Source organism: Marivita sp. (genome assembly GCF_051251565.1).
In the GTDB taxonomy this organism is placed as follows: domain Bacteria; phylum Pseudomonadota; class Alphaproteobacteria; order Rhodobacterales; family Rhodobacteraceae; genus Marivita.
Genome location: NZ_JBPOFB010000006.1, coordinates 113,353 through 169,652, shown reverse-complemented (window position 1 = coordinate 169,652; position 56,300 = coordinate 113,353). Strand labels below are relative to the sequence as shown.

Annotated in this window: 57 protein-coding genes, 1 tRNA gene and 1 riboswitch (2 of these 59 only partly in view); of the genes, 23 read left to right on the top strand and 35 right to left on the bottom strand. The window is 59.7% G+C overall.

Going from position 1 to position 56,300, the window contains the following annotated elements; translation table 11 throughout:
- The 4 genes from ACSHXH_RS10675 to ACSHXH_RS10660 form a co-directional block, all read left to right on the top strand.
- A protein-coding gene (locus ACSHXH_RS10675) for an EamA family transporter (protein ID WP_435671775.1) crosses the window boundary here: on the top strand, positions 1–42 show its 3' portion. 291 nt of this gene lie to the left of the window's left edge; 42 of the gene's 333 nt are visible here — the last part of the coding sequence; its start codon lies beyond the left edge, outside the window; it ends in the stop codon at positions 40–42.
- 232 nt (positions 43–274) lie between these two features.
- Positions 275–703, top strand: a complete 429-nt coding sequence (locus ACSHXH_RS10670) for a hypothetical protein (RefSeq protein ID WP_435671774.1) — start codon at positions 275–277, stop codon at positions 701–703.
- A complete protein-coding gene (locus ACSHXH_RS10665; RefSeq protein WP_435671773.1) occupies positions 700–4,305 on the top strand; it encodes a DUF4214 domain-containing protein in 3,606 nt (1,201 codons plus the stop codon). The genes ACSHXH_RS10670 and ACSHXH_RS10665 overlap by 4 nt, the downstream gene beginning before the upstream one ends.
- A gap of 243 nt (positions 4,306–4,548) precedes the next feature.
- Positions 4,549–4,742: riboswitch (cobalamin riboswitch) on the top strand.
- 100 nt (positions 4,743–4,842) lie between these two features.
- Positions 4,843–5,145, top strand: coding sequence for a hypothetical protein (locus ACSHXH_RS10660; protein ID WP_435671772.1), 303 nt, complete (start codon positions 4,843–4,845; stop codon positions 5,143–5,145).
- Here the strand turns inward: ACSHXH_RS10660 and ACSHXH_RS10655 are convergent.
- The 12 genes from ACSHXH_RS10655 to ACSHXH_RS10600 all read right to left on the bottom strand — a co-directional run bounded on the left by ACSHXH_RS10655 (position 5,140) and on the right by ACSHXH_RS10600 (position 16,656).
- On the bottom strand, positions 5,140–5,799 hold the full coding sequence (locus ACSHXH_RS10655) for a transaldolase family protein (RefSeq protein ID WP_435671771.1): 660 nt from the start codon (positions 5,797–5,799) through the stop codon (positions 5,140–5,142). The two genes, ACSHXH_RS10660 and ACSHXH_RS10655, sit on opposite strands and share 6 nt — an antisense overlap.
- Before the next feature lie 4 nt (positions 5,800–5,803).
- A complete protein-coding gene (locus ACSHXH_RS10650) occupies positions 5,804–6,757 on the bottom strand; it encodes a carbohydrate kinase family protein (RefSeq protein ID WP_435671770.1) in 954 nt (317 codons plus the stop codon).
- 22 nt (positions 6,758–6,779) lie between these two features.
- Entirely contained in the window at positions 6,780–7,520 is a 741-nt protein-coding gene (locus ACSHXH_RS10645; RefSeq protein WP_435671769.1) for a peptidase, read from the bottom strand.
- A 10-nt stretch (positions 7,521–7,530) separates the two neighbouring features.
- Complete coding sequence (locus ACSHXH_RS10640) at positions 7,531–8,328, bottom strand: transglutaminase family protein (RefSeq protein WP_435671768.1); 798 nt, start codon at positions 8,326–8,328, stop codon at positions 7,531–7,533.
- A 21-nt stretch (positions 8,329–8,349) separates the two neighbouring features.
- A complete protein-coding gene (locus ACSHXH_RS10635) occupies positions 8,350–9,291 on the bottom strand; it encodes an alpha-E domain-containing protein (protein WP_435671767.1) in 942 nt (313 codons plus the stop codon).
- Between the two features lie 4 nt (positions 9,292–9,295).
- Positions 9,296–10,720, bottom strand: a complete 1,425-nt coding sequence (locus ACSHXH_RS10630; RefSeq protein ID WP_435671766.1) for a circularly permuted type 2 ATP-grasp protein — start codon at positions 10,718–10,720, stop codon at positions 9,296–9,298.
- Between the two features lie 175 nt (positions 10,721–10,895).
- The gene (locus ACSHXH_RS10625) at positions 10,896–12,206 is read right to left on the bottom strand and encodes a TRAP transporter large permease (RefSeq protein ID WP_435671845.1); all 1,311 of its coding nucleotides are present in this window, start codon (positions 12,204–12,206) and stop codon (positions 10,896–10,898) included.
- Positions 12,206–12,712, bottom strand: a complete 507-nt coding sequence (locus ACSHXH_RS10620; protein WP_435671765.1) for a TRAP transporter small permease — start codon at positions 12,710–12,712, stop codon at positions 12,206–12,208. Before ACSHXH_RS10620 ends, ACSHXH_RS10625 begins: the two co-directional genes overlap by 1 nt.
- Positions 12,713–12,765: 53 nt before the next feature.
- The gene (dctP, locus tag ACSHXH_RS10615) at positions 12,766–13,779 is read right to left on the bottom strand and encodes a TRAP transporter substrate-binding protein DctP (RefSeq protein WP_435671764.1); all 1,014 of its coding nucleotides are present in this window, start codon (positions 13,777–13,779) and stop codon (positions 12,766–12,768) included.
- A 41-nt stretch (positions 13,780–13,820) separates the two neighbouring features.
- Positions 13,821–14,468, bottom strand: a complete 648-nt coding sequence (leuD, locus tag ACSHXH_RS10610) for a 3-isopropylmalate dehydratase small subunit (RefSeq protein ID WP_435671763.1) — start codon at positions 14,466–14,468, stop codon at positions 13,821–13,823.
- The gene (leuC, locus tag ACSHXH_RS10605; protein ID WP_435671762.1) at positions 14,465–15,865 is read right to left on the bottom strand and encodes a 3-isopropylmalate dehydratase large subunit; all 1,401 of its coding nucleotides are present in this window, start codon (positions 15,863–15,865) and stop codon (positions 14,465–14,467) included. Before leuC ends, leuD begins: the two co-directional genes overlap by 4 nt.
- Positions 15,862–16,656 carry a GntR family transcriptional regulator gene (locus ACSHXH_RS10600; RefSeq protein ID WP_435671761.1) on the bottom strand — a complete coding sequence of 265 codons (795 nt, stop codon included), beginning with the start codon at positions 16,654–16,656 and terminating at the stop codon, positions 15,862–15,864. Before ACSHXH_RS10600 ends, leuC begins: the two co-directional genes overlap by 4 nt.
- Positions 16,657–16,786: 130 nt before the next feature.
- Between ACSHXH_RS10600 and ACSHXH_RS10595 the strand changes: the two genes are divergently transcribed.
- The 8 genes from ACSHXH_RS10595 to ACSHXH_RS10560 are packed head-to-tail and all read left to right on the top strand — an operon-like array spanning position 16,787 to position 26,323.
- Positions 16,787–17,347 (top strand): nuclear transport factor 2 family protein, encoded by a 561-nt coding sequence (locus ACSHXH_RS10595; RefSeq protein ID WP_435671760.1) that lies wholly within the window; start codon positions 16,787–16,789, stop codon positions 17,345–17,347.
- Positions 17,344–19,038, top strand: coding sequence for a hydantoinase B/oxoprolinase family protein (locus ACSHXH_RS10590; RefSeq protein ID WP_435671759.1), 1,695 nt, complete (start codon positions 17,344–17,346; stop codon positions 19,036–19,038). Before ACSHXH_RS10595 ends, ACSHXH_RS10590 begins: the two co-directional genes overlap by 4 nt.
- Positions 19,035–21,092 carry a hydantoinase/oxoprolinase family protein gene (locus ACSHXH_RS10585; RefSeq protein WP_435671758.1) on the top strand — a complete coding sequence of 686 codons (2,058 nt, stop codon included), beginning with the start codon at positions 19,035–19,037 and terminating at the stop codon, positions 21,090–21,092. Before ACSHXH_RS10590 ends, ACSHXH_RS10585 begins: the two co-directional genes overlap by 4 nt.
- A 3-nt stretch (positions 21,093–21,095) precedes the next feature.
- Positions 21,096–21,701 (top strand): cysteine hydrolase family protein, encoded by a 606-nt coding sequence (locus ACSHXH_RS10580; RefSeq protein ID WP_435671757.1) that lies wholly within the window; start codon positions 21,096–21,098, stop codon positions 21,699–21,701.
- The gene (locus ACSHXH_RS10575; protein ID WP_435671756.1) at positions 21,698–22,567 is read left to right on the top strand and encodes an isocitrate lyase/PEP mutase family protein; all 870 of its coding nucleotides are present in this window, start codon (positions 21,698–21,700) and stop codon (positions 22,565–22,567) included. Before ACSHXH_RS10580 ends, ACSHXH_RS10575 begins: the two co-directional genes overlap by 4 nt.
- A gap of 3 nt (positions 22,568–22,570) precedes the next feature.
- On the top strand, positions 22,571–23,962 hold the full coding sequence (locus ACSHXH_RS10570; RefSeq protein ID WP_435671755.1) for an FAD-dependent oxidoreductase: 1,392 nt from the start codon (positions 22,571–22,573) through the stop codon (positions 23,960–23,962).
- Positions 23,955–25,169, top strand: a complete 1,215-nt coding sequence (locus ACSHXH_RS10565) for an acyl-CoA dehydrogenase (protein WP_435671754.1) — start codon at positions 23,955–23,957, stop codon at positions 25,167–25,169. Before ACSHXH_RS10570 ends, ACSHXH_RS10565 begins: the two co-directional genes overlap by 8 nt.
- Positions 25,169–26,323, top strand: coding sequence for a CaiB/BaiF CoA transferase family protein (locus tag ACSHXH_RS10560; protein WP_435671753.1), 1,155 nt, complete (start codon positions 25,169–25,171; stop codon positions 26,321–26,323). Before ACSHXH_RS10565 ends, ACSHXH_RS10560 begins: the two co-directional genes overlap by 1 nt.
- Before the next feature lie 14 nt (positions 26,324–26,337).
- On the opposite strand, the gene ACSHXH_RS10555 is transcribed toward ACSHXH_RS10560, so the two are convergent.
- Genes ACSHXH_RS10555 through ACSHXH_RS10540 form a run of 4 tightly spaced genes read right to left on the bottom strand, consistent with a single transcriptional unit; the run spans position 26,338 to position 30,497 of the window.
- A complete protein-coding gene (locus ACSHXH_RS10555) occupies positions 26,338–27,435 on the bottom strand; it encodes an ABC transporter ATP-binding protein (protein WP_435671752.1) in 1,098 nt (365 codons plus the stop codon).
- Between the two features lie 4 nt (positions 27,436–27,439).
- Complete coding sequence (locus ACSHXH_RS10550; protein WP_435671751.1) at positions 27,440–28,333, bottom strand: carbohydrate ABC transporter permease; 894 nt, start codon at positions 28,331–28,333, stop codon at positions 27,440–27,442.
- Positions 28,326–29,198, bottom strand: coding sequence for a carbohydrate ABC transporter permease (locus ACSHXH_RS10545; protein WP_435671750.1), 873 nt, complete (start codon positions 29,196–29,198; stop codon positions 28,326–28,328). The genes ACSHXH_RS10550 and ACSHXH_RS10545 overlap by 8 nt, the downstream gene beginning before the upstream one ends.
- 57 nt (positions 29,199–29,255) lie before the next feature.
- Entirely contained in the window at positions 29,256–30,497 is a 1,242-nt protein-coding gene (locus ACSHXH_RS10540) for an ABC transporter substrate-binding protein (RefSeq protein ID WP_435671749.1), read from the bottom strand.
- 226 nt (positions 30,498–30,723) lie between these two features.
- On the opposite strand from ACSHXH_RS10540, the gene ACSHXH_RS10535 reads away from it, so the two are divergent.
- Both ACSHXH_RS10535 and ACSHXH_RS10530 read left to right on the top strand, forming a co-directional pair.
- Positions 30,724–31,461 (top strand): response regulator transcription factor, encoded by a 738-nt coding sequence (locus tag ACSHXH_RS10535; RefSeq protein ID WP_435671748.1) that lies wholly within the window; start codon positions 30,724–30,726, stop codon positions 31,459–31,461.
- Positions 31,458–32,885, top strand: coding sequence for a sensor histidine kinase (locus ACSHXH_RS10530; protein ID WP_435671747.1), 1,428 nt, complete (start codon positions 31,458–31,460; stop codon positions 32,883–32,885). Before ACSHXH_RS10535 ends, ACSHXH_RS10530 begins: the two co-directional genes overlap by 4 nt.
- Positions 32,886–33,032: 147 nt before the next feature.
- Here ACSHXH_RS10530 and ACSHXH_RS10525 read toward each other — a convergent pair.
- The 7 genes from ACSHXH_RS10525 to ACSHXH_RS10495 all read right to left on the bottom strand — a co-directional run bounded on the left by ACSHXH_RS10525 (position 33,033) and on the right by ACSHXH_RS10495 (position 38,907).
- Positions 33,033–33,107: transfer RNA gene (locus ACSHXH_RS10525), tRNA-Gln, on the bottom strand.
- Positions 33,108–33,171: 64 nt separating this feature from the next.
- The gene (locus ACSHXH_RS10520) at positions 33,172–34,575 is read right to left on the bottom strand and encodes a mechanosensitive ion channel domain-containing protein (protein ID WP_435671746.1); all 1,404 of its coding nucleotides are present in this window, start codon (positions 34,573–34,575) and stop codon (positions 33,172–33,174) included.
- Positions 34,576–34,588: 13 nt separating this feature from the next.
- Positions 34,589–35,602: a diguanylate cyclase domain-containing protein gene (locus ACSHXH_RS10515; protein ID WP_435671745.1), complete on the bottom strand. Its 1,014-nt coding sequence runs from the start codon at positions 35,600–35,602 to the stop codon at positions 34,589–34,591.
- Positions 35,599–36,198, bottom strand: a complete 600-nt coding sequence (locus tag ACSHXH_RS10510) for a heme NO-binding domain-containing protein (protein ID WP_435671744.1) — start codon at positions 36,196–36,198, stop codon at positions 35,599–35,601. The genes ACSHXH_RS10515 and ACSHXH_RS10510 overlap by 4 nt, the downstream gene beginning before the upstream one ends.
- A gap of 68 nt (positions 36,199–36,266) precedes the next feature.
- Positions 36,267–37,826 (bottom strand): trimethylamine methyltransferase family protein, encoded by a 1,560-nt coding sequence (locus ACSHXH_RS10505; protein ID WP_435671743.1) that lies wholly within the window; start codon positions 37,824–37,826, stop codon positions 36,267–36,269.
- A gap of 47 nt (positions 37,827–37,873) precedes the next feature.
- Entirely contained in the window at positions 37,874–38,626 is a 753-nt protein-coding gene (locus ACSHXH_RS10500) for an HAD family hydrolase (RefSeq protein ID WP_435671742.1), read from the bottom strand.
- Positions 38,623–38,907 carry a DUF3572 domain-containing protein gene (locus tag ACSHXH_RS10495; RefSeq protein WP_435671741.1) on the bottom strand — a complete coding sequence of 95 codons (285 nt, stop codon included), beginning with the start codon at positions 38,905–38,907 and terminating at the stop codon, positions 38,623–38,625. Before ACSHXH_RS10495 ends, ACSHXH_RS10500 begins: the two co-directional genes overlap by 4 nt.
- Before the next feature lie 90 nt (positions 38,908–38,997).
- Between ACSHXH_RS10495 and ACSHXH_RS10490 the strand changes: the two genes are divergently transcribed.
- Positions 38,998–40,413 (top strand): diguanylate cyclase, encoded by a 1,416-nt coding sequence (locus ACSHXH_RS10490; RefSeq protein WP_435671740.1) that lies wholly within the window; start codon positions 38,998–39,000, stop codon positions 40,411–40,413.
- 6 nt (positions 40,414–40,419) lie between these two features.
- Here the strand turns inward: ACSHXH_RS10490 and ACSHXH_RS10485 are convergent, their stop codons facing one another.
- From ACSHXH_RS10485 to ACSHXH_RS10470, 4 genes are all read right to left on the bottom strand, one after another.
- The gene (locus ACSHXH_RS10485; RefSeq protein WP_435671739.1) at positions 40,420–40,902 is read right to left on the bottom strand and encodes a periplasmic heavy metal sensor; all 483 of its coding nucleotides are present in this window, start codon (positions 40,900–40,902) and stop codon (positions 40,420–40,422) included.
- 1 nt (position 40,903) lies between these two features.
- The gene (locus ACSHXH_RS10480) at positions 40,904–41,245 is read right to left on the bottom strand and encodes a hypothetical protein (RefSeq protein WP_435671738.1); all 342 of its coding nucleotides are present in this window, start codon (positions 41,243–41,245) and stop codon (positions 40,904–40,906) included.
- The gene (locus ACSHXH_RS10475) at positions 41,220–41,819 is read right to left on the bottom strand and encodes a sigma-70 family RNA polymerase sigma factor (protein ID WP_435671737.1); all 600 of its coding nucleotides are present in this window, start codon (positions 41,817–41,819) and stop codon (positions 41,220–41,222) included. Before ACSHXH_RS10475 ends, ACSHXH_RS10480 begins: the two co-directional genes overlap by 26 nt.
- Before the next feature lie 84 nt (positions 41,820–41,903).
- Complete coding sequence (locus ACSHXH_RS10470) at positions 41,904–42,383, bottom strand: EF-hand domain-containing protein (protein WP_435671736.1); 480 nt, start codon at positions 42,381–42,383, stop codon at positions 41,904–41,906.
- 230 nt (positions 42,384–42,613) lie between these two features.
- Between ACSHXH_RS10470 and ACSHXH_RS10465 the strand changes: the two genes are divergently transcribed.
- Both ACSHXH_RS10465 and ACSHXH_RS10460 read left to right on the top strand, forming a co-directional pair.
- On the top strand, positions 42,614–43,009 hold the full coding sequence (locus ACSHXH_RS10465) for a DUF983 domain-containing protein (protein ID WP_435671735.1): 396 nt from the start codon (positions 42,614–42,616) through the stop codon (positions 43,007–43,009).
- Positions 42,967–43,740: an NUDIX hydrolase gene (locus ACSHXH_RS10460; RefSeq protein ID WP_435671734.1), complete on the top strand. Its 774-nt coding sequence runs from the start codon at positions 42,967–42,969 to the stop codon at positions 43,738–43,740. The genes ACSHXH_RS10465 and ACSHXH_RS10460 overlap by 43 nt, the downstream gene beginning before the upstream one ends.
- 16 nt (positions 43,741–43,756) lie before the next feature.
- On the opposite strand, the gene ACSHXH_RS10455 is transcribed toward ACSHXH_RS10460, so the two are convergent.
- Positions 43,757–44,689 (bottom strand): fatty acid desaturase, encoded by a 933-nt coding sequence (locus tag ACSHXH_RS10455; RefSeq protein WP_435671733.1) that lies wholly within the window; start codon positions 44,687–44,689, stop codon positions 43,757–43,759.
- Between the two features lie 120 nt (positions 44,690–44,809).
- Here ACSHXH_RS10455 and ACSHXH_RS10450 point away from each other — a divergent pair, with 120 nt between their 5' ends.
- Together ACSHXH_RS10450 and ACSHXH_RS10445 are read left to right on the top strand one after the other, a co-directional pair.
- Positions 44,810–45,661 carry a helix-turn-helix domain-containing protein gene (locus tag ACSHXH_RS10450; protein ID WP_435671732.1) on the top strand — a complete coding sequence of 284 codons (852 nt, stop codon included), beginning with the start codon at positions 44,810–44,812 and terminating at the stop codon, positions 45,659–45,661.
- 101 nt (positions 45,662–45,762) lie between these two features.
- Positions 45,763–47,028 (top strand): MFS transporter, encoded by a 1,266-nt coding sequence (locus ACSHXH_RS10445; RefSeq protein WP_435671731.1) that lies wholly within the window; start codon positions 45,763–45,765, stop codon positions 47,026–47,028.
- A 34-nt stretch (positions 47,029–47,062) separates the two neighbouring features.
- On the opposite strand, the gene ACSHXH_RS10440 is transcribed toward ACSHXH_RS10445, so the two are convergent.
- Genes ACSHXH_RS10440 through modA form a run of 4 tightly spaced genes read right to left on the bottom strand, consistent with a single transcriptional unit; the run spans position 47,063 to position 50,717 of the window.
- Positions 47,063–48,106 (bottom strand): aldo/keto reductase, encoded by a 1,044-nt coding sequence (locus ACSHXH_RS10440; protein ID WP_435671730.1) that lies wholly within the window; start codon positions 48,104–48,106, stop codon positions 47,063–47,065.
- A 39-nt stretch (positions 48,107–48,145) separates the two neighbouring features.
- Entirely contained in the window at positions 48,146–49,243 is a 1,098-nt protein-coding gene (gene modC, locus ACSHXH_RS10435; RefSeq protein ID WP_435671729.1) for a molybdenum ABC transporter ATP-binding protein, read from the bottom strand.
- Complete coding sequence (modB, locus tag ACSHXH_RS10430; protein ID WP_435671844.1) at positions 49,240–49,935, bottom strand: molybdate ABC transporter permease subunit; 696 nt, start codon at positions 49,933–49,935, stop codon at positions 49,240–49,242. Before modB ends, modC begins: the two co-directional genes overlap by 4 nt.
- Positions 49,935–50,717: a molybdate ABC transporter substrate-binding protein gene (gene modA / locus ACSHXH_RS10425; RefSeq protein WP_435671728.1), complete on the bottom strand. Its 783-nt coding sequence runs from the start codon at positions 50,715–50,717 to the stop codon at positions 49,935–49,937. Before modA ends, modB begins: the two co-directional genes overlap by 1 nt.
- A gap of 122 nt (positions 50,718–50,839) precedes the next feature.
- On the opposite strand from modA, the gene ACSHXH_RS10420 reads away from it, so the two are divergent.
- The 3 genes from ACSHXH_RS10420 to metG all read left to right on the top strand — a co-directional run bounded on the left by ACSHXH_RS10420 (position 50,840) and on the right by metG (position 54,609).
- Positions 50,840–51,445: an ImuA family protein gene (locus ACSHXH_RS10420; RefSeq protein WP_435671727.1), complete on the top strand. Its 606-nt coding sequence runs from the start codon at positions 50,840–50,842 to the stop codon at positions 51,443–51,445.
- Positions 51,446–51,599: 154 nt separating this feature from the next.
- Positions 51,600–52,820, top strand: coding sequence for an MFS transporter (locus ACSHXH_RS10415; RefSeq protein ID WP_435671726.1), 1,221 nt, complete (start codon positions 51,600–51,602; stop codon positions 52,818–52,820).
- A gap of 70 nt (positions 52,821–52,890) precedes the next feature.
- Positions 52,891–54,609 carry a methionine--tRNA ligase gene (gene metG, locus ACSHXH_RS10410; RefSeq protein WP_435671725.1) on the top strand — a complete coding sequence of 573 codons (1,719 nt, stop codon included), beginning with the start codon at positions 52,891–52,893 and terminating at the stop codon, positions 54,607–54,609.
- A gap of 92 nt (positions 54,610–54,701) precedes the next feature.
- On the opposite strand, the gene ACSHXH_RS10405 is transcribed toward metG, so the two are convergent.
- The 3 genes from ACSHXH_RS10405 to ACSHXH_RS10395 form a co-directional block, all read right to left on the bottom strand.
- Positions 54,702–55,136 carry an FKBP-type peptidyl-prolyl cis-trans isomerase gene (locus ACSHXH_RS10405; protein ID WP_435671724.1) on the bottom strand — a complete coding sequence of 145 codons (435 nt, stop codon included), beginning with the start codon at positions 55,134–55,136 and terminating at the stop codon, positions 54,702–54,704.
- 100 nt (positions 55,137–55,236) lie between these two features.
- The gene (locus tag ACSHXH_RS10400; protein ID WP_435671723.1) at positions 55,237–55,647 is read right to left on the bottom strand and encodes a VOC family protein; all 411 of its coding nucleotides are present in this window, start codon (positions 55,645–55,647) and stop codon (positions 55,237–55,239) included.
- 51 nt (positions 55,648–55,698) lie between these two features.
- Positions 55,699–56,157 (bottom strand): Lrp/AsnC family transcriptional regulator, encoded by a 459-nt coding sequence (locus tag ACSHXH_RS10395; protein ID WP_435671843.1) that lies wholly within the window; start codon positions 56,155–56,157, stop codon positions 55,699–55,701.
- Between the two features lie 136 nt (positions 56,158–56,293).
- Between ACSHXH_RS10395 and ald the strand changes: the two genes are divergently transcribed.
- Positions 56,294–56,300, top strand: partial view of an alanine dehydrogenase gene (gene ald, locus ACSHXH_RS10390; RefSeq protein WP_435671722.1) — the 5' portion only. 1,115 nt of this gene lie beyond the right edge of the window; the window shows 7 of its 1,122 coding nt (coding positions 1–7); its start codon is at positions 56,294–56,296; its stop codon lies off the right edge, out of view.

The following is a 56,300-nucleotide window of genomic DNA, read 5'->3' as shown; positions in this document are numbered from 1 at the left end:
CTGATCATCGTGGGCCTTTTGGTCATGGCGCGCGGCGGTTAAATTAAATCTTCCCCACTTCATGCAGCTATCCAAGAATACCCCTTCACTTCTTGAGAGGTGAGTTTTTTCCGGTTAAACTACTGATATTTATCCGAAAAATTCTGAACCAACTGAGCGCCAGAATTCCAAAGCGCACTGCTAAAATTTCGCACAAAATCCGCCTTTAAGACCGCGTTCACACTCTAACCCCCAACACTTGCCTCGGGGGCGTTTTGAATGAGTGGAGTGGGGCATGGAACCCTTGACCGACATGTTCGGAACGCAGATTTCTGCGGCGGCGATAGCATCTGGGTTGAATTCATTTGGCGGCTTTCAATCGATAGTCGGCTTTTTTTCTTGTCATAGTGGGCAACGCCCCGAACGGGAAAAGCGCCGTTCAAATGCAATAAAATCCATACTTTTGCCAGTCTGCATTTGGGGGACATCTTCTCCCAAGCTAGGCCGCATGAGCCAGAACACACATGTGACAGGTCCAAACGCGTTTGTCTGTGGCGACGCCAAGGATGCGGTCGTTGCGACCTGGAAATGGCTCAAGCAACGTGCAGAGACCACTGTGCCGGATGCCCATTGTCTTTCCCTATCGCAGTCCGACCAAACAGGCATTTCCCAATTTGGAACGAGGTCTTTGCACCACCCATCAGCGTGGAGGCATTTCGCATGACCAACGTTTTCGGAACGCAGACTACTGGAGCGGCGATGGCATTTGGGCTTCGCGGCGTCGTTGATTGGAGCGTGCAACAGCCGTTCCTTGACGTGTTCAAAACCGCGCGTCCTTGGCACGCCCACACCGACAGCCAGTGGGGTGCCTATATGGCAGAAGACCTCGCGGCGATGGGGGTGATGGACGACAATGGCTGGATCACCGACATTCCGCCGGGCGTTGAACAGATCCAGACCTTTATCCTGACGGAAATGCCGGCCGAGGCGACCTATACTGCCGGGTTGTACCGGCTGAGTTTTGACGGCGCGGGCGATATCACCGTGTTCGGAGCAGAGATCGTGTCGCGGTCGGCGGGCGAGATCTGGTTCAATTACACCCCTACGGGGGACGGTATGGTCACCATCTCGATCAGCGCAACAGACCCGCAAAACACGGGAAATTATTTGCGCAACATCGAAGTGGTCAAACAAGAGCACATCCCCGCCCATGAGGCTGGCCAGCTGTTCAACCCGCTATGGCTTGATCTGATCGACGACGCTCATTCCCTACGGTTCATGGACTGGCAGGAAACGAACGACTCCAACATGCAAAGCTGGTCAGAACGCCCGCAGGTGGCTGATTACACCTATCATGGCGGTGTTCCGATCGAAGTAATGATTGACCTTGCCAATGCGACCGGCACGGAACCCTGGCTCAACATTCCTTGGCACGCGGATGCCAATTTCATCCGCGAATTGGCCACTTATGTGCGGGACAATCTGAACCCGGACCTGCGCGCCCATATCGAACTGTCCAACGAGGTGTGGAACTGGTTGTTCGATCAGGCCCAAGATGCCGCACAAGCGGCGCGCGACCGCTTTGGTCAAGACCTTGGGGACGGGTGGGTTCAGGAATACGGGGCCAGATCGGTAGAAATGGCACGCATCCTGGATCAGATCTATGCTGGCGTTGAAGATCAACTGGTCAAGGTCATTGCGACCCATACCTATTGGCCCGGTCTGGAAGACGCGATTATTGATGCACCGGCATGGACCGCGCTCAGCGCAGCCAACACAGCCCCCTATCTGTCCTTCGACACCTACGCGATCACAGGATATTTTGGCAATTCTCTGGGCACAGATGAAAAAGCGGGCGCCGTCCTGAACTGGATCGCGCAGAGCGAGGCGCAGGCCCGGCAGGAGGCCGCATCGCAAGGGCTTACCGGCGCGGCGGCATCGGCCTATTTTGCCGACCATCGGTTTGACCTGGCCGAACGCCTTGCCGTGCAAGAACTTCGGGACGGGTCTGTCACCGGCAATGCCGAGGATTCACTGCAAGGCCTGTTTGAGCTTTTTCGCTATCACAAAGCGGCGGCGGATGCGCATGGGCTTGACCTTGTGATGTACGAAGGCGGCACGCATGTCGTGGGGGTTGGGCCATGGGCCCAGAATGACCTGCTGACAGAATTCTTCACCTACCTGAACTATTCCGAAGGGATGGGGCAACTCTATACAGAGCTTCTTGCCGGGTGGGAGGCCGCAGGCGGGACGCTTTTCAACGCGTTTGTCGATGTGTCCGAGCCGAACCAATGGGGCAGTTGGGGATCATTGCGCCATCTTGAGGATGCGACTGCCCGCCATGACGCAGTTGTCCGTTTCATGGACACACATCCCGCACCAGACCATATGAAGGACGGCACATGGGCGTCGCAACCGACAGACTTTGGCCCACCGCCCGCACCCGACTCTGCGGTTGACCGCGACGAACCCGCAGATGATCCGACACCTGCACCGACACCCGATCCGGCTCCGCCTGCACAGCCCGAACCTACCCCCGCGCCGCAGCCCAACCCGACCCAAGACGTGCGGGAATACGTTTTTGGCAACGACCTTTTCGTCTGGGCCGTGGGCGACCCGGAATTGTCTGTGGCCCATTGGGTCAACATGATGGCAGATGCGGCGGGACAATCATACGCGGTCGCCATGCAGACGGGTATGTTGACACAACATGACGATCTGCCCCCCAACCCACACGTCACTTTGCCAAATGTGGAAGAGGCTTGGGATCCCGACACTGGCCAAAGTTTCGCAGATGCTCAGTTCACCCAGATCACGATCTCAGCCGTGAATTTCGTGCAGGATCAATCCCCAGACAGCCCATATTGGATTGACCCACAAACCTCTCCGGCGGCATCCGCGCTACGGATTATTGACTGGGCCGAAGCACGCGCGCCCGGTGCGGCGATCAACATCTATGAAACCTGGCCAGAAATGGAGGGGTTTGTGTCAACATTCCCACCGTCACAGGCGGAATTTGATGCATGGCAGACCTACATGACCGGGGAATGGCACGATTGGTGGGTGACACTGACCGATATCATCCGAACCGCCCGACCCGATCTTGATGTGCGGTTGATCAGTGTTGGACCGCAGATAGCGCAGATGCTTGACGATCAAGAGCTTGGGCTTGGTGGGTTGCAACCCACTGACCTTTACCTTGACGATGGCCCACACGGCACACCCACGTTGTATTTTCTTGCTGCAATGACGCATTACACAACTGTTTTTGGGAGCAGGCCACCTGCGGACTTCCCCGTTCCAGATTCTGTGCACCCGGCGGTCGCGGCGAACCTGAACACGATTGCAGACTGGCTTGCAGACGGGCTGGACGCAGGTTTGCCAGATCCGATTGTGCAGCCTTTTGTCGATCAGTCAGATCCAAACCCCGGCACGGTGACACCGTCATCCGACCGCGGCGACGATGTGCCGGTACGGGGCACGAACGGAAACGACAGGATCGAGGGCGACAATGCAGATGGTATGATTGATGGCCGGGGGGGAACCGACATCGTGGTCATGGACGGCAATCAGGCCACCTATTCCGTCAGGTTTGCATCCGATTTGGTCTGGATCGAAAATCGCATGGATGGGTCCGGCCCCACGGGTCTGCGCAATGTCGAATGGATCGATTTCGGCCAAGAGACCGCGCCTTTTGGGTCTGACGGGGTGTCGCTTGGCATGTTTGATGGCATGGCTGACTTGGATGGTGCGTCGATGGCCGCGTTGACCGAACTCTACATAGCGTATTTCAATCGGGCTCCTGACGCCATTGGCCTGTTTTATTGGGGGGACCAGATGGCCGGTGGCCTGAGGCTCGATCAAATCGCTGCGTATTTTTTCGACCAGCCGGAAACCCGCGCCTTGTACGGAAACTTTGATGACCTGCCGTCCTTCGTGGATGCCGTTTACCAGAACGTGCTGGGCCGCGACCCGGATGCCGTTGGCAGGGCCTATTGGCTCGATCTTCTGGAACGCGACAGCGCGATCACGCCGCCCACGTTTATCCAGGCGATACTGGCCGGTGCCAAAGCCGAGACCGGCGGCGCGGCGGATGCCGCCTACCTTGCGAACAAGGTCTTGCTGGGGGGGCATTTTGCAATCACTCGCGGGATGTCTGACGGCACCGATGCCAACATGGTCATGCAAGGGTTTGATGGATCGGTTGCCAGCTTGCAGGCCGGAATTGCGCAAAGCGATGCGCTGTATGCCGACATTCTTGACGGAACAAGCGACGGTTTCCTGATGCAACTGGTCGGGGTCACTAATGACCCGTTTGCGACCTGACCAAAACCAAAGGGCCATGCGCCGAAAGCGGGCGGCCCGGCAGACACGAAAGAAGTGGCGATAAAGCTGAAGGATCGTCAAAACTGCTGACATTGTGTGGGGAACCTTTGCAAAGCCACCGGGCGTGTCTGCCCAAGAATTGCCCCGTTGTCGCACCAAGGCCTTAACAAAGGTTTATCACCTGTCGGGGTGCGTCGAATGCGACCTATCTTGATCATGCGACTTGATTGGAATCGCGCCTTCTGTGAACCTGTAGGCGATGGTGGTTGGCGTCATACGCGCCTGCCGAATAGGGAATGCGGTGAAATTCCGTGACTGCCCCCGCAACTGTAAGCGGCAAGTGCATCGCGCAAGACCACTGGGCCGAAGAGCCTGGGAAGGTGCGATCTGCATGACGACCCGCGAGTCAGGAGACCTGCCATCACCCGAGAACTGAAACCGGGCGGGGTGCACCGGGGGTCGATCTGCCTTGCGCCCCATCGGTGCGATTCATGACCACGACCTCCTAGCACTCTGCCCCAGCGCGGAGGGCGCTTTATGTCTATTGAACGAACCTTGACCCAACTTCAGGTCAATCCTCGCACGCCTGAACGCGCGCGCGAAATTGGGCAATTGGGGTATATGCAATGGCTGGGCAGCCTGCCCGCACAAGTCTGTTACCTCACCGAGGCCACCTGTGCCTATATGGCCGCTGCGCCGTTCCGCGACACCGATCCGGCGGTGGCCGAGTTCTGCAAGCTTCTGAAAACGTCACTGGATGCGCCGCTGACGCCACTGGATCTGGCGCTGCCGAAACCGCGCAGGCGGGGCGGTGCCAAGGAACGCCGTTTGTCGCTATGATCCCTGCCCAGCTGCGGCGGCCTCGAAGGCGGCGGCGGCAGCATCTGTCAAAGAATCGCCCAGCAGCGTTTGGGCGACTTCTGGCGACAGGGTGAAACAGTCAAGTCCACGCTGCGCCAGCGCAACCAGCTGATCCGCGCTACGCAAGGATGCGACGAGCAATCGGGGGCGGCCCCGCGCAATTTCATGCATCTGGTCGAGCATCTCGACCGCGGGTAATCCTGCCTCGGACATACGGCCAAAATACGGGGCTGCAAAATCCGCGTTCAAAGCCTTGGCAACAAAGACCTGTTTGGGGTGATACAGTGCGGTCATGAGGATTGGACCACCCAGCGCCTTGATCGCAGGCACAGCGCGGATGCCAGCCTCGGTCATGGGTATCTTGACCACAGTCCGCAGACCGGCCGCGGCCCCGGCCTCGTATAGCGCGCCAGCCCATGCGACATAGCCGTCAACCGAGCCAAAAACCTGCGCGTGCAATTCCTGTGCACCAAGGTCGCGCGCGCGCATCGCTTTGGCGCTCCAATCGATTGTCGGGTAATCCAGCCCCGCACGCACAGCCAAAAGGGGGTTGGTGGTGATCCCCTTGAACAGCCCCGTCGGCATGAGATCGGCCCAAGCCGCATCATCCGCTGTGTCGAGGTACAGATCCATTCTGTCAGCCTGCGGCGGACATCGCTGCGTCCAATTCCACAAGTGTCGGCGGATTGCATCCCGCCCGGTTGCAATTGATCGCGGCAGCCATGCCAGCGCGACGGATCAATGCGTCAACCTGCACGGCGTCCAGTGTTGTCAAAGCTGCCGGGGTCAGCGTGTTCATCCGCGCGAGCCCCGACAAAAGCGTGGCCATGAACGTGTCGCCTGCGCCCACAGTATCGACCAGTCCGGGAACGGGCGGCGCGGGAATATCGACCGGCGTGTCACCGCGCCATGCGGTTGCGCCATCTGGCCCTTTGGTCATGACCACAAGCACCGCAGAGGTTTTGCCCCGCACCAGATCAAGCGCATCGGCTTGCGCCATGTCGGGGCACAGCCCTTCGAGATCCTCATCACTGAGCTTCAGGACATGCACAGACTGCATCATCCTGAAGATCCGTGCGCGGTAGGCCTCGATATCAGTGATCACCGACAGACGCACATTGGGATCGAGCGAAACAAGCGTTCCCGCCGCAAACGCCGACATACAGGTCTCTTCCCACGCATCGGCATCGGCACCGTCAGTCAGAGCAAGCGACCCAGTGTGCAACGCTGCGGTTTCGGCGGGCATGGCAGCGGCCAGCGACGCGGGTGTAACATGGCGCTCTGCGGTGCCATCGCGTTCAAACAGGTAGGACGGAATACCGTCGGTCACTGTCACCCGCGCAATCGTCGTCGGCGCATCGACACGCCCACCACTGAGCGTCACACCTGATTGGATCAGCGTCCCGGCCAGAGTATCCCCCCACCGGTCAGTTGAGATGGGCGTGAGATAATGAACAGACGCCTCTTGCCGCCCCAAGGCCATTGCCACATTGAACGGCGATCCACCGGCAAGCGCAGAGACCTGTTCATCCCGGGTGACGTGGTCAATAAGGTTTTCACCACCGACGCAGATAACGGGGCTTGTGGGCATGGCAAGGCTCGACTTCTTTAGGTTAAGGCTCGATCAGATCTACGTCTGGCAACGTGTCGAGCGCCTGCTTAAGCGCATTGCCCCATTGTGTCGAGATCGCCTGAAACTCTGCATTGTCCGCTTCGACCCGACCAACGTGCTTTTTCTCAAGGCTGTCTGTCTCGTAACAGAAGAAATCCAAGGGGGCCGCGACCGACAGGTTTGCCTTCAGGGTGGAATCGAAGCTCACAAGCAACAGCTTGAGTGCAGCCGAAAAAGACAGGTCGGGATCATAGGCGCGCACAAGGATCGGACGGCCGTATTTGATCTCACCAATCTGAAAGAACGGCGTATCTTCGCCGGCTTCGATGAAATTGCCTGCAGGATAAATCAGAAACAGGCGCGGCGGGCTGCCAGCAATCTGACCGCCAAGGATCAGGGTTGCGTCAAAGCCTGTGTCCGCGCGCTGCCCCCCTTCTTTGAGATCCTTGATCACTTCTCGCAGCGTGTCGCCCACCATGCAGGCGGCCTGAAACATCGACGGAGCTTTGAGCAGCGATGGCGTTCTGTCCTCGGGCTGTTTGCTGCGCTCGTCGAGCAGGCTGACGACGGCTTGGGTCGTGGCAAGATTGCCTGCCGACATCAAAGTCATCATCCGGTCCCCCGGCTCTTCCCAGATCGTCATCTTCTTGAAGGTCGAGATGTTGTCCAAACCGGCATTGGTGCGGGTGTCCGACATGAACACAAGCCCGTTGCGCAGCATCATTCCAACGCAATATGTCACTGAGATGCCTTTATTGCTGAACTACATTGATACGGACATGCAATTCCTCGCTGGCGCCGCCGATCCGTGTTCCAGATATCGGTGCTGCATCGGAATAGTCCAGCCCTGTCGCAACGCGAACGTATCGTGTATCCGGCGAAACACCGTTGGACACATCGAAACCAACCCAGCCCAGACCTTCTATATGCGCCTCGGCCCAAGCATGCATCGCATCCTGTGTCGTTGTTTCGTTCAGCATAAGATAGCCGCTGACATAGCGCGCAGGCAATTTTAGCGCGCGCACACAGGCGATGAAGATATGGGTATGATCCTGACACACGCCCTTTGCCGCCGTGATCGCGTCCTCGGCGGTCCAGTCAGGCTCAGACGCGCCAAGCGTGTAGGGCACTTCGGTGCGGATACGGTCCGAGAGCGCGTGCAGCTCTGCGATGCCGGGTGCTGCGCCGATATCCCGGATCAAGGCACGACTGCCAGGCCCGGCCTCTGTGCGCGGGGTCGGCATGGCATAGAGCCAAAGCGGGGCCAAACCGTGATGCGGGCCAAGGATGCCCGCGTTGTCTGTGATCTCGACCTCACCTTCGCTGGTCGCGGACAAATCAGTCGTGTTGGGATCAAAGCTGATCAATTCGGTGGTGTTGTGGTGGTGATCCTCAAACGACACTTCCTTGCGGCCACCATCGATGCGCGTTTCCCAACGGGTCACGAATTGGTTGTACGAAGTTTTGGGTGTCTTGCGCAATTGCTGCAAGCCGTAGATCACGCCCGTCCCGAAATGATAGGTCGTCGTGTGTTCAATTCTCAGACGCATATGCGACGGACGCGGAGGGGCTTAGGCATAGAACCGAAAATCCTGTTCAATTTGGCGCGAGATGCCGGTGATTTCCTCCAGGGTCTTTTGCAGGAATTGATGCAATCCAAAGTCGAAGATATCATCGATGTTCTGCGACAGAAGTCCGTTTTCAAGCGCGCCGACCTTTGCGCGCGATGCCGCACCGCCATCACCGTCTCTGGCCAGATAGCCAAGGTTATCGCACAGCTTGCTAACACAGAACGCCAGTGACCGGGGCATTCTTTTGTCAAGGATCAGAAAAGCGGCAATTTCCCGTGGTCCACCGCCTGCACCGTATTCCATGCGGAACCCACCGCGGGCGGACACCGAGCGCAGGATCGATTCCCATTGGACGTTGTCGAGCGACGTGCCCACCGCGCGGGCCGAGGGCAGGAGCACGTAATACTTGACATCCAAGATCCGCGCCGTGTTGTCGGCACGTTCCAGAAACGTGCCCAGCCGGGCAAAATCGTAAATATCGTTGCGCAACATCGTCCCGTGGGTGACGCCCCGCACCAGCGCCGCGTGGTGCCGGATCAGGCGCAGCACGTTTGGCAGATCACGCTCGGACACTTTTCGCGCCAGCGCCTTTTTCAGCGACATATAGGCCGAGTTCACGGCTTCCCAGACGTCTCCGGTGATCGCGGTGCGCACAAGGCGCGCGTTCTGCCGCGCTGCGTTAACGCTTGAAATGATCGACGATGGATTGTCCTTGCTGCGCAACATCCAGTCGACGGCCAGATCGCGGGACACATCGTCATGTGCGGCTTTGAACCCGGACAGGCAATCGGCAGATTTCAACACCGACAGCCATTCCTCATCGGTCTGATTCAGCCGCGTGAGGGCGATGCGCTGACCTGTCTCGATCAAACGCGCGGTGTTCTCGGCCCGCTCCATGTAGCGATACATCCAGTAGAGGCCATTTGCGGTTTTTCCCAGCATGTCCCTACTCCTCCAAGACCCAAGTGTCTTTGGTCCCACCACCTTGCGACGAGTTTACAACCAACGACCCTTTCTTAAGCGCCACACGCGTCAACCCGCCAGGCGTGATCTTGATGCCGTCCGGGCTGACCAAAACATACGGCCGCAGATCAACGTGGCGCGGCGTCAGACCCGCTTTGGAAAAGATCGGTACGGTGGACAGACTCAGCGTGGGCTGGGCGATATAGTTCTTGGGCCGCGCCTTGAGCTTTTTACGGAAGGCCGCGATTTCTTTCTTGGTTGCTGTGGGGCCGATCAACATGCCGTAGCCACCGGACCCATGCACCTCTTTGACCACCAGATCCTCTAGGTTTTCCAACACATGCGCGAGCGAGTCCGGTTCAGAACAGCGCCAGGTCGGCACGTTGGGCAGCAAAGGGCGTTCGCCGGTGTAAAACTCAACGATCTCGGGCATGTAGGAATAGATCGCCTTGTCGTCAGAGATACCTGTGCCCGGCGCGTTGGCGATGGTGATACCCCCAGCGCGGTAGACATCCATGATGCCCGGAACACCAAGCTGGCTGTCGGGATTGAAATTCAGCGGGTCAAGAAAATCGTCATCCACACGACGATAGAGCACATCAATAGGTTTGTAGCCATGCGTGGTCCGCATCGCAACACGCCCATCGATCACCCGCAGGTCATGCCCTTCGACCAGCTCCACACCCATCTGGTCAGCCAGAAACGCATGTTCGAAATAGGCCGAATTGTAGATCCCCGGTGTCAGAACGGCGACCGTCGGGTCCGCGCCGGCCATCTTGGGCGCGCAAGCCGCAAGCGAACGTCGGAGATCAATCGGGTATTGCTGCACCGGTTGGACGCGGTTCTTTGAGAAAAGTTCCGGGAACATCTGCAACATGGTTTCCCGGTTTTCGAGCATATAACTCACCCCGGATGGGGTCCGCGCGTTGTCCTCCAGCACGTAGAATTCGCCCGGCCCTGTGCAGACAAGGTCAATACCTACGATATGGGTGTAAACTCCCCCCGGCACATCGACACCGATCATCTTTGGCTGAAAGGCCTCGTTTTGCGAAATCATCTCGCGCGGGATGCGCCCGGCCTTGATGATTTCCTGCGTGTGATAGATGTCGTGAAGGAACGCGTTGATCGCGCGCACACGTTGTTCAATCCCGCGCGACAGCTTGGCCCATTCGGAGCCCGAGATGATCCGGGGTATGATGTCGAAGGGGATCAGACGCTCTTCCGCCTCGGAGCGACCATAAACATTGAATGTGATCCCGGTCAGGCGGAAAAGCTCTTCGGCTTCGCGGTTCTTGGCCCGCAATCGCTTTGGGTCTTCCTGATCGAACCAGTTGTGAAAATTATGGTAGGGTGCCCGCAAATCTTCGTCGCGGCCCCACATTTCATCAAAGACAGAGTGTTCAGACATACGCAACGCTTGCCCAAGGATGCGACACGCGCAAGCGGATGTCGGCTGATCCGCTCAAAAATCTTGCGAACTGCCTAATTTTTGGACTCTTTCGAACCTGTTGGCCCAACGGAAATACAGATTCCAGCGCGAAGTCGCCTTTGGGTAGAATATAAAATGCGGTGGTGCCGCCTTTTTACCCCACGCCGGGCAACCATGTCGCCAGAAACGGGAACATGATCAACAACGCCACCACCAACAGCGAACACAGAATAAACGGGATCGCTGCACGGTAGATTTCGCGCATCGTTGTGTCTTTTGGGGCCACTCCCTTCATCACGAACAGCAAAAGCCCAAAAGGGGGCGTGGTAAAGCTGATCTCAAGCGCCAGAAGCATGATCAAACCGAACCAGATCGGATCAAACCCAAGCGTGGCGGCCAGCGGAAAGAAAATCGGCACTGTCAGCAGCATGATCGAAATTTGCTCCATGAACATACCCAGAACAAGCAGCACGCCAAACATCACAAGCAACATCAATGTCGGGTCCAGATCGAATCCTGTGGCCCAGGTGATAAGCCCGCGAGATGCGCCCGAAAACGCCAATAGCTGGCTGAACGTCGCTGACCCGAACACGATCAGGTAGGCCATCAAGGTCACGCGCAACGCGCCACGCACGGATTTCTTGATCGCATCCCATGTCAGGCAGCGATAAAGCGCAGCGAGGATCAAGACACCAAGCGCCCCAAAAGCTGCCGCCTCGGACGGGGTGACGATGCCATTGATCATCATGATGACAATGCCGACCATCAGCCCGATCATCGGCACAACGTCCCGCATCAAAAGGCTGGCCTTTTCGCCTGACGTCATCGGATCAACATCATAAGCCGGGGCCGCGTCAGGGTCGAGCCGGGTCTGGATATAGATCGTGGCCACATAAAACGACGCAAGAATCAGACCGGGGATCACCCCCGCGATCAACAAAGCGCCTACGTCGATCTTGGCCAGCGTCGCCAACAAAACGGCCAGCGCTGAGGGCGGAATGATGATCGCCAGCCCCCCGGTGCCAAGGATCGGACCGATGGACATATGGCTTTTGTAGCCGCGCCGGTTCATCTCGGGCACCATGAGCGAACCCAAAAGCGCGGTTGACCCCATGGACGATCCCGACAGCGTGGAAAATCCGGTGCCGCCCAACACGGTGACATAGCTTAGGCGGCCCGGCAGACGGCCCAACAGCTTGTCGATGGCCGAGAACATGCGACTGCCCAACCCGGTCTGGAAGAAGATCTCGCCCATCAGCAGGAACAACGGGATAGGCACCAGCGCAAAGATCGTCAGCGCTCCCCACCCATTGTTAAGAAGCGCGCCAATGCCCCGCTCTCCGCCCATGAACACCCACGCGCCAAGGATGTTGGCCGCCAGAAACGCCAGCGCCACGGGCATGCCCAGCGCCATGAGGAACATGATGCTGCCAACCAGAAGGCCAAGCGCTTCATACCATTCCATCATTCGTGAATCCCCGCTTCGCCCGAATGCATCAGATCGGCCCCGAAAACGAACCGCGCGAATTCAATCGCCATGACAGAAAACGCGATAGGGAACGTGATCGTCAGCAACCAACGGGGATAGTAATAGGCGCGCACATCAAAATCGTTGCGTTCGATATTGGTCAGGAACAACTCCAACCCGTACCACGCAAGGGTCAGCGACACCGCCACACACACCAATGCGACCAAACGGCTGACCACCCGGCGCACTGCCGAAGGCAGGGCGGCTGTGACCAGTTCGATGTGCACATGGCCCTTTTCGCGCACAAGCCACGGCGCGCCCAGCATCGTCATATACAGGATGCCGTACTCCGCAGAAGTGAACAGCCACGCAAATGGCTGGAACCCAAGGTTGCGCATCACCACGGATGTGACAACCGATACCATCAACCAGACAAGCGTGATCGCGGCGATAAAAGCCATGGTGTATAAAAGAGCGTCGTAAGCCCGGATCACTGCGCGCATGGGATGTTCCGTTCAAAGTGATTGGGCCGGGGTGTGTCCCCGGCCCAGTGTTCTTAGTTATCAGCTGCGGGATCGTAGAATTTGCCAATAAGGTCATCATAGCCTGCGACCGATGTCGGCTCTGCTTCCATCAGCTCTTTCATCCGCGCCCAGGTGGTTTCGCGTGCAGCGGCAAGGTAGTTGACCTTTGCATCGCCCTCGAGCGTGACAACCTTCATGCCAGCAGCGTCCAGAGCGGCAAAATCTTCGTCTCGCTTAGTGCGCAGAGCGTTGACACTGTCGATCTCGTGCTGGATCGCGGTGTCTTGAAGGATCGTCTTGGCTGCGTCGCTCAGCCCGTTCCATGTATCCAGGTTCACAATCACCCCAAGATCGGTCGAGAAGAAGCAGGGTTCAATCCGGTAGTTCAGGAATTCGTTCCATTTGAGGTCAATGAGACCAATCTGGGTCCAGCCGGTTGCATCCACCACGCCGTTTTGCAGCGCGGAATACACTTCGCCGGTTGGCAGGTCGATTACCTGCGCTTCAAGATAGTTGGTGAAGAACGCATTATATACAGCGTTGCCGCGCAGACGCAGGCCGTCCACTTCAAGGTTACCCGCATCGTCAAACGACGGCGCATCGCGGGTCCAGAGATTGTAGCACACGCCACTGTCAAACCAGCCGAGATATTTCAGGTTCATGCGTTCCTGATGGATTTGGTCGATCATCTCGATCCCGCCGTTTTCGCGGGTTTCAATGGCCGTGAGGTTCGACGCGACAAGTGCATCTTTCTCGGGCAGCGCACCGCCGTAGAACGATCCGGGCGTGTAGACCATGTCAACAATCCCGTCGCGCACCGCGTCGGGTTGCTGGAACATGCCGATGGCTTCGGGGCCACCGCGCACTTCGATTTGGATCACACCCTCGCCCGCTTCGTTGACCTTATCAACGAAGGACAAAAAGCTTTGCGTATAGATCAGCGTTTCTGGAAACGCATGCACTGCGGTGATCGTTTCTTGCGCTTGGGCCACTGTGCCAAGCATCACACCGCCTGCAAGGCAGCCTTTGAACAGGTTCATTTTCATGGTTAGTTCCTCCTACACCCTTCGGCCAATCATGGCCTGTGTTACTGCGAAACGGTGGTCCGCTCCGCGTTTCTGACGTTGGTCTGTTGGACTGGTATGACCCACGGCTTGCCCTGCACATGCTGTGCCCGGAACGCCGCTATGGCCGGTTTATGGGTTTGGGTGAGGTCGATATCATCCCACCCGTTGATCAGCTTTTGCTGCCAGACATCATCAAGCGTGAAGCCAAGCATGGTATCGCCAAACCGGATGGTCCGGTCCGGCAGGTCGATGGTGATTTCCTGCGGGCCAAAGGCCAGCCGCGCAAGGACGGCGTCAGCCTCGGCTTCGGTCACGCGGGCAGGCAGCAGGCCGTTATTCACCGCGTTGCTGGCAAAGATATCGCCAAAGCTCGGTGCGATCACGACACGGATACCGAAATCGACCAGCGCGTAAACCGCCGCTTCGCGCGACGATCCGCTGCCGAAGTTGCGGCGCGAGATCAGGACGCTGGCGGTCGGCACGATGTTCAGCGGGAAGTCCGGCACAGGCACACCGTCGCTATCATAGCGGAAATCGTTGAGCAGGAAGTGCCCATAGCCCTCGGATCGCGGCGTCGACATGAACCGCGCCGGGATCAGCTGATCCGTGTCCACGTTCTCGCGGTCAAGCGCAACGGCAAGACCGGTATGCTGCGTCCATCCGTTCATGCGACCTCACGCTCTTTCAAAAGATCACGCACGTCCGTCAGATGCCCGGTCACTGCCGCTGCGGCCACCATCGCCGGCGACATCAGATGCGTGCGCGCGCCACGTCCTTGGCGGCCCCGAAAGTTACGGTTGGTGGTCGAGGCACAACGCTTGCCCGGCTCTACAAGGTCGCCATTCATTGCAACACACATCGAACAGCCCGACCCGACCCAATCAAGGCCTGCGTCGATGAAAATGCGGTCCAGCCCTTCCGCCTCGGCCTGTGCTTTGATCAGCTGCGATCCGGGCGACACGATCCCCGGCACTTTGGACTGCCGGCCGGCCAACACAGCCGCCGCTGCGCGCAGGTCTTCGATGCGGGCGTTGGTGCACGACCCAATGAACACCTGGTCAACCCTGATATCCGTCAGGGCACGACCCGCCGTCAGGCCCATATACTCCAGCGCAGCCCGTGCGCGATCCGCAGCATTGCCGTGCAAGCGTGCCGGGTCTGGTATGGTGGCCGTGACTGGCAAAGCGTCGTCTGGTGTGGTGCCCCAAGTCACAATTGGCGCAATCTCAGAAGCGTCAAGCGACACGCTCGCTGCATATTCGGCATCCGCATCCGACGGCAGCGTTGACCAATACGCGACAGCACGATCCCACTCGGCCCCGGTCGGCGCAAAGGGCCGTCCCTTCACATAGGCAAAAGTCGTGTCGTCCGGCGCGATCATGCCAAAGCGCGCCCCGCCTTCGATGGATAGGTTGCACAGCGTCATGCGCCCTTCCATCGACAGTGCTCGCACCGCAGGTCCGGTGTATTCAACGGCGTGTCCGCGCGCGCCGTCGGCACCCAGCTTGGCGATCCACGCAAGCGCCAGATCCTTGGCGCCAACGCCGGGGCCAAACCGCCCGGTCACGTCGATCCGCATCGCCTTGGGCTTTTTCTGCCAGACCGTTTGCGTTGCCAACACATGCGCCACCTCGGTCGCGCCAATTCCAAAAGCAAGCGCCCCGAACGCACCGTGGGTAGAGGTATGGCTGTCCCCGCAATTGATCAAAAGTCCGGGCAGGCTCAGGCCTTGTTCGGGCCCGATCACATGCACAATCCCCTGACGTGGATCATCAAGACCAAAACAGGTGATCCCGTGCTCTACGGTGTTCACCGCAAGCGTGTCGATCATCCGCGCAATTGCTGCCGTGGCAGGCGCGCCGCGCGTCGGCGCATAGTGATCCGCAACACCAAAGGTGAGTCCCGGTTCAGCCACCGGCAGGCCGCGTTCCGCGATCTTGGCGAAGGCGTGATGCGACCCCTCGTGCACAAGATGCCGGTCGACCCATAACAGGCTTGTGCCGTCCTCCCGGCGCAGGATTTCATGCGCCTCCCACAGCTTGTCGAGTAGACGAAGCGCGGTCATGATGCTGCACCCCCGACCACAGGTTCCCAATGGCGCGCCTCACCGGCACCGACGCGGGCAAGGTCCATTTCCAACCGAAACAGATCGGGTCGATACAGCGCTGAAAGATGCTCCACACCCTGCCCATTGGCATCGCGCACAACGCGCTGCACGAATAAGAGCGGCGACCCGACAGACACATCCAGCGCCTCGGCCACGTCGGGCGTTGCCAAGGCAGCCGTGACCGTCTGATGGGCGCTCTGCACGCTCACGCCGCTGCGTTCAAGCAATCGAAACAGCGGCTGCGTCGCCAGATCGGCCTCATCATAGCTGACCGCGATATCCTTGGGCACATAGGTCGTAAGATGCGAAAACGGCTGCCCGCCAGAAGACCGCACACGCACGGCCTTTTGAACCTCGGCCCCGTTGGCAATCCCCAACGCCTCAGCCACCGCCACCGGCGCTGTGTCATAGGAAAACGACAAAAGCCGCGCAGTGGTCTTACGGTCCATCTCAACGAGATGCGGGATCAGGGTTGCGAAATCTGCTGACAATCTCTGACCGTTCTGCGCGCCCGCCCGCACAACAGACCCTGCGCCAGTTTTCTTTTCGATCCACCCGTCAGCCGCCAACGCGTCCAACGCGCGACGGATGGTGATGCGGGAAACGTCGAATGCCTCAGCCAGCTTGTGCTCACCGGGCAGGCGCACGCCATCTTTGAAACCGCCGTTTGATATTTCGTCGCGCAGCAACAGGTAAACCCTGCGGGCCTTACCACCTTCTGGAAGTCCGGAATGCGCGTTGATCGTCACGAAAGCGCGGCCCCTGCTGCTTGGCGATCCTCGAGGCCCCTTCGGTGGCACAGCAAAGAATCTGCGAATGATGGTCTTTCAATATACCAAAACCTGTTATATGAAAAGTGCAGATTTTTGGGAGATTCCGATGCCGATTGTGGAAGCGCATATCCTTGAAGGATATAATGCCACCGAGAAGTCCCGGCTGACATCGGCCCTCACGGACGCCATCAGATTTGTCGTTCCGGCCCCCGATGAGGCCATTACGGTGATGTTGCATGAATACCCCTCCGAGGCCTATGCCCGAGGCGGTCAGCACCGCACACCCGCGCCCGCCTTGCCTGACCCCGTGCAAATCGTCCGCGCCTACCTGAGCGCGGTGGAAGCGCGCGACCTGCGTACGGCACAGGCGATGCTGGGCGACGACTTTCAGATGGTGTTCCCCGCGACACAACCGATGACGCAGCTCTCCGAACTTATCGAGTGGTCCAAGGGCCGCTACCGGTTTGTCAAGAAAATCTATGACGGGTTCGATGCCGCGCACAGCGGCGGTGTTGCCGTCGTCTACGCGCGCGGCACGCTCTATGGGGAATGGATGGACGGCACCCCGTTTGAGGGTATCCGTTTTATCGACCGTTTTGAAATCACCGGAGGCAAGATCGTGCGTCAGGACGTCTGGAACGACATGGCCGAGGTGCAGGCAAAATGACCACTGCGATTGACCCGATCACCCTCGCCGTTTTGGCTGGCCGAATGGAACAGATCGCCGACGAGATGGACGCGACGCTGTTTCGCGCGGCCTTCAATCCGATCATCGCCGAGGCCCATGACGCGTCGCACGGGTTCTACCACGCAGCATCGGGCGACACGCTGGTGCAGGGCAAATCCGGGCTGCCGATTTTTGTGGGCGTCATGGCTTTCGCCGTGAAAGCCGTGATCGACAAGGCCGCCGAAGCGGATGATCTGGCCGATGGCGACATCTACATTTTCAACGATGCACATATCGGGGGCACACACCTTTCGGACATGCGGCTGGTGCGGCCCTATTTCCGCGATGGTCAGCTGTTCTGCTACCTTGCCAGTGTCGGCCACTGGCACGATGTGGGCGGCGCAGTGCCCGGCAATTACAACCCGTCTGCGACCGAGGCCTTCCAAGAGGCGTTCATCCTGCCGCCGGTGAAACTGGCGCGCGCTGGGGTGATTCAACAAGACATCATCGACATCCTGATGCGCAACACCCGCCTGCCGCAATCGGCGATGGGCGATCTCAACGGTCAGTTGGGCGCGCTTGACCTGGGTGTGAAACGGCTGGATGAGCTTTTGGGCGAATACGGGGCAAGCACCGTATCCGCAGCGCTTGATGCGCTTGGCGACAGGGCCGAAGCGCTGATGCGGTCCGAGCTGTCCAGCCTGCCGAACGGGCGGTGGGAGGCGGTCGACTACCTTGATAACGATGGCATCACGGATGTTGCCTTGCCGATCAAGGTCGCGCTTGAGATCAGCGGCGACCGGATGGTGCTCGATTTCGAAGGCACCGCCCCCGTGACCGCAGGCCCGGTGAATATCGCCTATCCGACGGCAGTGGCCACAGCCTATGTCGCAATCAAGCATATCTTTCCCGACCTGCCCGCCAATGCCGGTGTGATGCGACCGATTGATGTGCGGGTGCCGGACGGGTCGCTGCTCTCTGCCGAGTTTCCCGCGCCGGTTGGTGGGTATACCGAAACCATCCTACGCATGATCGACGTGATCTTTAGCGCCGCATCCCAAGCCGCCCCGGACCGGGTTGTCGCCAACGCTTACGGCACGATCAACGCACTGTCGATTGCAGGCAAGCGGGCGAATGGGCAGCGCTGGGTGATGTTCAGCTTTTATGGTGGTGGGCACGGTGGCAGCTTTGAGTCGGACGGCCTGAACCACGGAAACGCGCCAATCTCAACCGCGACGATACCACCGATGGAAATCTTGGAGGCTGCCTACCCCGTCATGTTCCGCCAATGGGCACTGCGCCCCGACAGTGCCGGAGCAGGCGCGCATCGTGGCGGGCTGGGGGCCACCTACGAGATTGAACTGCTTGAGGACAGCGCCGAGGCGTTTCTGTTCGGCGAACGTGGACGCTTTGCCCCGCAAGGTGTGCAAGGCGGCGGCACGGGCGCGATGAACGTCTTTCACTATGAACAAGACAGCGGATGGGAAACCCCGCCATTGGCGTCCAAGATGCTCGGTATCAAGCTGTCCAAAGGCCAAGCCGTGCGCCTTGAGACACCGGGCGGCGGCGGCTACGGCCCGGCGACCAATCGCGCAGCACAGGACGTGGCACAGGACGTAGCGCTTGGGTATCTCACACCCGATGCGGCCACTGACCTTTACGGCCCCGCATGGAAAGAGGTCGCAGCATGACCAAGATGATCGGCGTCGATGTCGGCGGCACGTTTACGGATGTGTTCGTGCTGGACGAGGCAACGGGCGTGGCCCAAGTGGCCAAGGTGCCCACCACGCGGCCCGACCAGTCCGGCGGCTTTCTGGACGGCATCCACCAGCAGGTTGACGACCTGTCCAGTGTTGCTGCTGTCGTGCATGGCACGACGGCTGGCACCAACGCATTGCTGGAACGCAAGGGTGCCAAGATCGGCGTGATCACCACACAAGGCCTGCGCGACGTTCTTGAAATGCGCCGCCGCGACCGGCCCCGCACCTGGGGCTTACGCGGTGACTTTAGCCCCGTTGTGCCCCGCAACCTGCGACTTGAAGTACCTGAACGGACGCTGGCAGATGGCACGATCCGCACGCCTGTCGATCTGGAAGCGGTCACAGCCGCCGCACAGCAGTTGATCGACGAGGGCTGTCTGGCGGTCGCAATTCTCTTTGCCAACGCCTATGCCAACGCGGAAAACGAGGCCATGGCCGTCGCCGCCGTCCGTGGCATGTGGCCCAATGATCACGTCAGTTGTTCCTCGGAAATCCTGCCCGAAATCCGCGAATTCGAACGCTTTTCGACCACCGCGCTCAACGCCTATCTTCAACCAGAAGTGTCGGGTTACATCACCCGGCTAGACCAAGCCCTGACCAAAGGCGGGTTCACCGGCGAATTCATGATCGTGCAATCCAATGGCGGCGTGATGGGCACCGAAACGGCCTGCCGCCTGCCCATTCGCACGGCGCTCTCCGGCCCCGCCGCGGGCGTGATCGCCGCCGGGCATATCGCCGCGACCGCCGGGTTCGACAACGTCATCACGGGCGATATGGGTGGCACCAGCTTTGACGTGGCACTGATCGCCCAGGGGCAGTCCATGCTGTCGCCGCAAACCTCCATCGACTTCGGCATGGTGGTCCGCAACCCGATGATCGAGATCACGACCATTGGCGCAGGCGGCGGGTCTATCGCGTGGGTCGACAAGGGCGGGTTGCTCAACATCGGCCCCGAAAGCGCGGGGTCAACACCCGGCCCGGTGGCCTATGGTCAGGGCAATGACCGCCCTACAGTGACCGACGCCAATGTCGTCCTGGGCCGGATCGACCCCGAAAATCCAATCGGAGGCAAGCTGGACCGACTGGACGTGGAGGCAGCAGCCAAGGCGATCGACCTGCATGTTGGGCAGAAGCTGAACCTCAGCACGGTCGAGGCCGCCGAGGCGATCCTGCGGATAGCTAATTCGCGCATGGCGGGCGCGATCCGTCTGGTCAGCATCGAACGCGGGTTTGATCCGAAACGCTTTGCCTTCATGCCCTTCGGCGGCGGCGGTGCTTTGCACACCGGCGCAATTCTGAACGAGGTCGGCATCGGCAGCGCGATTGTCCCGCGCTATCCTGGTGTGACCAGCGCGATGGGTTGTGTGATTGCCGATATGCGCCAGGACTTTGTACAGACGATCAACACGCTGACCGCAACTTTGGACACGGACGCGCTTCGCAGCGTATTGCAAAAGCATATCGACGACGGAATGGCGCTGCTCAATGCCGCGCAAACCCGGTTCGATGCACGCGATATCGTGGTGGAACTGGACATGGCCTATGTGGGCCAGACCCATACGGTCGCCGTGCCCTTGCCAATCACGCTCGACGGCACCGCGGTCAAAGCGCCCACCATCGAAGAGGTCGAGGCAGCGTTCGATGCCGGCTATCAGGCCACATATGGACGCCTGCTCAAGAACGGCACGCGCCGGGTGATGAACCTGCGCACCGCCGTCATCGGGCGTCGTCCCAAATTTGACCTCACCACACTTGCTCCCAAAGGCGGCACGGTCGAAGCGGCGCACACAGGAACGCGCAAGGTGCATTTCGGCGATGCATGGTTTGAAACCATGATCTACAATCGGTTGGACTTGCCGGTCGGTGCCGAAATCAAAGGCCCCGCGATCCTTGTTCAACCCGACACAACCGTTCTTGTGGACCCCGGCCTGACGGCAAAGGTGGACACCTCCGGCAACACGATCATCACACGGGACGAGGACTGAGACATGGCGCATAAAATCGACCCGACGCGCATGGCGCTTCTGACCATCGACCTGCAAAACGACTTTCTGCACCCCGACGGGGCCTATGGCCGTGCTGGCCAAACGGCAGCAGCAATCACGGCCCTGCCCGCCCGGATCAAACCCGTGGCTGACGCTCTGCGTGCCAAGGGCGGCACTTACATTAGCGCCCAGTTTACGCTGGTGCCCGGACCAAATGACGAACCGCTGATCGCACCACATCTGAAAGAGCTGCGCCCCTTCCTAGGCAAAGGCGACTTTGCGCCGGGCAAGTTTGGCCACAGCCTTGTCGATACGCTGGCGCCCGCAGATTACACGATTGAAAAGGTGGCGTATTCCGCGCTTTACCAGACGCGGCTAGAATACATTCTGCGCGCGCTGGATATCGACACGCTCATCATCGGCGGGATCGTCACCAATGGTGGGGTCGCCAGCACCGCCCGCGACGCCCATTTGCGCAACCTGCATACCGTTTTGCTGTCCGATGGCTGCGCGGCTTTCAAACAAGAGGTGCATGATGCCACACTGCTGTCGCTTGCATCCGTCTGCCCGAATGTGACCTGCGCCGAGATGCTGGATATGCTGGCATGACCCTGAAATCGCGGCTTGCCGCCGATCAAATCCTTGTAGCGCCCGGCGTCTATGACGCACTGACTGCAACGCTTGCCGCGCAAGCCGGGTTTGAGGCGATTTATCTCAGTGGCGCAGCGGTGGCTTACACGCGCCTTGGTCGCCCCGATATTGGCCTGACTTCAGTCAGCGAGATGACCGATACGATGGCCCTGATCCGCGACTGCGTGGACCTGCCCGTCATCATCGACGCCGATACTGGCTTTGGCAACGCCCTGAACGCGCAGCGCACGATGCGGATGTATGAACGCGCGGGCGCAAATGCCTTGCAGATCGAGGACCAGACCTATCCAAAACGCTGCGGCCATCTGGCGGACAAATCCATCATTCCAACGGCGGAAATGGTCGGCAAGATCGCCGCGATGGCCGATGCGCGTGCCAGCGATGACACGCTGATCGTCGCCCGCACCGACGCCGTCGCAGTGGAGGGCTTTGACGCCGCGATCGACCGGGCCGAGGCTTATGTCGAGGCGGGGGCAGACGCGCTCTTTGTCGAGGCGCTGCGGTCGGTGGACGAAATGAAGACAGTGACGGATCGCTTCAAGGGTCGCGTGCCACTGCTTGCCAACATGGTCGAAGGTGGTGCCACACCGATCCAGAACGCCTCGGACCTGGAAGCGATGGGCTTTTCAATCGTGATCTTCCCCGGCGGTATCGTGCGCGCCCTCGCCCGCACCGCCGAGGACTATTATGCCAGCCTCAAGACCAATGGCAGCAACCGCCCCTTCGCCGAACAGATGTTTGATTTTAAAGGGCTGAACACACGCCTTGGCACAGACGCGATGCTCGCAACTGGCAAGCGGTATGAAAATGGTGGGAACGACTAAGCCATGTCAGTCCTGACGCCTCCTGTATCTGGTTTCGATCTGAACGTGCCGGTCCTCATCGTCGGCGCAGGGGCGTGCGGTTTGGTGGCCGCACTCGCCGCGACGGATGCCGGGGCGGACGTTCTTGTGATCGAGGCGGATGCAACGCCTTCGGGATCAACCGCTTTGTCCGCCGGTCTGATACCCGCCGCAGGCACCCGGTTTCAGCGCGACGCCGGGATTGAGGACCGCACCGACCTGTTTGCCAACGACATCCAAAAAAAGGCCAAGGGGGAAAACCCGCAAGACCTTGTTGATCTGCTGGCCAGCGCCTCTGGCCCTGTCATTGAATGGCTGGCGGACAGGTTTGACCTGCCATTCTCGGTGGTGACGGATTTCGACTATCCCGGCCATTCGCGCCGCCGCATGCACGGTCTTCCAACCCGCGCGGGTCGTGAATTGATCGACCGGCTGCGAACCGCCTGCGAAGCGCAGGGCATCGACATCATCTGCAACCGCCGCGCCACTGCGCTGTTTGTAAACGGCAATATCATCCAAGGCGTGCGACTGGACGGTCCGACCGGGACCGAAGATATCGGATGCGGCGCACTGGTTTTGGCCTGCAACGGGTATGGCGGCAACCGCGACATGGTGCGCAAATTCATGCCCGAGATTGAAAACGCGGTCTGGTTCGGACACGACTATAATCAGGGCGACGCGGTGACCTGGGGCAATGCGCTTGGGGCCGAGACGCTGCATCTGGGCGCCTATCAGGGCCATGGCAATGTCGCATATCCGCAAGGCATCCTGATCACCTGGGCGGTGATCACTCAAGGCGGCGTTCAAGTGAACCTGCGCGGAGAGCGGTTCTGGGACGAAAGCCAAGGCTATTCAGAAGCCGCCCGCGCGGTGCTGGCACAGCCCGAAGGCGTGGCTTGGACGATATTTGACAGCCGCATCGCCGGGATTGCGCGACAGTTTCAGGACTTCAAGGACGCCGAAGCGATCGGCGCGATCCGAAGCGCCGCGACTTTGGCAGAGATGGCCGAGGTCACGGCCCTTCCGGAAGACGCACTGATCAGAACGCTGGCCGACATTCCGACGGACGGGCCTGACACTTTTGGACGCAGCTTCCTTGGCGAACCGCTCAAACCGCCATATTGTGCGGTAAAGGTGACCGGAGCCTTGTTTCACACGCAAGGTGGGCTGATGATCAACCAAGAGGCGCGCGTGTACCGCAAGGCGGGGGGCGTGTTTCCAAACCTTTTCGCGGCGGGCGGTGCGGCGGTGGGTGTTTCAGGTTCCGGCGATAGCGGGTATCTGTCTGGGAACGGACTTCTGGCAGCAACGGTGCTCGGGCGTATCGCCGGAACGGCTGCGGCCAATGACATGAAAGAGGACAATGGACATGCTTGATGCGACACATGCGGGTCACGGACCCTCACTTGCCAAATTCGACTGGGAAGACCCGCTGGGCTTGCGCGCCTCACTGACCGAAGAAGAGCGGATGATCGCCGACAGTGCGGCGGCTTATGCAACGGACAAGCTGTTGCCACGCGTGTCCGATATGTACCTGAACGAAGGCGTCGCCCCCGAGATATTCGCCGAGATGGGCGAAATGGGTCTGCTGGGTGTGACCATTCCCGAGGAATTCGGCGGCTTGGGCGCGAACTATGTCAGCTATGGCCTTGTCGCCCGCGAGGTGGAGCGGATCGACAGCGGCTATCGGTCGATGATGAGCGTTCAAAGCTCTTTGGTGATGTACCCGATCCATGCCTACGGCACAGATGAGCAGCGCAAGAAATATCTGCCCGGTCTCGCGGCTGGCACGCTGATCGGATGTTTCGGCCTGACAGAACCAGAGGCCGGGTCCGACCCTGCGGGCATGAAGACCGTCGCCAAGAAGACCGACGGTGGCTATGTCCTTAACGGTGCGAAGATGTGGATCTCGAACAGCCCGATTGCGGATGTGTTCGTCGTCTGGGCCAAGTCCGACGCACATGGCGGCAAGATCAAGGGCTTCGTGCTTGAGAAGGGCATGAAGGGCCTGTCCGCGCCCAAGATCAACGGCAAGCTGTCGCTGCGTGCGTCGATCACCGGCGAGATCGTGATGAAGGATGTCGAGGTCGGCGAAGATGCGCTGCTGCCGGATGTCGAGGGCCTCAAGGGGCCGTTCGGGTGTCTGAACCGCGCGCGCTATGGCATCGCATGGGGTGTGATGGGCGCCGCCGAAGACAGCTGGCATCGCGCACGGTCCTACGGCTTGGACCGCGTGCAGTTTGGCAAGCCTTTGGCACAGACGCAGCTTTTCCAAAAGAAACTGGCCGACATGCAGACAGAGATCACGCTGGGCCTGCACGCTGCGTTGCAGGTCGGTCGGATGCTGGATGCGGGCACCGCCGCGCCCGAGGCGATCAGCCTGATCAAGCGCAACAATTGTGGCAAGGCCTTGGAGATCGCGCGCCATGCCCGCGACATGCATGGAGGCAATGGCATCATGGCGGAATATCACGTCATGCGCCATGCGCAGAACCTTGAAACGGTCAACACATATGAAGGCACGCATGATGTGCACGCCCTCATCCTTGGCCGCGCACAAACAGGGTTGCAGGCGTTCTTCTGATGGCAGCGCCGCTGGAAGGTCTGAAAGTCCTCGAATTGGCCCGCATCCTTGCCGGGCCGATCGTTGGCCAAACCTTGACCGATCTGGGGGCCACGGTCATCAAGGTGGAAAGCCCCAAGGGCGACGACACGCGCACTTGGGGGCCGCCATTCATTGAACGCGAGGGCGAAGATACACCCACGGCCGCGTATTTCTACAGCTGCAACCGGGGCAAATATTCGGTCACGGCTGACCTGACGACCGAGGACGGACGCGCCTTTGTGCTGAAGCTGGCGCGAGAGGCGGATGTGCTTATCGAAAACTTCAAGGTCGGAGGACTGGCCAAATACGGTTTGGATTATGACAGCCTGAACGCCATCAATCCCGGACTCGTCTATTGTTCGATCACCGGCTTTGGCCAAACCGGCCCCTATGCCGAACGCGCAGGCTATGACTACCTGATCCAAGGCATGTCCGGTCTCATGTCGATCACCGGCGACCCTAAAGGAGAGCCGCAAAAGGTGGGCGTCGCGGTGACGGATGTCTATACCGGCCTTTATTCGGTGATCGCCATTCAGGCGGCGCTGCGGGTGCGAGAAACGACCGGCCAAGGGCAACATATCGACATGAGCCTGCTGGATGCGGGCACAGGCAGTCTTGCCAACCAAGCGATGAACTTCCTTGCGACGGGTCAGTCGCCCAACCGCATGGGCAATCAGCACCCCAATATCGTGCCCTACGAAGTGTTCCCGGTCTCGGACGGCGATATCATCATCGCGTCCGGCAATGACGGCCAGTATCAGCGCCTGTGTGGCGTGCTAGGCCGCGCCGATCTTGCCGAACACACCGACTACCTGATCAACGCTAGCCGGGTGAAGCACCGCGATACACTGGTGCCGATCCTCAAGGCAGAAACGGCAAAATGGACCAAGGCGGGACTGCTGGATGCGCTCAAGACGGTCAAGGTGCCATCCTCGCCAATCAACACGGTCGGAGAGGTCTTTGACGATCCGCAAATCATTCACCGCGAGATGAAGATCGCCCCCCAAGGTGTGCCCGGTGTCCGCACCCCCATTACCTTCAGCGCGTCAAACCTTGCGCTTGACCGCACAGCCCCATCGCTTGGGACGCACACGGACAAGGTCCGCGCATCCGGGTGGTCAATCAAAGACTGACCACCCGGCCTTGCTCAGTTTAGCCGCAGCCCGGTTTCGGGTGCGAAATACGACACCTTTCCCAGATCAAAGGACAGGCGCTTTTGCTCACCGGCGCGGGCTGTGGTTTCTGAATGCAAACGCGCGGTGACGTGTTTGCCGCCCAACTGCATCACAGCAAACGTGTCGGCGCCCGCAGGTTCGACAATGTCGATCATGAAATCGGCCGCTTGCGTCGCGTCGGACCCGCGCAATTCGGGATCAGCAATGTCTTCGGGGCGTACACCAAGGATCACGTCTTCGGGCAGATCGCGATTGTTGATGTCGGTCAAAACAATGGGATCACCTGATTTACGGGAAATCTCGATCCGGGTGCCTTCGGCAGCGCGATGTGCTTTGGCCGGGATCAGGTTCATCGCAGGGCTGCCCATGAAATCGGCCACAAACAGGTTCGCTGGGCGGTTATAAATCTCTGCCGGAGATCCGATCTGCTGGATCACACCGCCCTTCATCACGACGATCTTGGTGGCCAGTGTCATCGCCTCGATCTGGTCGTGGGTCACATAAACCATCGACGCGCCAAGGTTCTGGTGCAGGGCTTTGATCTCGGTCCGCATTTCGACCCGCAGTTTGGCATCTAGGTTGGACAGCGGTTCGTCAAAAAGAAACAGCTTGGGATCACGCACCAGCGCCCGGCCCATCGCAACGCGCTGCCGCTGACCCCCGGACAACTGCCCCGGACGCCGGTTGAGCAATGCTTCGATCTGCAACTGCGCCGCCACCTGCGCCAGCTTGCGGTCCTGCGTGGCCTGATCCACTCCCCGCACCTTCATGCCAAAGGTGATGTTCTTGGCAACGGTCATGGTCGGATACAAAGCGTAGGACTGGAACACCATCGCAATGTCGCGGTCCTTTGGGCTGACTTGGGTCATGTCCTTGCCGCCAATGCTGATGGCCCCGCCGGTGATCGGTTCAAGCCCGGCGATGCAGTTCAAAAGCGTGGACTTGCCGCAGCCCGACGGGCCGACAAGCACAAGAAAATCGCCCGGTTCGATCGACACGTTGATGTCCTTGAGAATCTCCGTGCTTCCATAGCTTTTGTAGAGGTTCTTGATGTCCAGGATCGGAGACATGGGATTATCCTTTCACGGATCCGGCGGTCAGACCGCGGATGAAATACTTGCCGGCGACGACATAGACAAACAGGGTCGGCAGGGCGGCGATGATCGCGGCGGCCATATCGACATTGTATTCTTTGACGCCAGTGGTCGAGTTGACGATGTTGTTGAGTGCGACTGTCACGGGTTGGGTGCCCGCCTGACTAAACGACACACCAAACAAAAAGTCGTTCCAGATCTGGGTGAACTGCCAAATGACGGTCACCACGATGATCGGCAAAGACAGCGGCAGGAAGATCGACCAGAAGATCCGGAAAAACCCTGCCCCGTCCACCTTGGCTGCCTTGGTCAGTTCCGATGGGATTGACACATAGTAGTTGCGGAAAAACAGCGTCGTGAACCCGATGCCGTAGATCACATGGACAAAGATCAGCCCCGGAATGGTGCCCGCAATCCCCATGAGTCCAAGCGTCCGCGCCATTGGCAAAAGCACCACCTGAAACGGGATGAAGCAGCCGAACAGCATCAGCGAAAAGATGATGTTGGACCCGCGAAACCGCCACTGGGCAATGACATAGCCGTTCATCGCGCCCAGCAGGGTCGATATGGCAACGCCCGGAATGGCGATCAGCATTGAGTTCCAGAAATAGGGCTGCATGCCTTCGCATTGCACGCCCGTACAGGCCCCCGACCACGCCGTGCGCCATGCATCAAACGTCACCGCGCGCGGCAGGGCGATGAGGTCGCCCGTGCGGATTTCATCAAGGCTTTTCAGCGATGTTGTAACCATCACGAAAAGCGGCATCAGGTAAAACAGGGCAAACAGACCAAGCGCAATATACAGCACCCAGCGCAGAATGATCTTGCCAGTTCGGCTTTGGCCTTGGGACGGTGACATCGGCACATCAGTCATCTTTTGTCCTCAGCTCTGAATAAAGGTACGGCACGACAATCGTGAAAACGACCATCATCATGATCATGGCAGAGCTTGCTGCCTGACCGATGTCGCCGCGCGAAAACGCCATTGCGTACATGTAGGTTGCTGGCAAATCCGTCGCATAGCCGGGGCCGCCACCCGTGAGCGCGATGACAAGATCAAAGCTCTTGATGGCAAGGTGCGACAGCACAATGAACGCCGACAGAAAGATTGGGGCCATCGATGGAATGATAATCGCGGTGTAGATGCGCCATGTTGGAATGCCATCGACTTGCGCGGCTTTGATGATTTCGCCATCGACAGATCGCAGCCCCGCCAGAAACAACGCCATTACAAAGCCCGAGCTTTGCCAGATCGCGGCCAGAACAATGGTGTAGATCGCCATGTCCGGGTTCACGAGCCAGTCGAACGTAAAGTCCTCATAACCCCAACCGCGCACCATGGCCTGTATGCCGAGGCCCGGATTGAGAATCCATTTCCACGCCGTACCCGTGACGATCATGGAAAGCGCCATTGGATAGAGATAGATCGTGCGCAACGCGCCTTCGGTGCGGATGTTCTGGTCCAGCAAGATCGCCAGCACCAAACCCAGCACCATCGCAATCACGATGAACAGGAACCCAAAGATGAACAGGTTGTTCAGCGCGGTGTCCCAACGCGGGGACGCAAACAGCCGATCGTACTGAATAAAGCCTTCGATGTCATATCTTGGAAGCAGGCGCGATCGCGTCAGAGAGACCCAGGCGGTCCAGACAATAAAGCCATAGACAAAGATCAGAACTGCGATGAACGAGGGCGCCAGTACCAATTTGGGCATGTTTTCTTCAAGCCACTTGGTCATTGGATCTGTCCCTGAAAGTCCCGCCCCAAGCGGGTGCTTTGGGGCGGGAGGTTGCGGTTACATGCTGTTGGTGACGGCGTCGACCAGCATGTTGACGGCATCGTCCGACGACATGTCAGAGTTGAAATGTGCCGTCACAACATCGGTGATTGCACCGGCCTGCGCACCGCGCAGCGCCATGCCATGGGCATAGCTGGGCAGGAGAGAGCCGTTGTCCGAGCTTTCCGTCATATCCTTGGCGGACAGGTGTGCACAGCTGTCGAACTCGTCCAGTGACACGTCGGTGCGCGCCGGGATCGACCCTTTGTTGAGGTTGAACACCTTCTGGAAGTTCTGACCGACGATCAATTCCGCCAGCAGGTCTTGCCCGGCTTTCTTGTCGTCACCATCGACAGTGAACATGGCAAAGCTGTCCACGTTGTAGAGAAAGCCATCACCCGGAACCGACGCGCACAGGAAATCTTCGCCCGGCACTTTGCCCGCGGCCATGAACTCGCCCTTGGCCCAATCGCCCATGATCTGGAACGCCGCTTCGCCGTTCATGACCATCGCTGTGGCAAGGTTCCAGTCACGACCAGAGAAATTGTCATCGACATAGCCGCGCATGGTGCGCATCTGGTCAAAGACGGCTTTCATCTCGTCAGATTTGAGCGTGTCCATGTCGAGATCGACAAATGCCTTGCGGAACCCGTCTGCCCCAAGAACGCCAAGCGCGACCGCCTCAAAAACGGTTGCGTCCTGCCAAGACTGACCACCATGGGCGAGCGGGATGATACCAGCAGCTTGAAGCTTTTCAGCAGCGGCGTTGAATTCGTCCCATGTGTTGGGCATCTCGATGCCGTTGGCTTCAAGCACGTCGGCATTTGCCCAGATCCAGTCAACGCGGTGAACGTTCACAGGGGCTGCACACCATGTGCCTTCGCACTGCATGTGACCCGCGATGGACGCGGGCAGAACATCGGCCCAGCCCTGCGCTTCGGCCACGGCTGAAATGTCGGCCAGAACGCCCTCTTCGTACCATTCCTGGATCGCCGGGCCCTTGAGTTGCACAGCCGTCGGCGCGTTGCCCGAAAGCACGCGCGCACGCAACGCGGTCATCGCGGCATCACCACCGCCACCAGCGACGGGCATATCGGTCCATGTGCCACCCTGAGCGGCGAATTCTTCTTGCAGCACGGCAACCGATTTGGCCTCACCGCCGGATGTCCACCAATGCAGAACTTCTGCCTGAGGCTCTGCGTGACCTACAGATGCGATAAGTGCGGTGGCGGAGACAGCGCCAAAAAATACGGATTTCATGTGTATAGTCCTCCCAAACTCTGTGCCACTTTGGACATCAGGTGTACATGTTTGACGAAACTGGCCTGAGCATTGCAATCACGTCATGGCGGGTTTTCCAAAACCGGATGCAGATTTTTCACACTCTCGTTACACGCTGTTACACTGGACGGGATTTCGTTTCCTGTTGTTACATACAAGGATCGGGGCAGCAGCGCGATGCGCCGCGACGGGAAGAGAGCGACAGGTGGCGATTCCAAGAATCCTTGTGGTCGATGACGACCCCGACATGCGTCAGATGATGAGCCAATATCTGCGGCAGAACGGCTGTATCGCCCTACCCGCCGCAACCGAGGCCGAGGTCCACCGTCACCTCGAAGACGCCCGCATTGACCTTGTTTTGCTCGATGTCATGCTGGGCGATGAAAGCGGGCTTGAAATTTGCAAAACCCTGCGACGCGATCACGACGTGCCGATCATCATGGTCTCTGCCCTGTCAGCCGATCATCAGCGCATGGCCGGATACGAGACTGGCGCGGACGATTACGTGGCCAAGCCGTTCAATCCCGAATTGCTGCTCGCACGGGTGCGGGCGGTGCTGTCCCGGGCGCGGAGGTCCTCATCGCTGATATACCGACGCAGGATTCAGACCTTCACCTTTGGCGGTTGGGTCTATGATGGCAAACAAGACGAAGTGCGATCCCCGGACGGCTATCAGGTGTCGCTGTCCCGCCGCGAGACCGCGCTGTTGAAGGTGTTGCTGGCCAACCCACACATCCCACTGACCCGACAGGAAATCGCCACCGCCCTTGATGTTACCGGCGATCAGGATCAACCCGACGCAACAGGTCGCGCCATTGACGTGCTGGTCGGGCGGCTTCGCTCCAAGATCGAACCTGACCCCAAATCGCCCGAAATGATCCGCACCGAACGCGGCGTCGGTTATGTTTTTGCCGCCGACGTGAAAGCAGAGGACGGAGGATGATGCGTGCGATCCGGCTGCGCACACTGGCCTTGGTCTGGGTGGCCATTGCTATGGTCACAAGCGCACTGTGCACAGCGGTTTGGTTTCAGGCGTCCAAATCGTGGGCAACTCACCTTGCTAACGCGCAAAACGCCGGTCTGATGACCTACGAGGCTTTGCGCACCGGGCAGACCACCTACCCCGGCATCACCATCCGCCCGGTCTCAGAACCAGATGCAGTCTTGGCGGAAAGCGGAAAATTCGAACGGATTTCCAACACGCCGCACCCCGCCTACGTGACCGTGCTGTCGCTGCAAGGCACCGAAAGCGGTTTGCGCCTCGGCGCGGTGTCGGATGTTCTGCGCTATCCGGTGGCGGATATTGAGGCCGACAAAGTGCCCAGCGCGTCAGCGCAGCTTGCAGCGTTGACCCGGCTGTTCGCCACCTATTGCAGCGATCCGGTGCTGTTCGCCCGATATGGCGATGGGCCGTGGCAGCGCATAGATGGGAGCGTCGTTTGGGGCTGCGATGCCGCCCCCCATGACCTGCGGCTGATCGCGGTTCTGCTTGCCCTGATCGCGGTCGGCGCGTTGGTCACCCATATCGGCAACACCACGCAGGCCTTTGACACCTTCGCACAGGCGTTCAGCAACCGCCGCTTTGGGGGCCCGGACAGTTATGAGGCGACGGGGCCGAGAGAATTGCGCGATATCGTGGCATCGCTCAATGCGTTTCTTGAGGCCGAACGCACGCAGCTCGCCAATCGCGCTGCGGTCCTATCCAGCGTGAGCCACGACCTTGGCACCCCCGCCACACGGCTCCGGCTGCGCACTGCGCTGATTCAGGATGAAACCCTGCGCAAAAAGCTTGAATCCGACATCGATTCCATGACCGGAATCATTGAAAGTGCGCTGACCTATACCCGCACCGAAATGAACGCCGAAGCGCCTCGAAAACTGTCACTGAACGCGCTCGTCGAAACGATCGTATCAGACTATCAGGATGTCAGCGAACCTGTATCCCTGACCCCACAAAAAGACGTGGTCGTTCAGGGCGGGCGGTCGCTGTTCATCTCCCGGCCCGGCCAAAGCGTGGTTGCGGCGGGACGCCAGATCATCATCAACGGTCGGCCAATTGCGCTGGAACGGGCCATCACGAACCTGATCGACAACGCACTGAAATACGGACGTAGCGCGCGACTTGAGCTTGAAACCGACGCGCGCACGGCGACAATCATCATTGAGGACGATGGATCAGAGACATCAGCAGAAGACATCGATGCCCTGATCGCGCCGTTCGAGCGGGGCGAAAACACCAGCTATATCAACGGGCATGGCCTTGGCCTGTCTATCGTTGCCACCATCGCCGCCCTACACGGCGGCAGCCTGAGTTTTGAAAACGGGAGAACCGGACTGCGCGCGCGGATCACGGTGCTGCGGGGCTGACCGACTGCGCGGGTTTAACCCCTGGCGTGACATCTCAAGACATCATTGCCGCCCAGTCCCAGGTGGCTTGGCCAAAAACGCCATATCCAGGCGAGCCGGTTGATCGACCGAAGGCGTTTCAAGAAACTTTGGTCATTTTATGAAAACTGGCTGGGGTGGTAGGATTCGAACCTACGGTACACGGTACCAAAAACCGTTGCCTTACCACTTGGCTACACCCCAACTGTGGGGCGCTGTCTACGCCGCTACGGTGGCGGGATCAAGACCCCTAAAACCGAAAAATCACTCACTCTTCCAAGGCATCTTTCTTGAGAAGATCATTCCCCTGTTTTTCGGCCCGTTCGGTGGCCACGATGCGCTCCAATTCCTTGTCCATCGCGGCCTCAACATCGCCCACGGATGCCGCAACGGCAGCCACCGCTGCCGCATCCAATCTTGCTGTTTGAACAGCAGGAACTTCGCTGAGCTCTGGCACGGGCGCGATGGCACCATCACCGACCCCGACAACGCGCAAAGTGGTTTCCGGCATGACAATACCCGCCTGATCAAACGCTGCCATACACAGTCGCCACGCCTCGCTGCGCGCTTTAAGATATGAGGTTTCATGCTGTCTGATCCAGCCCGCGACCTGAAGGATCACAGCGCTGTCACCCAGTGTTTCGATCCACACCGCCGGCGCCGGTTCGTGGATCACAAAGGGCAGCGACGACACGGTTTGCAGAGCAAGATCCTGCGCGCGGGCAAAGTCCGTATCATAGGCCACACCAAGGCTGATCACGAAGCGGCGTTCGTCATTGCGCGTGTAATTAACGATCCGGCTTTTGAAGACAGTCGAATTTGGGATGCGAATGTGATTCCCGTCAAAGCTCAACAGGATTGTCGCGCGGCTGGTCAGGCGAATGACCTTGCCGATATCCCCCTCAATCTCGACCTGATCATTCGGGCGAAAGGGCTGGCGAATCGACAGCATGATCGACGCGATAAAATTTTCGACCGTGTCGCGCACCGCAAACCCGATGGCGAGGCCGATGATCCCGGCCGCGCCAAGGATGGTCGACAACAGCGCGGCAGCCCCAAGAATATCAAGCGCAATCACCAGCCCGCCCAGGATGAACGCAATGCGGATCACCTGACGGTAGATGTCGGCAATGAACGCATTCGGCGCAAGCCTGTCCCAAGGGCGACGCAGCCCAGCGATCAGATATCCAACCGCTACCACCAGCGCGAAGGCTGCAATACCTATGCCGGCCAAAGGCAGATAATTGATGAGCTGTTCAGATCGGGTCCGAAACCGTTCAATGGCCGGATCCAGACGCCTTACAACATCGGTGGTTTCCTGCACATCGTTCTGAATGGTCACGACACCTTGCACCCGTCCCGAAATCTCGTTCAGGCGGGTCAACGCCGCGCCATCAAGCGCGGTGCCCTGCAGGGTCACGATGCCCGAATTGACAGTGACTGTGACATCTTCATAACCGTCCAGTTCGGTCAGGATTTCGCGGATGCGCCGCGCAATGGCCGCGTCTTGGTCCGCACTGTCATCAACAGTGATGGGACCAGTGGGTTGATCCGTGGCCTGCGCATACAGGGGCTCTGCGATCATGGTGACGGCAGACAGGTTCAAAAGCAAAACGAGGCGGAGAACAAAGCCCATGCCAGCAACCTTGCGCCACGGGTCTTTGGGTTTCAAGAGCCGTCGATCCCTAGGCTTGCGTCGTCGCTTCGGGCAATTCGAGCTCGGACAAGCTCTGCCCCATCGCCGGGGACCAGAACACATGTTGCCCGCGCCCAGACCGTTTGGCCGCGTAAAGCGCCACATCCGCGCGGGCGATCAGGGTTTCGGGGTCAACGCGCGCCTCGGATTGGGAAACCGCAATACCGATACTGGCCCCCACTGCAACATCCTGTCCATCGATCTGCATGGGGGCTGACACGGCTTGGATCAAAGACGCCGAGAGATCATTCAGGCGCGTCCGATCATCAAGACCCGGACAGACAATCACGAATTCATCGCCTCCCGCACGGACCAAAAGATCGTCTTGCCGGGTCTGCGCGCGCATAGCTGTCGCCACACGCAGCAGCACCGCGTCCCCAACGGCATGACCCATTGTGTCATTCACCTGTTTGAACCGATCCAGATCCAAGTTGAGCACAGCATATTCGGTATCCGATTGGCCAAGGCGCGCCATTGCACTTTCCAGCGCTCGGCGGTTGTGCAGCCCCGTCAGGCCATCGGTCATGGCTTCGGTTTCCGCCGCAAGTCGCGCGCCGTTCAACCGGGAATTCAGGCTGAAAGACGCGGCCATCGCACTTGATTTCGCTTCTTGCAGGAACAAAAGCTCAACCGCCAGATCGCTGGGGGCAAAATCGCGGGCGGTCAGACCAAAATGCTGCACGGCATCCACCACCGCAATGCCAAAGGACATATCCACGATCACGCCGCCCGCTTGGTCGTCGACCACCAGCCCCCGCAAGATGATACCCGGCTCTGCCCGCAACCTAAGTTTGAGAACCTGTCCCGCCAAGGCACGCAGGCCGCCCATGTCGGACGGCTGAGCGGGCCGCAGGATTTCGAAGGTTTCGAGAAACCGCGTCCCGGTCAGACACCCTGCGCCCAGTTTTGCAACGCTGACCCCAACCTGACCGATATGCCCGGTCATGCCGACGCAGACATGCAACGGGCGCAGCAGCCCCAAAAGGGTCAATGCCGGGATCATGGCGTTTCACCCCTGCCTGCATCGGCCAGTGAAAACCCCCGATCCTCGGCAAAAAATGCCTCAACCACCCGGACATCAATGATCTCTGCGCCGTCACGGATGCCTTGGTGATCCAGCACCGCAAGCGTGCCGTAATCATCCGCCATCGCCCGCAGCAACCCGACAAGAACATGCCCAAAGCCAACAGGCCGTCCCTGACATTGTATCGTAAAGTGGTGGGGGATGGGTTCGCGCACGCAGATTTGCGGAAGATCTAAACCGGACACAGCCAAACGGGTGCGCCCGGGAAGATCATCCAACGCATGCATCAATTCGGAAAAGGTATCACCGCCGAATCGCATGAGGCGGCGAACCGATGCGTGATTCTGATGCGTGATCAGATAGGTGCCGACGTCTTCAAGAATAACAGCCTCAGACCGATCAAGCACCTGCGCGCAACCGCTCAACAGCATTGGAAAGTAGGCCGCATCATATTGCAGCATCGCCTCGAACGAGGTGACATCCAGTTCGGCCAAAGCCACAGCCTTTGCCCAGACATCCGCCCCAAACCCATCCGAGATGAACGCCTCAACCGTCCGAAAAATCAAACCATGCATGTTCTGCGCCTTTGCTTCACCGCGCAGATTGGCATGACGACCTTAACAATCGGCAAACCTGTCAAAGTTTAGAAATCTGTCGGTGCCCCGCCTTCGGCTTTGCGGCGCGCGACGAAATCAGCCAGCTCTTCGTGAATGGCTGCATCCATCGGCGGCGCTTCGAATTCTTCAAGGATCGCTTTGTACACCACATGCGCGCGTTCGGCGGTCCAGACGCTCCCGGCAGCCTCCCAGGCCTCGTAGTTTTTCCAATCCGACAAGAACGGCTGGTAGAATGCGGTCGTATAGCGTTCCTGAGTGTGCTTGGTGCCAAAGAAGTGGCCATTGCTGCCCACTTCGCGGATGGCTTCAAGGCCCAGACCATCATCGCTCACATCACAGATCGCGGGATCCATATAACGGATCATCTGCTGGATCACCTCGCAATCCATGACGAACTTTTCGGGGCTGGCGATCAGTCCCCCCTCAAGCCACCCTGCCGCATGGTACACCAAGTTCGTGCCGGACTGGATCGCCGCCCACAGACTGTGTTCGGTTTCCCACATCGCCTGACCGTCCGGCACGTTCGCTGCACAGACCCCCGACGACCGCAGCGGCAGACCATAGAACCGCGCCATCTGGCCGGTCATCTGCGTCGCGCGCATGTATTCGGGTGTGCCAAAGGCGGGCGCGCCGGATTTCATATCCACATTTGATGTGAAGGTGCCAATGGCGCAGGGCGCGCCGGGACGGATGATCTGGGCCAGCACAATCGCGCTAAGCCCTTCGGCCAGCGATTGCGCAACCGCCCCCGCCATTGTCACAGGAGCCATGGCCCCGGCCAGCGTGAACGGCGTGACAATACAGCCCTGACCGCGCGCGGCACAGCGCATCCAGCCGTCCATCATCGGATAGTCATGCTTCAACGGTGAGGTCGAGTTGATGTTCGTATACATCCGGGGCGTGGCCTCGAATTCTTCGTGGCTCAATCCACCCGCAATGCGCACCATCTCCATCACGTCCTCGACGCGCTCCTTGCCCAGCGAATAGGCATGGGCAACCTTGTCCGTCAGCGTGAGCTTGTCATAGAGCACATCCAGATGCCGGACGCTGGCATGCACATCGACGGGTTCAACCGGGTAACCACCAACGAAATGGATGCAGTTGAAATATTGCGACAACTTAAGGAAATTGCGGCACATCTCGCGGGTGCCGGGCACCTTGCGACCGACCTCCATGTCCCAGTAGTTCGGCGGTGACGACACGTTGCCAAAAAGGATATGCCCGTCACCAACGGTGATCTGGCGCGCCGGGTTGCGCGGCGTGATCGTAAAGGACGGCGGGGCCTTGCCCACCCATTCCATAACGAAATCCCTGTCCATCCGGACGTTTTCGCCCGTCACTGTACAGCCCGCGTCGCCCAGGATCTGCACCGCCTTGGGGTTCAGAAACTCGATCCCCAGCTCTTCGAGAATCACCATCGCCGTGTCGTGGATGCGCTGCACCCCCTCTTGGCTGAGTGGTTCGGTCGGGCGATCAATGTTGACAGGAAGCGACCAAGGAAGCTGTTCGATCACGGACGATCCACGTCGCACGGCATGACCAGAGCGACCTCCGCTGCGGCGTTTGCGTGTGATGGCTTCGGTCATGGAACGTCTCCTGTGTTGCCCCTTTAGCTAGGCCTCACATCGACGTGTTATCCTGCCGGAACACGACTGTTCCCGTCGCTTTTGGGCACTGATGCAAGATCGTCGAACCCAAGCCAGTCGGGCAAATGCCCGATATCGGGCAGCACCACATCCGCATGGGGCGCAAGCACTTCGGCCTTGGCGATGCCAGTCAAAACCGCAACCGTCCACATGCCTGCGGCCCGACCGGCGATCAGATCATGGGTGCTGTCGCCCACCATCACCGCGCGGTCCGGCGCAACGCCTGTTGCCGCGCAAAAAGCATGCAACTGCCCGGGCGCCGGTTTGGCTCCAAACCCGCTGTCCGATCCCGCGAAAAAGTCAAACCGCCCGAGAACCCCGGCAGTTTCAAGATGCGCCAGCGCCGGACGTTCTGCATCATTCGTGACTACCCCAAGCCGCAGGCCCTGCGCCAGAAAGCGGTCCATCAAGGGCGCAAGTGGCACAGCCTCGCGCATGGGCGCGGATTCGGCTTCGTCATTGATCAACCCGACAAGCTCTGTCCGGGTCAAATGCGGAACTGCGGGAAGCAGCGCCTCGACAATGTCATCCGGTGTTCCGGCAATAGCGCAACTGTCCGGGGAAAAAGTCTGGCGGTCCAAATCATAGGCGATCCGCGCGCCCAGTGCGGCGGCGTGCGACCTGTCGCCTTTGGCCAATCGCAATAACAGGTTGGACGCCCAGACGTTCCAGGTTGCGCCAAAATCGAACAAGGTGCCGTCCTTGTCGAACACAATCGCGTCGATCTGGCGGCGGATCATGTCCAATGCACCTGCTGACCACCCGGCAACGCCGCCCGCGCCTGCATCAAGCGGTCATAAGGAATACCCTTGGTGTCACAAAACGCGATAACCCACGCGTCGTCCATCATGAGAAAATCTAGAACCGATGCCTGAAATTCGGTGTTTCCAAGCCCATCCCGAAACGCAGCCTCATCCGCCCCGGTTGAGCCCATGAAAACTGGCAAAAGCTCATCATTTCCAGCCAGCCAAACAATGGCTTCCAACGCTATCTGTTCTGCGCCACTTTGAGAAAGTGTCATTTTTAATCATTTCCCAAACTCTTTTTTAACCAATAGCGGCAATGAATTGGTGATCAAAGTCTTAACAGACGTCACCCGTTCGGAGTTTTCGTGTCCGGTCATGTCCTGATCATAGATGCCCTGTCCAACCGCCGCATTCACTTGCGCGCGCAGTTGGATACCTCAGCCTATGCCGTCGATCTGGCCGAAACGCAGGCTGAAGGGTTGCTGAAAATCCGCGAGGATGCGCCGGACGTCGTCATCATCGCCGACGACTTGCCGGGCTTGCGCCTTCGAAACTTCTGCAAAACCTTGCGGGCGCACAACAAAACCCAGTTGACCACCATCGTGGTTGCGGTCGCCCGCGAAAACCATTCAGCCCGGATCAGCGCCCTGATTGCCGGGGCACATGATGTGATCGACCATCAGTCAGACCCGGCAGACCTTCGGGCGAGACTGCGTAATTTCATGCGGATCAGGCAAACCGCAGAAGACACAGTGCAGCACGGCAACACCGTCTCTTCTCCCGGTCTGGCCGAACCCGTACCCGATTTCATGCCCAAAACGGTTGTGACCTTCGTGGTCCCGAACGCGTCCTCGGACCTTGCCCGCTATATTCCCGCAATCGCTGAAGATACCGGTTTCGAAATCCACCTGACAAATCCCCAAAATGCACGCCGTCAGCAAGAAACGGACACCGACATCCACGTTCTGTACGAGACCGATCACGGCACGGACACGCGCGACCTGTTGGGCACGTTGCAATCCCACCCCAACAGCCGCCACAGCCGCATCCTGTTTCTGACCGACAGGCAAATGGCCGGGGCGTCTCCGCTTGATCTGGGTGCGCATGATCAGGCCCCGCTGTTGGTCTCGGCCACGGAACTGGCGCTCCGTCTCCGGCAATTGGCCCGGCGCAAGCATGACGCGGACCGCGCCCGCAAAACCGCGACCGAACTGGGCGAAAAGGCCTATACTGATCCTGTGACAAAGCTGAACAACCGTGCCGCGATGGAAGCCTATCTGGCCAAGACAGACAGGGCCCTTCTTGAGCATCCTCGTCCACTTGCGCTGTTGCTGGCGGATATCGACCACTTCAAGGCGATCAATGACAATCATGGCCATCCCGCCGGTGACGAAATCCTTGCCCATATTTCAGCACTGCTGAAGGACAATCTGCGGGACGGAGATTTCTTGGCCCGCTACGGCGGTGAGGAATTCCTTATCGTTCTCCCCGACGTTGGCCCTGCGCAGGCGCGCAGCGTCGCGTTGCGGTTGCGCAATGCCGTGGCCCGCACACCCAAAGCCATCGAGGACGGCACCCATGTCCGCGCCACGATCAGCATCGGGGTCGCCTATGCGCGCCGGATGGACCGTTTGTTGACCAAGGATCTGGTGCGCGCTGCCGACAATGCCCTGTTCGGGGCCAAGCGCGATGGACGCAATCGCATCCAACTCGCAACCTCACAAGACGCGCAACAGATGCCCACGCGCAACGCGCACAGCATTGACCGTCACGCATTGTAAGACCGGTCAGCGCCGTAGGCGCTCTGAGAAATTGGCCAACCGCTTTTCGATCCGATCGGCATACGCCGCTCGGTCTGCATCGCTCATCGCTGCGATCCGGTCGGCCAATAGACGGCGGCCCACCTCTTCGCGTTGCAAACGGCGGGCCGATTGGTCCGCCATGGCATTGGCAAATGCAGCGGGATCGAAGGGCGTGGCCCGCAACGCATCAAGGCTGGCTTGCACATCCGCGATCACAGCTCCCCGGTCGCGGCCGCTGTCTGCCAGACTTGCCATAAAATCCCGGCGCAACGCGCGACGGTCCTCTTCGGTCAGGGCACGGGTGTAGAACGAACCAACATCCGCGCGGTTCCGATCTGCCTGGCGATCAGGCCCCCCCAACGTGAGAAAGCCAACGACCCCGCCCAGAACCAAGAGGTTGACCGCAAACGAAGCCAACACTGTCAGCCGCAACCACAACGGGGTTTTTGATGATGTCACCTCCGCCATATCACCCATCCACCAGCAAAAGGTCAAAGGCACCCAGCCCAGTGCCTGTTTCAACCAAAGCGCTTTCTGTTGGGGACAGCGTCATCATCAGATCATCCGTCAGGGTGCCCCCGGCCCAGACACCCACGCAGGCGGTCATGGCAAGCCCGGCAATCGCAGGCCAGCCACCCAGAGGCCCAAGGATGTGTCCCCATGGGGACACCTTTGTTTTCAATGGCATCTCGGCCATCGCATCCGCAATCACCCGCGCCATCAGATCGTCGGGCACAGCAGGTGGCGTCCGGCGCGCGTCGGCAAACACCGCATCAAGCGGATCGTCAAACGGAGGTTTGGACTGTGTCATCTGTATACCCCAAGTCTTTACGCTGGCCGCTCAGAAGTGCGGTCAAAGCCCGTTTGCCGCGCGCGGTCAGACTTTCCACCGCACGCGGCCCAATGTCCATGATCTGGGCAATCTCGGTATTGCCCAAACCGTCGATATGACGCAGCACCACCGCCTGCCTTTGGCGGTCCGGCAATTGCATCAACGCCTCGTCCAGCGCCATGTGCCGGGCCTTGGTCTGCAACTGCGCTTCAATGCCAGGCCGGTCATCCGCAAGATCGAAATCCTCTGGCAACTCGTTTGGCCGCGCCTTGCGCAACCGGTCGATGCACAGATTGGCCGTCACCCGGTAAAGCCACGTCCGCACCAATGCACCGCCCTGCGCATCCCAGGCCGGAGCCTGCCGCCACAACCGCAGCATCGCCTCTTGCGCCACGTCTTCGGCCTCGGCCCGGTCATTGAGCATCCGGACGGCATGCGCAAACACAAGCGGCGTATAGGATGACGCGAGCGTCCGCGCCGCTGAGGCATCCCCGGCGGCATAGGCTTTGAGAAGCGCCGCTTCTGCGGCAGGATCTATCTGGCTCTGGGTCATTCCACCGCGCGGTTGACGTGTTCGGTTCAGTCTATCAGGCGATCCAAGCGCTGCACATGCACCGCTTGGGTCTTGCGCCTCGGGTCAGCGGTCGGAATGCCGCGTGTTGCCCCCGTGATCACTGCGCTTGCCGCGATGATCCTGCATCCGCATTTCTGCGAACTCTTCTGCACTGATCGCCCCGTCATCGTTTGCGTCAAGGCGGTCAAACATGCGCGCGGCCCCGCGCCGTGCAGTGAATTCCTCTTCTGACAGCGCACCATCATCATTCGCGTCCAGACGATCCATCATCCGCGCGACCCTCTCTTGGGCACGCTGATTGCCAATGGCGGCAAGCTCTTCGGCGCTCAGAACACCGTCGCTGTTGGCATCCGCCAACTCGAACCGGCTGGGCGGGTTGGCGAATTCCTCGGCAGAGACAACGCCATCACCGTTTGCATCAAGCTGCGAAAACATCTGTGCGCGCTGTTCGCTGCGCACCGCATCATCCTGTGCGAACACGGATGACGCAGCGCCGGTTGCAACCAAAGCGGCGATAACGAGTGCGGAAACCTGCTTGTTCATTGTCATGTCTTTCCCTTTATCTCCGGCCTATGTGCCGGGTCTGATAACGATTGGACCAAGACGGAGCGTGTTGTCTTGGCATCCACTACGTTTCACGCACCGCGCCTGAGGTTCCGTCGCAAAATGCAAAACTTTTTTCGCCCGCAGCTTTGCGACATCCAGACGCAAGGACAGTTTGACGACTGTTCATCGCCGGGTGCCCCCGTCATTTTGAGATCGGGAGAGCGAACATGACGACATCACATATGACTGAGCAGGACGAACGTCCGACATGGCCCGCCGTGCGCAAAGGCTGGCGCCGGAAATGCCCGAAATGCGGCAGCGGACCGCTGCTGAGCGGATACCTGACAGTGCGCGACAGCTGCCCTGTCTGCCGGCAGGAACTGCACCACCACCGCGCTGATGATGGCCCGGCCTATTTGACGATTCTGATCGTCGGCCACTTGATGGCCCCACTTTTGCACACGGTGTTTGTCACCTTTCGGCCAGAGCCATTGGTCCTGTTCACAATCTTCGCGGTTGGCTGTGTCGCCCTGACGCTCTACCTTCTGCCCAGATTGAAAGGGGCAATCGTGGCCTTCCAATGGGCACGGCAGATGCACGGGTTCGCCGACGGCGCGACCTGATCCTTTCGCCACAGAAAGGGTCGCGCGTGACCGAAGCACCGAATATCGACAAAAGCGCCATCCGGGATGCCGCGACGGTGATCGTCCTGCGGGACCGCGATCATCGGCCCAGCGTGCTTATGGGGCAACGCGGCGCGAAGGCGGCGTTCATGCCCAACAAGTTCGTGTTTCCCGGCGGCGCGGTGGATGTCGAGGATGCGACCGTGCCCTTTGCCGCCCCCTTGTCGGCAGTCTGCACCAGCCGATTGATCGACGATTCCCCACTGGATCGCGCGGCGGCCCTTGCCGCGGCCGCCATCCGCGAGCTTTGGGAAGAGACCGGCCAAATCCTCGGACAGCCGGGTGTTTGGGACGCGCCCCCGGACAATTGGCGCGACTTTGCCGCGCACGGACATCTGCCAAACGCAGCGCCTTTGCAATTCGTGTTCCGCGCCATCACGCCTCCGGGTCGGCCCCGGCGCTTTGATGCGCGCTTCTTCCTGCTGGATGCAGACGAACTGGCCAGCGATCCTGATGATTTCTCGGCAGCGTCGGACGAGTTGGTACATCTGCAATGGATTGAGTTGGACAAGGTGCGCGCGTTTGATCTGCCCTTCATCACCGAAGTTGTTCTGGCCGAAGTGGCCGCGCGTGCAGCGGATCTCAATCCGCCTGCGTCGGTGCCGTTCTTTCGCAACAATGACGAGGAAAGCCTGTTCCTGCGACTCTATGGGCGGCCTCTGTCGGACTAGAGGACAAGGATCAGGATCAGTTTCCGTGTCCATCCCGATAAAGCGGGTGCGGAACCGGGTCTTTGGCCCGGAACAGGTGTTTGCGCGCGACCTCAAGATAGGTGTCGTAGCGATAGCCCTCGTTTGACGCGAGGTACTGCGCGCGACGGTTCTGATACAGCGCTGGCAAGCCGTACCAAGGCACTTTGGGGTGCAGGTGGTGCACGACATGCAGGTTGTTGTGCAAGAACAACAGGCCAAACAGACCCCGATCTTCGACAATCGCCGTACGCGCCAAGCTGCGATCATGCGCCTGATGTTCCAGAAAGGTCCGCAGCTTGAGCAGTGACAGCGACAGATAGACCGACACCAGCCATGCCCAGATCGGCATCGCGGCCAGTGATGCCATCCACCAGATCACGATCGCCACCGCGGGAACGTGCAATACCCACCCCAGCAGAACCCGACGATCCCCGCCGCGGATCAACGTCCAATCGGTGTGCATAAACGCGATCTGGCCAAGAACGGGACCGATGATCAAACGCCCCGCCAGCGTGTTGTTGGCCCGGCACAGCGCTTTGCGCCAGTTCGGCAAACGTGCCCAGACTGCCGGGGCAAGATAATTGCTTTCGGGATCATCATAGGGATCGGTCAGCGATTCATCCCGGTGATGCGCAATGTGGGTGTCCCGAAACCGCAGATAGGGCACGAACAGCGTCAAAGCCGGAAAGACAAGCACAGCATTGACGAACGTGTTCGGGGTCGGATGACCGTGTAGGGCCTCATGGGACAACGATGAATGCTGCACACCTGCCAGGGCACACAGGACAATGGCCAACAGGACAGACATTTCTGCAATCCAGATCGTGGCGAGCGTCCAAATCCCATAGGTCAGAGCCAGCATCACGACCGTTGGCCATTCTGCCGCGCGTCCAAACTTTGCCGAACGCGGCAAAGACATATCCGTCATGTTTATTCCCGTGTGTTCCCAACCCCGACTCTACGCCATTCGCCAGAGACACAGAATTCTGGATACAGTGCACAATTATCTTGTATGGTGAATTTTATCACCATCTGAGAGTTTAACCCCATGGATAAACGCCACCGCGCCGATCTGTTCCGCACGCGGCTTGTGATTGCGATCACGCGTGCGGGCATCACGCAAAGCGCATTGGCACGGCGCACCGGTGTAGACCGGTCCACGATTTCCCAACTGCTGCGCGACGATGCCGCACGTCTGCCAAACGCCCATGTGGTCGGGGCCTGTGCAAGCGTACTCGGAGTGTCAGCAGATTGGCTGTTGGGCCTTGCCGAACATCCTGAAAACGCGGCTGAACTTCTGGCCAGTGCGTTGACCCTGACAAATGCGCCCCGCGCCTTGGGTGACCAACAAATCTTTGATTGGCACCGCGAAGCGGATGGCTACAAGATCCGACATGTCCCGGCCGCCCTTCCCGATATGCTCAAGACCAACGAGTTTCTGAACTGGGAATATGGGCCACATCTGGGGCGCACGGCGGCACAGGCGATCACGTCATCGGCAAACAGGTTGACATGGATGCGCCAATCGGCGTCGGATTATGAAATCGCCATGCCGCTTTACGAATTGCACAGCTTTGTTGCAGGCACCGGCTACTACGAGGGCCTGCCGATTGATCTACGCCGAGAGCAGATCATACATTGGCTGGATTTGACGACAGCGCTGTATCCGCGCCTGCGGCTCTACCTGTTCGACGCGCGGAAGCTTTTCTCGGCCCCGATCACGGTGTTCGGCCCGCTTTTGTCGGTGATCTATGTCGGCAGCAATTACCTTGCCTTCCGGGACACCCAGCGGGTGCGGGCATTCTCGGATCATTTCGATCATCTGGTCCGCGAAGCCCACATCACAGCGCGCGCGTTCCCCGATCACCTGTCCACGCTGCTAAAGACATTGCAGGGCTAAGGCGCGGGCAACCTGACAGCCAGAAACGACATCGGGTCGCAGACAGCACTGCATCACAGGCGCAATTCCCTAGGGTTGGCTCACGACACGCAAGGCCACCTATGCACGAACGACGAATACCCGAATGGCTTCGCCATGCCCCGGCCCCCAGCGTTCGGGGGTTTGCCATGCTGGCCGCCGCCGAAGCGGTGGCGCGCGGCATTCTGATTTCGGTCTTTCCGTTGCAGATGTACAAAGCCTTGCAAGACGCCGCCGTGGTGTCGCAAGTCTATTTCATGATCGGGATCGTGTCGCTTGTGACCGGGCTGTTGGTCCCGTTCCTTGCGCGGTTTGTTCCGCGCCGTTGGGTCTATGTCTGCGGCTGTTTGTGCTTTGTGGCCGGGTCGCTTCTGGCCATCGACGGATCGGCGTCATCAACCATCGTGGGGTTGGCACTGACCTCGATTGCGACGGTCACAACCTTTGTGTGCTTCAACGCCTATGTCCTTGATTACATCGCCAAGATCGAGTTGGGGCGCTGTGAAACCTCGCGCATGTTCTACAGCGCGGCCGGCTGGACGCTTGGCCCGGCGCTGGGCGTAATCCTGTTGCACTGGTGGGAACCTGCGCCGTTCCTTGTTGCCGCAGCAGCGGCCTTCACCATGATGATGATGTTTCTGGCCATGCGCATGGGCAATGGCAAGCTGATCACCAAAAGCCGCGCCGCGCCGACGAACCCGCTGGGATACCTGCCCCGCTTTTTCGCGCAGCCGCGCCTTGTCGCGGGGTGGCTGTTCGCGGTCATCCGGTCCTGTGGGTGGTGGGTCTACGTGGTGTACCTGCCAATTTTTGCGATCAAGTCCGGTCTGGGTGATCAGCTTGGTGGTATCGCGCTTTCGATTTCCAACGCGGCGCTGTTTGTGACCCCGTTCATGCTGCGCTGGATGCAACGCCGGTCGATCCGCTATGCGGTACGCACGGGCTTCTTGGTGGCCGGCCTGCTGTTTGGCCTCGCAGCGCTTATGTCGGGCCTGCCATGGATCGCGGTTTTGTGCCTGATGCTTGGATCGTTTTTCCTCATCCTGCTGGATGTCTCTGCCGGGTTACCGTTCCTTTTGGCCGTCAAACCATCCGAGCGCACAGAGATGTCGGCGGTCTATTCCAGTTTCCGCGATGTCTCGGGCATTCTTACGCCGGGGGTGGCGTGGCTGGTGCTGCTGGTGGCCCCGGTTGCCGCGATCTTTGGCGCGGGGGCGACCGCATTGCTGGGCGCTTGGGCCCTGTCGAGCAGGCTGCCGGTCCGACTGGGCAAGACGGGCAAACGGCAGATCCCGGTGCCCGAAACCCCAGTCGAGCCTACGCCGCGCCTGACCTCTCAGCGGGCGTAGGCAACGATCTTTTCAGGCCCTCAGCCTGACCGCGTCAGTAGGGCATCGGATGTTGCTTGTGCGTGTCGTCGAGCATCATGAGCACATCACCGTCCAAGCTCATATCCGCTGCTTTGAGCAGATGCGCCAATTGATCAGAGGTGGTTGCGCCAAAGATCGACGAGGCCACAAAGGGCCGCTGCGCCGACCACGCGAGCGCCATCAACGCCAGGTCAAGTCCCGCCTGATCAGCCACCTTTGCATAGGCGGCCACCGCCTCAAAGGCGCGGTCCGTTTTGCGCCCGCCCAGATTGTCATTCAGCGACATGCGCGAACCGTCCGGCACCGCACCATTCTGGTATTTGCCTGTCAGAAGACCCGCCGCCAGCGGTGAAAATGGCAGAAGCGAGACCTCTTCATTCACCATCAGTTCGGCCAGGTCCGTATCCGCCAAACGGCACATCAGCGAATATTCGTTCTGGATCGTCTCCATGCGGGGTCCGGCCATTGCCTCGGCGACGCGCAACCACATGGCAGTGCCCCAGGTGCTTTCGTTGGACAGACCAATATGCCGGATATGGCCCTTTTCAATCTCGCGGCCCAGCGCGCCCAGAACGTCGGCCATGTTTTGCAACGTGGATGTCCGGTCCTGCGAAGACGGATCAAACGTCCAGTTCTGGCGGAACATATAAGACCCGCGATTGGGCCAATGCAGTTGGTAGAGATCAATGTGATCCACCTTGAGCCGCCGCAACGAGTCTGCAACCGCGTCAGGGATCGTTTCGCTTGTGATCGGGGCACCGTCCCGGACGTGCTGCATGCCAGCACCGGAATGTTTGGTGGCAAGGACGTAGTCGTTCCGGCGTCCGGTCTTTTCAAACCAATTGCCAAGAATTTCTTCTGTCAGGCCAATGGTTTCCTTTGCGATCGGATTGACCGGGTACATCTCGGCGGCATCAAGGAAATTGATCCCCGCCTCAAGTGCCATATCCATCTGGCGATGTGCGTCCGATTGCGGGGTCTGGTTGCCAAAGGTCATCGTGCCAAGGCACAGTTCGGACACCTCAAGATCAGTTTTGCCCAGTCGGTTCATCTTCATCGCGCAGTCCCTCAGAATGATTTGCGCGCACCCTAGCGGCTACAGCCCGCTCTGCAAGCCAACGGCGATATCGGTCTGCGACACGGCAACCGATTTCATGACCGCGAAACACTCCGTGCCTTCGACGATGTTCAACGCATCCGCACTGCGCCGTGTGATCCGCGCAAGCAGGCGGTCGTCTCCGGCCTGCATCTGCACGATCACACCGGGCCCATCGCCCCGGCGCACGGCCAGCACGCGCACCGGCAGGATGTTGAGCGCAGAGATCCCGTCCGGCCGGGTTCTGGCAAGGATCACGTCTTGCGCAAGGACACGCACCCGAAGGACAGCCCCCACCGGCGCATCCACCGCAGGAAGATAAAGTCGCCCGCCTGATATGGCGAGTTCGCTCAGCCCATCTTCGGGCGGTGCCACCACGGTCGCCGAAAGAACAGCACCGGCATCCCGGATGCCGAGCAAACGCACCATGTCCGGATCGGTCAAAAGGTCTTCGGGCGCGCCAGACCGCGCCACCCGGCCTTGGTCAATCAGAACGATGTGAGTCGCCAGACGCGCCACTTCGGCCATGTTATGCGTGACATAGAGGATAGACAGCCCTGTCTCGCGGCGCAGGGTTTCGAGATAGGGCAGGATCTCGGCCTTGCGCGGCTCGTCCAGAGACGCCAAGGGTTCATCCATCAAAAGCATGTCCGGCTCTGACAAAAGCGCGCGGCCAATCGCAACCCTCTGCGCCTCGCCCCCGGACAAAGCATGGGTGCGCCTGTCGAGAAGGTGCCCGATGCCAAGAAGATCCGCCACATGATCTGGGCTCTGTGACCCGCGCCCACTGACCCGCGCGGCATAGCACAGATTCTCACGCACGCTCAGATGCGGAAACAAGCGGCTGTCTTGGAAGACGTAACCCAACCGCCGTTTGTGCACCGGCAGATTTGTCCTCCCTGTGCTGTCAAACAGCGTGCGGTCGCCAAGCGCGATGCGCCCGGATTTGGGCGTCAGCAACCCTGCGATGGATTTGATCACGGATGTCTTGCCGCTGCCCGATCTGCCAAACAGGACGGTCACGCCCTCTGGCGCATCGAACACCGTGTCGAGCCTGAATGCGCCCAAGTCGCGCTGCACATCGACAGACAACATCATGCGCCCGAAATCCGTTTGGCGACCCGCCGAGACAGCCATTCCGACAGGATCAGGGCTGCGATGGCAATGGCAACGGCCACCATCACCAGACGGATCGCGCTGGTCTCTCCGCCCGGCACCTGAAGGAAGGCGTAGATGGCAGAGGGCACGGTGCGGGTTTCGCCGGGGATGTTGGACACAAAGGTGATCGTGGCGCCAAACTCGCCCATCGCCTTGGCAAAGGCCAGAACAGCCCCTGCAATGATCCCCGGCAGGATCAAAGGCAGGGTTACCGTGCTGAACACCTTGATCCGGCTGGCCCCCAAGGTGGCTGCCGCCTCTTCAAGCCGTGGGTCCACCGCTTCGATGGCCAGCCGCATCGCGCGCACCATCAAGGGAAACGCCATGATCGACGCAGCCAGCGCGGCCCCGGTCCATTGGAACGCCAGAGTGACACCAAACAGATCGTAAAGCACCGCCCCCACCAGGCCCTGACGACCAAAGCTAAGCAACAGCAGATAGCCGGTCACCACGGGTGGCAGGACCAAGGGCAAATGCACCATCCAGTTCAGGACATCCCGCCCCCAGAAGTGCCCCCGCGCCAATGCCATGGCGCAAAACAACCCCAGCGGCAGGCTTAAGACCGTCGCCCAGAACGAGACTTTCAGCGACAGGGCAACCGCCTGCCATTCTTCGGGCCCAAGCCAATCCATCATGGCGTCGGCCCAACCGGCAGAAACCCATGTTGCGCCAGAATGGCTTGGGCTGTGTCTTGGGCAAGCCACGCCACGAAAGCGCGGGCGGCGTCAGAATTGGGGCTATCGGCCACCGCTGCCGCAGGATAGCGGATGGGCGGGTGGCTTTGGTCAGGAAACACACCAGCCACACGCACGCGCGGGTCTGCAACGGCATCGGTCGCATAGACGATGCCAAGCGGCGCTTCGCCCAAGGCAACCAGCGCCAGCGCGGCGCGAACATTGTCGGTAGGAGCCAATCGTGTGCTGAGGTCACCCCAAAGGCCTAGCGCCTCAAGCGCGGTCTTGGCGTATATTCCGGCGGGCACCGCCTCGGGTAGGGCAATGGCCAACCGCCCGGACGCGCCCAAACCAGTCAGAATGTCGGTCTGGGGCGTGATGTCGGCCTCTGACTCAAAATCGGGGGCATGCGCAACAAGAACCAGCCGGTTTGAGGCGATATCAACGCGGCTGTCGGGCAGGACACGCCCCTGCTCTGCGAGCCAGTCCATCCATGTCGCATTGGCCGAAACATAGACATCGGCAGGGGCACCGGCGTCGATCTGACGGGCCAGAGTGGAGCTGCCCGCAAGAACAAGCGTCACACCCTGCCCCGTTGTGCCGTCCCACGCGGCCCCAAGATCGGACAGGGCATCGCCCAGCGACGCGGCGGCAAACACCGTCAGATCCGCCGCTTTTACAGGCAAGGCGAGGCACATCATCACCACAGTGGCACGCAGCATCGGGATCACGAAGGGCACGTCCTTGTCATAGGGGCAAAGCTTTGGCCCACCTGATCAATTGCACCGATCCGAGGCAAGGGTCCAGAGCTGGGGTGCGACGAATCTCTTGAGAACAAAATAAGAACATATATGATTTATCGATGCACAACGCCGCCGCCCTTCTGTCACGACACCCCCATCAGCCCGCGCCACAGATCACGCTGGGCGATCCTGAAATCGCGCTGCGCCTTGGCCGCGTGCATGAATTGTGCGGACAGGCCCGGCGTACACTGGCCTTGTCAATCGCCGCACAGATCGGTGGACCCATCGTCTGGATCAGGCTGGATGGCGCGTCCGAATTCATCAACGCCGACGCCATTGCCGAGCAGATCAATCCCGGTCACATTCTTTTTGTAACCCCCGCAAAACGCGACTTGTTGCTTTGGGCGATGGAAGAGGCGCTGCGCGACGGGCGCGCGACGGTGGTGATTGCCGATCTGGCCTCCCCTCCGGCGATGGTGCCGATCCGCCGGTTGCATCTGGCGGCAGAGGCCGGGTCTGGGGCTGGCGCCTGTCGCCCCTTGGCGTTGCTGCTGACACCGGATCAGGGCGGCGCACCGGGGATCGAGACCCGCTGGTCGCTGGAGCCGGCCCATCACACAGGCATGGACCACTGGACCCTGAGCCGCCTGCGCGCCCGCATGGCCCCGCCCCGCGACTGGGTCATGACCCACACACAGACTGGGCTTGGCCCATGTTCACCCTGATCGCACATCACACCCCCCATGATCAGAAATTTCGTACGAAATTTCTTAGCCCCTCCATAAAATTCTGGGAAAAAGCTTAACATCCGCCAAAGAAACGACATGCGGCGTCGAATACCGGCACCAAAGACCCTGTCGATGGGGTAGCCTTGGATACATGCGCTTGCCTTTGTCCTTTGCCGCTTTGTTCCTGTCGGTTGTCTTGCTGCAACTTTCCTCTGGCGGGGTTGGTCCGCTGGACGCCATTTCGGGCATCACGCTTGGTTTTTCCACGGCCGAGATAGGCCTTCTCGGCTCATCTCATTTCGTCGGGTTCTTCGTGGGCTGCTGGTGGGCGCCGCGTCTGATGGGCACTGTCGGCCACGCACGGGCCTTTTCTGCATTCACCGTGCTGGGGGCCATGGGCCTGATCGGTCACATGATGCTGCCCGACCCCAATGCATGGATCCTCATGCGGATTGCCACCGGCATCTGCGTTGCCGGGTGCTACACGGTGATCGAGGCGTGGCTTCAGGCCGAGGTCACCAATGAAACACGGGGCCGCGCAATGGGCCTCTACCGGATCGCCGACATGGGCGCATCACTGGTGGCGCAACTGTTGATCGGGGTTCTGCCCCCTGCCGCCTATGTGAGCTACAACCTGCTCGCGATCCTGTGCTGCGCCGCCCTTTTGCCAATGGCGCTGACAACGCGGCCTCAACCCGAAACACCCGATGCGCCGCGCCTGCGTCCGATGCTGGCGGTCACTCGGTCGCCGCTTGCGGCGGCAGGCGTGATCGTGGCCGCAATTTCATCCGCGTCGTTCCGCATGGTTGGTCCTGTTTATGGCCAAGGCGTTGGCCTTGCGCTTGACCAAATCGCGCTGTTCATGGCGGCCTTTGTCGCGGGCGGTGCATTGGCGCAATACCCTGTGGGGTGGCTTGCCGATAAGTATGATCGCCGCTGGGTGCTGATCTGGCTGTCGGTCGCGGCCATCGCATCCTGCATCGTCACAGCCACCCTGCGGGACCTGTCAACCGCAGGCGTGTTCCTGACCGCGATGATCTTTGGGTTGACCACCTTCCCCATCTATTCGGTTGCTGCCGCCCACGCCCATGATTTTGCGTCCAATGACGAACGGGTTGAACTGTCGGCCGCTCTGATGTTCTGGTATGCGACCGGTGCCATTGCCGCGCCGTACCTGGCCTCTGTGCTGATGGGGGTTTACGGTCCACCAGCCCTGTTCGCCATGATCGCGGTGGGCCATGCCGGTCTGGTGATCTTTGGCCTGATCCGCATGCGCGCACGGCCCAGCCAGTCCAAAACGCCCTATGTCTATGCGCCGCGCACATCGTTCCTCATTGGTCGTCTTATGCGATCAAACCGGGAAAAGGACTGATCCTCTGGCACTTGGCCCGTTGATCCGGTAAAGCGGCGCAAACTTCAGACAACACGCGGGCGCACAGCATATGGCACGGCATCTGATCACGTCGGCAATTCCGTATATCAACGGGATCAAGCACCTTGGAAACCTCGTGGGCAGCCAATTGCCCGCTGATCTGTACGCCCGCTACCAGCGCGCGCGCGGCAATGAGGTGATGTTTCTGTGCGCCACCGACGAACATGGCACACCGGCCGAACTGGCCGCCGCCAAGGCGGGCAAGCCGGTTGCCGATTTTTGCGCGGAAATGTGGGCGGTGCAGGCCGAGATTGCCAAGGGCTTTCGCCTGTCTTTCGACCATTTCGGGCGGTCTTCCAGCCCGCAGAACCACGCGCTGACCCAGCATTTTGCGGGCCGTTTGGCCGATGCGGGCCTGATCCGCGAAGTCAGCGAAAAGCAGGTATATTCCAATGCCGACGGTCGCTTTCTGCCCGACCGCTATATTGAGGGCACCTGCCCGAATTGCGGCTATGACAAAGCGCGCGGCGACCAATGCGAAAACTGCACCAAGCAATTGGACCCGACCGACCTGATCAACCCGCGCTCGGCGATCTCGGGATCGACAGATCTGGAAGTGCGCGAAACCAAGCACCTGTATCTGCGCCAGTCCGACATGCGCGGCAAGTTGCAGGAGTGGATCGACAGCAAGACGGATTGGCCAATCCTGACCACCTCCATTGCCAAGAAATGGCTCAATGACGGGGACGGCTTGCAGGATCGCGGCATCACGCGGGACTTGGATTGGGGCATCCCCGTCAAGAAGGGCACCGAGGAATGGCCCGGCATGGAGGGCAAGGTCTTCTACGTCTGGTTCGACGCCCCCATTGAATACATTGCCTGTGCGGGCGAATGGGCCGAGGCGCATGGCAAGACCGATGCAGATTGGGAACGGTGGTGGCGCACGGATAAAGGCGCCGAAGATGTGCGCTATACCCAGTTCATGGGCAAGGACAACGTGCCGTTTCACACTCTGTCATTCCCGGCGACCATCCTTGGCTCGGGCGAGCCATGGAAGCTGGTCGATTACATCAAATCGTTCAATTACCTCAATTACGATGGTGGCCAGTTCAGCACCTCTCAGGGGCGCGGCGTGTTCATGGATCAGGCGTTGGAGATTCTGCCCCCCGACTACTGGCGTTGGTGGTTGCTCAGCCATGCGCCCGAAAGCTCGGACAGCGAATTCACATGGGAAAACTTCCAAACGTCGGTGAACAAAGACCTTGCCGATGTGTTGGGCAACTTTGCCAGCCGCGTGACCAAGTTCTGCCGTTCCAAGTTTGGTGAAGCGGTCCCCGAAGGCGGCACACCCGGCGACCGCGAAGCGACACTGATCCAAGCGTTGGATGCAGGGCTGGTCGAATACCAGACCCACATGGACAATATCGAAGTGCGCAAGGCAGCGGCCGCCCTGCGCGCGCTGTGGGCCATGGGCAATGAATACCTGCAAGACGTGGCGCCGTGGACAACCTTTAAGGAAGACCCCGACGCTGCCGCGATGCAGATCCGCATCGCGCTGAACCTGGTCCGCTTCTATGCAGCAATCTCAAGCCCGTTCATCCCGGACGCGTCTGCACAGCTTTTGACGGCCATGAACGCCGATGATGCCACTTGGCCTCAAGACGTGGCCTCAGCCATCACAGCACTGCCCGTTGGTCACAGCTTTGCGGTGCCCGAAGTGACATTCCGCAAGATCAGCGATGAAGAACGGGTGGGCTGGCAAGACCAGTTTGCGGGTGTGCGCGCCTAACGCACCGGCGTCACACCGTCGTTTCCGCGATGCCCCTGAATGGGGCCGGTTGGCACCAAACCACGCAACCGCAGTTTGGTGCCAATGCCGAATCAGGCGGCTTTGATTTCGACAAGTTCAACGTCAAACGTCAGGTCTTTGCCGGCCAGCGGGTGGTTGGCATCGAGCGTGACTTCAGTCTCGGTGACTTCGGCCACCATCACGGGAACAACCTGCCCGGTGGGTGTCTGCATCTGAAGCTGGGTGCCCGGCTCAAGCGGGATATCAGCCGGAATATCGGCGCGCGGCACGGCCTGTTTTGCGGTTGGATCATGCGGTCCATACGCCTGATCAGATGGCACATCCACCTTTTTTGTATCGCCCACCGCCATGCCAGGCATCGCTTGGTCAAGGCCGGGAATGATCTGGCCCGCGCCTACTGTAAACTCGAGCGGTTCACGACCCGCAGAGCTGTCGAATGTGGAACCGTCAGCCAAAGTGCCGGTGTAATGAATCGCAACAGTGTCGCCCGTTTTTACCTGGGTCATGGAAACTCCGTATGTCGGGGGATGAATGTGGGAGGCCGCGTCTCTGGCGGGTGCTCCGGTGCATTGCATCATTTTAACAAGACATCCCCCGAGACACAAATCAGCCTTCGGGTGGCGCCTCTTCCACAGGTTCGGCTTCGGTGATCAGACCCACCATCGCACCGGCCGGGTCTTTGACAATCGCGATCCGTCCGATGCCCGGTATGGTGATCGGATCGCGCATGATCACGCCGCCCATCTGCTCGGTCTTGGCCACCTCTGCGTCGACATCCCCCACGCCAATATAGGTCAGCCAGTGCACAGGCATCTTGTCATAGGACGGGATGTCCGACGTATCCATGATGCCGCCAACAGCCGCCCCATCCAGCAGGGCCACGAAGTAGTCCTGACCGCCCGGCATCTTCATCGGGTGATATGACCAGCCGCACAGATGCGTGTAATATGTCTTTGCCAATTCCACATCGCGGGTCATCAATTCGTTCCACGCGATGTAACCATTCGTCTCGCTCATCCTGAAAATCCTTATCGTTCAAAAAATGAATAGGCTGAGCCTAGCACAAGGTTAAACCGGAAGGGCAGTCGTTTTGAACACCGTCCGAAGGGCAAAGGAGCTTTGCATCTGCGCCACCCCAGGAAGGCGCGTCAGGTACTGGCGATGGATGCGCGCGAAATCCTCGGTGTCTTCGGCCACCACCTTAAGTATGTAATCCGCCGTCCCGGCCATCAGGTGACATTCAAGAACATCTGGCACCCGTGCAACCGCCTTTTCGAAGGCTTCCAGCAAGTCGTCGGCCTGACTGCTAAGCTTGATCTCGACAAACACGGTTGTCGGCATGCCAAGTTTGCGGGCATTCAACAGCGCAACATAGTTCCGGATATAGCCATCGGACTCGAGCCGCTGTACTCGCCGGTGACAGGCGGAGGCCGACAGGTTCACAGAGTCCGCCAGCTCTGCATTCGAGATGCGCCCCTTGCGTTGCAGCACCCGCAGAATGCGCCGATCCATGTCATCCAAAGCCATACCAGCCAATTCTCCCGCCAATTTGCACATTCTTCGAAGGTTCTTCGCAAACTGCCCTGATTGACGCCATTGATCCAGACAAACTTGCGCAAGATACCACGCATTGTCCCTTTATTCAGAGTCGGAGGAAACACTCATGAAAA

Bases quoted from the DNA above. Each gene is read 5' to 3' on its own strand.
- ACSHXH_RS10665 (WP_435671773.1), top strand. From the start codon at position 700: ATGACCAACGTTTTCGGAACGCAGACTACTGGAGCGGCGATGGCATTT.
- ACSHXH_RS10530 (WP_435671747.1), top strand. From the start codon at position 31,458: ATGATGCGTGCGATCCGGCTGCGCACACTGGCCTTGGTCTGGGTGGCC.
- ACSHXH_RS10440 (WP_435671730.1), bottom strand. From the start codon at position 48,106: ATGAAGATGAACCGACTGGGCAAAACTGATCTTGAGGTGTCCGAACTG.
- ACSHXH_RS10400 (WP_435671723.1), bottom strand. From the start codon at position 55,647: ATGAGCGAGACGAATGGTTACATCGCGTGGAACGAATTGATGACCCGC.
- ACSHXH_RS10540 (WP_435671749.1), bottom strand. From the start codon at position 30,497: ATGAAATCCGTATTTTTTGGCGCTGTCTCCGCCACCGCACTTATCGCA.
- dctP (WP_435671764.1), bottom strand. From the start codon at position 13,779: ATGAAAATGAACCTGTTCAAAGGCTGCCTTGCAGGCGGTGTGATGCTT.
- leuD (WP_435671763.1), bottom strand. From the start codon at position 14,468: ATGAACGGATGGACGCAGCATACCGGTCTTGCCGTTGCGCTTGACCGC.
- ACSHXH_RS10555 (WP_435671752.1), bottom strand. From the start codon at position 27,435: ATGTCTCCGATCCTGGACATCAAGAACCTCTACAAAAGCTATGGAAGC.
- ACSHXH_RS10570 (WP_435671755.1), top strand. From the start codon at position 22,571: ATGTCAGTCCTGACGCCTCCTGTATCTGGTTTCGATCTGAACGTGCCG.
- ACSHXH_RS10640 (WP_435671768.1), bottom strand. From the start codon at position 8,328: ATGCGTCTGAGAATTGAACACACGACGACCTATCATTTCGGGACGGGC.
- ACSHXH_RS10625 (WP_435671845.1), bottom strand. From the start codon at position 12,206: ATGGAATGGTATGAAGCGCTTGGCCTTCTGGTTGGCAGCATCATGTTC.
- ACSHXH_RS10575 (WP_435671756.1), top strand. From the start codon at position 21,698: ATGACCCTGAAATCGCGGCTTGCCGCCGATCAAATCCTTGTAGCGCCC.
- ACSHXH_RS10475 (WP_435671737.1), bottom strand. From the start codon at position 41,819: ATGACCCAGAGCCAGATAGATCCTGCCGCAGAAGCGGCGCTTCTCAAA.
- ACSHXH_RS10565 (WP_435671754.1), top strand. From the start codon at position 23,955: ATGCTTGATGCGACACATGCGGGTCACGGACCCTCACTTGCCAAATTC.
- ACSHXH_RS10420 (WP_435671727.1), top strand. From the start codon at position 50,840: ATGCACAACGCCGCCGCCCTTCTGTCACGACACCCCCATCAGCCCGCG.
- ACSHXH_RS10585 (WP_435671758.1), top strand. From the start codon at position 19,035: ATGACCAAGATGATCGGCGTCGATGTCGGCGGCACGTTTACGGATGTG.
- ACSHXH_RS10510 (WP_435671744.1), bottom strand. From the start codon at position 36,198: ATGCATGGTTTGATTTTTCGGACGGTTGAGGCGTTCATCTCGGATGGG.
- ACSHXH_RS10495 (WP_435671741.1), bottom strand. From the start codon at position 38,907: ATGACACTTTCTCAAAGTGGCGCAGAACAGATAGCGTTGGAAGCCATT.
- ACSHXH_RS10450 (WP_435671732.1), top strand. From the start codon at position 44,810: ATGGATAAACGCCACCGCGCCGATCTGTTCCGCACGCGGCTTGTGATT.
- ACSHXH_RS10485 (WP_435671739.1), bottom strand. From the start codon at position 40,902: ATGGCGGAGGTGACATCATCAAAAACCCCGTTGTGGTTGCGGCTGACA.
- ACSHXH_RS10590 (WP_435671759.1), top strand. From the start codon at position 17,344: ATGACCACTGCGATTGACCCGATCACCCTCGCCGTTTTGGCTGGCCGA.
- ACSHXH_RS10660 (WP_435671772.1), top strand. From the start codon at position 4,843: ATGTCTATTGAACGAACCTTGACCCAACTTCAGGTCAATCCTCGCACG.
- ACSHXH_RS10415 (WP_435671726.1), top strand. From the start codon at position 51,600: ATGCGCTTGCCTTTGTCCTTTGCCGCTTTGTTCCTGTCGGTTGTCTTG.
- ACSHXH_RS10470 (WP_435671736.1), bottom strand. From the start codon at position 42,383: ATGAACAAGCAGGTTTCCGCACTCGTTATCGCCGCTTTGGTTGCAACC.
- ACSHXH_RS10635 (WP_435671767.1), bottom strand. From the start codon at position 9,291: ATGCTGGGAAAAACCGCAAATGGCCTCTACTGGATGTATCGCTACATG.
- ACSHXH_RS10670 (WP_435671774.1), top strand. From the start codon at position 275: ATGGAACCCTTGACCGACATGTTCGGAACGCAGATTTCTGCGGCGGCG.
- ACSHXH_RS10480 (WP_435671738.1), bottom strand. From the start codon at position 41,245: ATGACACAGTCCAAACCTCCGTTTGACGATCCGCTTGATGCGGTGTTT.
- ACSHXH_RS10650 (WP_435671770.1), bottom strand. From the start codon at position 6,757: ATGCCCACAAGCCCCGTTATCTGCGTCGGTGGTGAAAACCTTATTGAC.
- leuC (WP_435671762.1), bottom strand. From the start codon at position 15,865: ATGACCGCGCTTCGTCTACTCGACAAGCTGTGGGAGGCGCATGAAATC.
- ACSHXH_RS10545 (WP_435671750.1), bottom strand. From the start codon at position 29,198: ATGACCAAGTGGCTTGAAGAAAACATGCCCAAATTGGTACTGGCGCCC.
- ACSHXH_RS10460 (WP_435671734.1), top strand. From the start codon at position 42,967: ATGGGCACGGCAGATGCACGGGTTCGCCGACGGCGCGACCTGATCCTT.
- metG (WP_435671725.1), top strand. From the start codon at position 52,891: ATGGCACGGCATCTGATCACGTCGGCAATTCCGTATATCAACGGGATC.
- ACSHXH_RS10505 (WP_435671743.1), bottom strand. From the start codon at position 37,826: ATGACCGAAGCCATCACACGCAAACGCCGCAGCGGAGGTCGCTCTGGT.
- ACSHXH_RS10630 (WP_435671766.1), bottom strand. From the start codon at position 10,720: ATGTCTGAACACTCTGTCTTTGATGAAATGTGGGGCCGCGACGAAGAT.
- ACSHXH_RS10445 (WP_435671731.1), top strand. From the start codon at position 45,763: ATGCACGAACGACGAATACCCGAATGGCTTCGCCATGCCCCGGCCCCC.
- ACSHXH_RS10455 (WP_435671733.1), bottom strand. From the start codon at position 44,689: ATGACGGATATGTCTTTGCCGCGTTCGGCAAAGTTTGGACGCGCGGCA.
- modB (WP_435671844.1), bottom strand. From the start codon at position 49,935: ATGGATTGGCTTGGGCCCGAAGAATGGCAGGCGGTTGCCCTGTCGCTG.
- ACSHXH_RS10515 (WP_435671745.1), bottom strand. From the start codon at position 35,602: ATGATCCCGGCATTGACCCTTTTGGGGCTGCTGCGCCCGTTGCATGTC.
- ACSHXH_RS10620 (WP_435671765.1), bottom strand. From the start codon at position 12,712: ATGCGCGCAGTGATCCGGGCTTACGACGCTCTTTTATACACCATGGCT.
- modC (WP_435671729.1), bottom strand. From the start codon at position 49,243: ATGATGTTGTCTGTCGATGTGCAGCGCGACTTGGGCGCATTCAGGCTC.
- ACSHXH_RS10550 (WP_435671751.1), bottom strand. From the start codon at position 28,333: ATGACTGATGTGCCGATGTCACCGTCCCAAGGCCAAAGCCGAACTGGC.
- ACSHXH_RS10655 (WP_435671771.1), bottom strand. From the start codon at position 5,799: ATGGATCTGTACCTCGACACAGCGGATGATGCGGCTTGGGCCGATCTC.
- ACSHXH_RS10465 (WP_435671735.1), top strand. From the start codon at position 42,614: ATGACGACATCACATATGACTGAGCAGGACGAACGTCCGACATGGCCC.
- ACSHXH_RS10595 (WP_435671760.1), top strand. From the start codon at position 16,787: ATGCCGATTGTGGAAGCGCATATCCTTGAAGGATATAATGCCACCGAG.
- ACSHXH_RS10580 (WP_435671757.1), top strand. From the start codon at position 21,096: ATGGCGCATAAAATCGACCCGACGCGCATGGCGCTTCTGACCATCGAC.
- ACSHXH_RS10395 (WP_435671843.1), bottom strand. From the start codon at position 56,157: ATGGCTTTGGATGACATGGATCGGCGCATTCTGCGGGTGCTGCAACGC.
- ACSHXH_RS10560 (WP_435671753.1), top strand. From the start codon at position 25,169: ATGGCAGCGCCGCTGGAAGGTCTGAAAGTCCTCGAATTGGCCCGCATC.
- ACSHXH_RS10405 (WP_435671724.1), bottom strand. From the start codon at position 55,136: ATGACCCAGGTAAAAACGGGCGACACTGTTGCGATTCATTACACCGGC.
- ACSHXH_RS10500 (WP_435671742.1), bottom strand. From the start codon at position 38,626: ATGATCCGCCGCCAGATCGACGCGATTGTGTTCGACAAGGACGGCACC.